Genomic DNA, 57,671 nt, shown 5'->3' on the forward strand with positions numbered 1-57,671 from the left:
GATGCGTACAGATTCTTCGCCTTCAGAAATTTCCAGTTCGGAGATGCCTGATTCTTCAACCAGCTCGATCAGTTTTTTAATCTTACGAATATCCATGAGTGGGTTCCGTACTCTTTGTTTAGTGAGATTGTGACAAGCGTTTTACCGCCGTCTGTATAGCATTTTTATAACAGTGAGTGACAAGATGCCACGCATCTCAGGCGCTGCACTGAGTGCTGCTGCCATTAAGTGAGATTGCCAGACTTGTTAGTCATTGTGCGGCTATCTTCTGCCATTTTCGGGTAAAAGACAAAATATACCTTCAATATGCGATTGTCACCCTTCCAGCGCCTTAAAAACACTACCGGGGATAGCAAAGTCGCACATTATAACTATTTCGTAGCAATTGGCAGCTAAATACTGGTCTTATCAGGGAAGATAATCAACCGTTAACATGTAAAGAAAATCGGATCGTCAGTGTTTTGCAACGCACTGCACATATCGTGAAACTACCGCCACCACTGGCGAAACTTCTTGTAACGGCACGCTAACAGCACCGCAGCGATCGCTGCATAAATAATCGGTTGAGGGGAGATAATTTTTACCGACCACAGATAATGTATGGGTGTCAGGATAGCCACAAGATAGACGAAGTTGTGCAAATACTGCCAGCTTTTACCCAGCTTTCGCTGTGCAGCCTGCGTAGACGTTAAGGTGAGGGCGAATAATATGACCCAGCTGGCAATGCCCAATGTTAAATAAGGTCGCGTAAGTAATTCCCGCCCTAATAACGCCAGATTATTAATGCCCAGCTCCAGTAACGCGTAGCTGGTTAAATGCAGCGTTGCCCAGGCAAAACACCATAGTCCTAACAGGCGACGTGTGCGTATCAATAATGGCTGTTTAGCGTAGCGCGCGAGTGGAGAGACCAGCAAGGTCGCCAGCAAGAATTTCAGAGCTGTCCTACCGGTAAAGTGCTGGATATCTTTGACCGGATCGGCGCTCAGGCCGCCGTGATTTACCGCCCAAAATAGCCAGATAAACGGCAAAAAACCGGCAAGATGCAGGCAAACTTTCAGCCCGGTAATGTGCTTTGCAGTCAGACGCACTTAAAAATTCTCCTGCAAATTGAGTCCGCGATACAGTGACGCAACCTCTTCGGCATAGCCGTTAAACATCAGCGTGGGCTGACGCTGTACGTCCAGAATACCGCCAGCGCCAATAAAACGCTCGGTGGCCTGGGACCAGCGGGGATGATCGACATGCGGATTCACGTTGGCATAAAACCCGTATTCATTGGGCGCGGCCAGATTCCAGGTTGTCGGAGGGCGTTCGCGCGTGAGTTTGATACTCACGATCGACTTAATGCCTTTAAATCCATATTTCCACGGCACAATTAAGCGAATGGGCGCGCCATTTTGTGGCGGAAGGGCTTTTCCATAAACCCCCACTGTAAGCAACGTGAGTGGGTGCATCGCTTCATCCAGACGCAGTCCTTCAACATAGGGATACTTCAACCCGCCGCCAATAAAGCGATCTTTTTGTCCCGGCATTTCCTCTGGTGCGTACAGCGTTTCGAACGCGACATACTTCGCATTGCTGGTGGGTTCCACCTGCGCCAACAGTTTATGTAACGGAAAGCCAATCCATGGCACGACCATTGACCAGGCTTCCACACAGCGCATCCGGTAAATCCGTTGCTCCAGCGGGAAACGGGTGGTCAAGGTGTCGTGATCGAGAGTGAGTGGTTTGGCGACCTCACCACTGATTTTTAATGTCCACGGATCGGTTTTCAGGCTACCCGCGTTGGCTGCCGGATCCGCTTTGTCGAGACCGAATTCATAGAAGTTATTGTAGCCAGAAACTTTATCCGCTGGGGTTAAAGGAAGCGAATTTTGCCAGGCGGCGGGCTTGCTGAAATTAAGCGGCTTTCCCGCGGGCGCGGGCGGGCGGTCATTACCCTTAAACCAACTCAGAAGGTCAGCCTGCGCAGAGTGGGGTAAAGACAACGCGGCTGCGCTGATCCCTAATGCTTTCAGCACCTGGCGACGCTGCATAAAAAAAGCCGACTCGTCAGTGACGTCGGCTTCTGTAAATGGACGTAATTTCTTCATAACAGACTCCCGGCTTACGCGTCATAACTGACAGGGGACGCGTAGTTAATATGGCAGGGAGTCTGTAGATGTGCCGCGAAATTTCGTTAATTAAGTGTAAATTTCTGCGCCAAGGTCTGTTACTTCACCTTCACCAGCGTACGACCTTGCACCTGGTTATTGATGATGGCATCGGCGAACTTCGGCGCATCCGCCAGCGTAATTTCCGTTGCCGCCTGAGCATAGAAAGATTCCGGCAGATCCTTAACCAGACGCGCCCAGGCTTCTGCACGGCGTGCCGGCGGGGTCATCACCGAGTCCACTCCTTGCAAACGAACGTTACGCAGAATGAATGGCATCACCGTGGTTGGCAGAGCGAAACCGCCCGCCAGACCGCAGGCGGCAACACAGCCGCCGTAGTTCATCTGCGCGAGGACTTTCGCCAGAACTTTGTCGCCAACGGTATCCACCGCGCCAACCCACAGCTGTTTTTCCAGCGGACGAGACTCGGCAAACTCATCGCGACCAAGAATACGGTTTGCGCCCAGGCTTTTCAGGTAGTCGTGGGTGCTTTCACGGCCCGAAACCGCCGCAACCTGATAACCCAGCTTATGCAGTAACGCAACGGCCGTGCTGCCCACGCCTCCGCTGGCGCCTGTGACGACAATCTCACCGTCTTGCGGACGAATTCCTGCATCTTCAAGCGCCATGACGCAAAGCATGGCGGTAAAGCCAGCGGTACCGATGACCATGGCTTTACGTCCATCCAGCCCTTTTGGCAGCGCAACCAGCCAGTCGCCTTTCACGCGTGCGCGTTCTGCCAGTCCACCCCAATGATTTTCACCCACGCCCCAACCGGTCAGTAAAACCTCCTGACCCGCATGAAAACGGGGATCTTCGCTTGCGCGCACGGTACCGGCGAAATCGATACCAGGAATCATCGGAAAATTACGAATGATTTTTCCCTTGCCGGTGATAGCCAGGGCGTCTTTATAGTTCAGGCTTGACCAGTGGACATCCACCGTCACATCGCCTTCCGGTAGCTGATTTTCGTCGAGGGGTTGAACGGATGCGAGGGTTTTTCCGTCCTGCTGTTCTAAGATCAAAGCCTGCATAACCTGTCCTCAATTCGTATAGTGGATTGGAAAATTAATAATGAAGACTATACTCGCTAATCAAAACATGATGCCGATTCTGCGCAATAAATTGCCAGATATACCTGATTTGGTAGTATGCCCTCACAGTTTGTATAAATTGACGGATTTTGCCTTCAGTTTTGCATTTTAGAGTCGATTTATTACTTTCAGGCCTGTTTCATAACTGTCGGAGTTAACACAAGGATGCGATTAACGACGAAATTTTCAGCTTTTGTCACGCTGCTTACTGGGTTAACGATCTTCGTGACTCTGATCGGCTGTTCGCTGAGTTTCTACAACGCTATTCAATATAAGTTCACCACGCGCGTTCATGCGGTCGCGACGGCGATTGATACGCATCTGGTCTCCAGAGATGTCGTTACGTTAACCCCGCAAATCGATGAGCTGATGGTTTCTGTTGATATCGTGCGCATCGAACTGTTGCAGGGCGGAAATGTGGTGTATGACCACTCACGCACCAGCAGCTACCGACCGGCAGGGACGAACAATCTCTACCGCGAGATTACCGTACCATTGGTCAAGCATCCGGGTATGTCATTGCGTCTGGTTTATCAGGATCCAATGGGTAACTATTTCCATTCGCTACTGACCACCGCACCGCTCACGATAGCCATTGCTTTCATTATTCTGATGCTCTTTTTGTCTGTGCGCTGGCTTCAGCGCCAGCTTTCAGGTCAGGAACTGCTGGAGATTCGTTCCACGCGTATTCTGAACGGCGAGCGTGGACCGAACGTGCGGGGAACGGTCTATGAATGGCCTGCGCGTACCAGCAGTGCGCTCGATATGCTGCTGACTGAAATTCAAAATGCCCGCGAGCAACGCAGCCGCCTGGATACGCTGATTCGTTCCTATGTCGCACAGGATACAAAAACCGGGCTAAGCAACCGCTTGTTCTTTGATAACCAACTGGCCACGCTGCTGGAAGATCAGGAAAAAGTAGGCTCGCATGGCGTCGTGATGATGGTGCGCCTGCCGGATTTTACGCTGCTGCGCGATAGCTGGGGAATCACCCTCGCAGAAGAACAAATCTCGACGCTGATCAATTTGTTGTCGACTTTTATGACGCGATATCCGGGCGCGTTGCTGGCGCGCTACCACCGTAGCGATTTTGCTATCCTGCTGCCACACCGCACGTTGAAAGAGGCGGAAAGCATCGCCGGGCAATTATTAAAAGCGGTAGATGCACTTCCGGCTAATAAAATGATCGATCGTGCCGATATGGTTCATATTGGCATTTGCGTTTGCCGCAGCGGTCAGTCGCCGGAGCAAGTGATGGATCATGCTGAAGCCGCCACCCGGAATTCGGTATTGCAGGGCGGAAATAGCTGGTCGGTCTATGATGACTCGCTGCCGGAAAAAGGTCGGGGCAACGTACGCTGGCGAACGCTTATCGAACAGATGCTTAGCCGGGGCGGGCCGAGAATTTATCAAAAGCCTGCCGTAACGCGTGAAGGCCGGGTGCACCATCGGGAGTTGATGTGCCGTATTTTTGATGGCAACGAAGAGGTCATTTCGGCGGAATATATGCCGATGGTCCTGCAATTTGGTCTGGCAGAAGAATATGACCGTTTGCAGATAAGCCGTCTGATCCTGCTTTTGGGCTACTGGCCGCAGGAAAATCTGGCGATGCAGACAACGGTTGAATCGCTTATTCGTCCACGTTTTCAGCGCTGGCTGCGTGATACGCTGATGCAGTGCGAAAAATCATTACGCAAACGCATAATTATTGAACTTGCTGAGGCAGATGTCTGTCAACATATCAGCCGGTTACAGCCCGTCATCAGATTGATGGATGCGCTGGGCGTGCGTATTGCCGTTACGCAGGCGGGGTTAACGCTGGTGAGCACCAGTTGGATCAAAGAGCTTAACGTTGAGTTATTGAAGCTGCATCCAAGTCTGGTGAGGAACATTGATAAGCGAACGGAAAATCAGCTTCTGGTTCAAAGTCTGGTGGAGGCCTGTTCGGGAACACCCACGCAGGTTTACGCCACGGGCGTACGTTCGCGTAGTGAGTGGCATACGCTGACAGAACGCGGAGTTGCAGGTGGGCAAGGGGATTTTTTTGCCGCATCACAACCACTTGACACTAACGTGAAAAAATATTCGCAAAGATACTCGGTTTAACCTGCCGTTTAATTTGTTTTCACGTAGAATAACGCGCGCTGTGCCTTCTGGGGGTGTGCTTGCCTGCTCGCCAGGTTGTAACAGCAAACATGCAGGTGAATGACCTTTGACAGGTTGCAAACAAAAGCGAGGAGTGCTGCTGATTTATTCAGCCCTGATGGACTCAGGCCGGTTTTGTAACAAAGGAAACGAACTGCACTAATTTTCACCGTAGCAGATGATTTTTGCGCCTTGTCGCTGCTGCGTGTGGTTGGTAAAGTAAGCGGATTTTGTTTTCCGCCCCAGCTTTCAGGATTATCCCTTAGTATGTTGAAAAAATTTCGTGGCATGTTTTCCAATGACCTGTCCATTGACCTGGGTACCGCGAATACCCTTATTTATGTAAAAGGACAAGGCATCGTATTGAATGAGCCTTCTGTTGTGGCCATTCGTCAGGATCGTGCCGGTTCGCCGAAAAGCGTGGCTGCAGTAGGTCATGATGCGAAGCAGATGCTGGGTCGTACGCCGGGCAATATCGCTGCAATTCGCCCAATGAAAGACGGCGTTATCGCTGACTTCTTCGTGACTGAAAAAATGCTCCAGCACTTTATCAAGCAAGTGCACAGCAATAGCTTCATGCGCCCAAGCCCGCGCGTACTGGTGTGTGTACCGGTTGGAGCAACTCAGGTTGAACGCCGTGCGATCCGTGAATCAGCTCAGGGCGCAGGTGCTCGTGAAGTCTTCCTGATCGAAGAGCCGATGGCGGCCGCGATCGGTGCGGGTCTGCCAGTTTCTGAAGCAACCGGTTCAATGGTTGTGGATATCGGTGGCGGTACCACTGAAGTTGCCGTTATCTCCCTGAATGGTGTGGTTTACTCCTCTTCTGTCCGTATTGGCGGCGATCGCTTCGATGAAGCCATCATTAATTATGTTCGTCGTAACTACGGTTCCCTGATCGGTGAAGCGACCGCAGAACGTATTAAACACGAGATCGGTTCCGCTTATCCGGGTGACGAAGTGCGCGAAATCGAAGTTCGCGGTCGTAACCTGGCTGAAGGCGTTCCGCGCGGCTTTACCCTGAACTCCAACGAGATTCTGGAAGCCCTGCAGGAACCGCTGACCGGTATCGTGAGCGCAGTAATGGTTGCACTGGAACAGTGCCCGCCGGAACTGGCTTCTGACATCTCCGAACGCGGTATGGTTCTGACTGGTGGCGGTGCGCTGCTGCGTAACCTTGACCGTCTGTTAATGGAAGAAACCGGTATTCCAGTTGTTGTTGCTGAAGATCCGCTGACCTGCGTGGCGCGCGGCGGCGGCAAGGCGCTGGAAATGATCGACATGCACGGCGGCGACCTGTTCAGCGAAGAGTAATCGGATGCAGGTTGGGTAGCCCCCGCGGGTTGCCCTTCCGCTCTGATACGAGAATACGCATAGACTATGAAGCCAATTTTTAGCCGTGGCCCGTCGCTACAGATTCGCCTTATTCTGGCGGTGTTGGTGGCGCTCGGCGTTATTATTGCCGACAGCCGCCTGGGTACGTTTAGTCAAATCCGAACGTACATGGATACCGCCGTCAGTCCTTTCTACTTTATCTCAAATGGTCCTCGTGAATTACTCGACGGCGTGTCGCAAACGCTGGCTTCGCGTGACCAACTCGAACTTGAAAACCGGGCGTTGCGTCAGGAACTGCTGCTGAAAAACAGCGAACTACTGATGTTGGGGCAATACAAACAGGAGAACGCGCGTTTGCGTGAGCTGCTGGGATCGCCATTGCGTCAGGACGAACAAAAGATGGTGACGCAGGTCATCTCAACGGTTAATGACCCTTACAGCGATCAGGTCGTGATCGACAAAGGGAGCGTTAACGGCGTCTACGAAGGCCAGCCGGTTATTAGCGACAAAGGCGTAGTAGGTCAGGTCGTGGCGGTGGCTAAATTGACCAGCCGCGTGCTACTGATTTGCGATGCGACGCATGCGCTGCCTATTCAGGTACTGCGTAATGATATCCGCGTAATCGCTGCGGGTAACGGCTGCACCGACGATCTTCAGCTCGAACACCTGCCGGCCAACACCGACATTCGCGTTGGCGATGTGCTGGTCACCTCGGGTCTGGGTGGACGTTTCCCTGAAGGTTATCCGGTTGCTGTTGTTTCTTCCGTTAAGCTGGACACTCAGCGCGCTTATACTGTGATTCAGGCTCGCCCGACTGCGGGTCTGCAGCGTCTGCGCTATCTGCTGCTGTTGTGGGGTGCCGATCGTAATGGCGCAAACCCGATGACGCCGGAAGAAGTACACCGCGTTGCTAATGAACGTCTTATGCAAATGATGCCGCAAGTTCTGCCGGCACCAGATGCCATGGGGCCGCCTGCGCCAGTGCCAGCACCTGCAACAGGCGTGGCTCCAGCGCCCGCAGATACCACGCCGCCACAACCTGCTCCGCGTAAGCCGGGAGGACAGTAAGTGGCAAGCTATCGTAGCCAGGGACGTTGGGTGATTTGGCTCTCGTTCCTTATTGCACTGTTGCTGCAAGTCATGCCCTGGCCGGATGACATTCTGGTTTTCCGGCCAAACTGGGTGCTGCTCATCTTGTTGTATTGGATCCTGGCGCTGCCGCATCGCGTAAATGTGGGCACGGGATTTGTGGTGGGTGCCATACTGGATCTCATCAGCGGCTCCACGCTTGGAGTGCGCGCATTGTCGATGAGTATCATTGCTTATCTGGTCGCGCTGAAATTCCAGCTATTCCGAAACCTCGCGCTCTGGCAACAGGCGCTGGTGGTCATGTTGTTATCACTGGTCGTGGATATTATTGTTTTCTGGGCCGAGTTTTTAGTGATCAACGTCTCTTTCAGACCTGAAGTGTTCTGGAGTAGTGTAGTGAATGGTGTGCTTTGGCCATGGCTATTCTTACTGATGCGTAAAGTCCGTCAGCAGTTTGCGGTGCAATAAGGTTGATATGAATACTCTGTATCTTGCTTCAGGTTCTCCACGTCGTCAGGAGTTGCTCGCTCAGCTTGGTGTTACGTTTGAACGACTGGTCCCTGGGATTGAAGAACAGCGGCACCCGCAGGAAAGCGCGCAGCAGTACGTTTCCCGTCTGGCGCGCGAAAAAGCGCAGGCTGGCGTAGTACTGGCACAGCGCGATTTGCCGGTATTGGGTGCGGATACCATCGTTATCCTTAATGGCGAAGTGTTGGAAAAACCGCACGACGCCGCCCATGCCGCAGCAATGCTGCGCAAACTGTCGGGCAAAACGCATCAAGTTATGACGGCCGTGGCACTGGCCGATCGCCAGCACAGTCTGGACTGCCTGGTAGTGACGGAAGTGACATTCAGAGCACTAACCGATGAGGACATCGCGGGCTATGTTGCCAGCGGTGAACCAATGGATAAAGCAGGTGCATACGGTATTCAAGGGTTGGGTGGCTGTTTTGTCAGGAAGATAAATGGCAGCTATCACGCCGTAGTCGGCTTACCGCTGGTAGAAACGTATGAGTTGCTGACCAATTTTAACGCACTGCGTGAGAAAAGGGATAAACATGACGGCTGAATTGTTGGTAAACGTAACGCCATCGGAAACTCGGGTGGCTTACATTGATGGCGGTATTCTGCAGGAAATTCATATTGAACGTGAGGCGCGACGCGGAATCGTAGGCAATATCTACAAAGGTCGTGTAAGTCGTGTACTTCCGGGTATGCAGGCGGCTTTTGTAGATATTGGACTGGATAAAGCCGCATTTCTTCACGCTTCTGACATCATGCCGCACACCGAATGCGTGGCGGGTGAAGAACAAAAACAGTTCACTGTACGCGACATTTCTGAACTGGTGCGCCAGGGTCAGGATCTGATGGTGCAGGTGGTAAAAGATCCGTTGGGAACTAAAGGCGCACGCCTGACGACGGACATCACGCTGCCTTCCCGTTATCTCGTCTTTATGCCGGGTGCTTCGCACGTTGGCGTATCCCAACGTATTGAAAGCGAAACCGAACGCGAACGCCTGAAAAAAGTGGTGGCGGATTACTGCGATGAGCAGGGTGGATTCATCATTCGCACGGCGGCGGAAGGCGTATGTGAAGAGGATCTTGCCTCGGATGCTGCCTACCTGAAGCGCGTCTGGACGAAAGTCATGGAGCGTAAAAAGCGCCCACAAACGCGCTACCAGATGTACGGTGAACTGGCACTGGCACAGCGCGTGTTGCGTGACTTTGCCGATGCGCAGCTTGACCGCATCCGCGTCGACTCCCGTCTGACCTATGAGGCATTACTGGAATTTACGGCGGAATATATCCCCGAGATGACCAGCAAGCTGGAACATTACAGCGGGCGCCAGCCTATTTTTGATCTCTTTGACGTAGAGAATGAAATCCAGCGCGCGCTGGAACGCAAAGTTGAGCTGAAGTCCGGCGGTTATCTGATCATCGATCAAACCGAAGCGATGACCACGGTCGATATCAATACCGGCGCGTTTGTTGGGCATCGTAATCTCGACGACACTATCTTTAATACTAATATTGAAGCAACGCAGGCCATTGCTCGTCAGCTGCGTCTGCGTAACCTCGGCGGTATTATCATTATCGATTTTATCGACATGAATAATGAAGATCACCGTCGCCGGGTGCTGCACTCCCTGGAGCAGGCTCTGAGCAAGGATCGCGTAAAAACCAGCATTAACGGTTTTTCACAGCTGGGCCTGGTGGAGATGACACGCAAGCGCACACGTGAAAGCGTGGAGCATGTACTGTGCAACGAGTGTCCGACCTGCCATGGGCGTGGTACGGTGAAAACGGTGGAAACCGTATGCTATGAAATCATGCGCGAAATCGTGCGGGTACACCATGCATATGACTCTGACCGTTTCCTGGTTTATGCCTCTCCGGCAGTGGCTGAAACCCTGAAAGGTGAAGAGTCACACGCGTTGGCGGAAGTTGAGATCTTTGTCGGCAAACAGGTCAAAGTACAAGTCGAACCGCTGTATAACCAGGAGCAGTTCGACGTCGTCATGATGTAAATCGTGTAGTGGCACCCGCGTATGTAAGCCGGATAAGGCGCAAGCGCCATTATCCGGCAATATTCACTCAAGGGGTGTGAGTCATATTTTTTGGTAGACAAGGAGAGGCGCGTGAGGCGATTGCCGGGGATTTTACTGCTCACTGGAGCCGCATTCGTTGTCATCGCAGCGCTGTTGGTCAGTGGACTGCGCCTTGCGTTACCTCATCTTGATAGCTGGCGTCCGGCCATTCTTGGCAAGATTGAATCCGCCACAGGTCTGCCTGTTTCCGCCAGCCAGCTTTCTGCCAGCTGGCAAAATTTCGGTCCTACGCTTGAAGCGCGTAATATCCATGCGCAGCTGAAAGATGGGGGAGAATTTTCGGTAAAACGCGTCACGCTGGCGCTGGATGTCTGGCAAAGTTTGCTGCACATGCGCTGGCAGTTTCGCGATCTCACCTTCTGGCAACTTCAGTTGCGCACCAATACTCCTATCCAGCGCAGCGAAGGCGGAGATGGGATTGAAACCGGCCATCTCAGCGATCTCTTCCTGCGTCAGTTTGATCATTTCGATCTACGCGACAGCCATATCAGCTTTATAACCCTCTCAGGTCAACGTGCTGAACTGGCGATCCCACAGCTTACCTGGCTGAACGGTAAAAATCGGCATCGCGCCGAGGGTCAGGTCAGCCTCTCCAGCCTGACCGGACAGCACGGCGTTATGCAGGTGCGTATGGATCTGCGTGATGACGAAGGGCTGTTGAATAACGGTCGGGTCTGGCTGCAGGCAGACGACATCGACGTCAAACCGTGGTTGGGCAAATGGATGCAGGATAATGTCGCGCTGCAAACCGCGCGTTTTAGCCTGGAAGCATGGATGACGATCAGCAAAGGCGTCGTTTCTGGTGGCGATGTCTGGCTAAAAAAAGGCGGGGCAAGTTGGCTGGGTGAAAATCGTACGCACACGCTCTCCGTCGATAATCTGACGGCGCACATCAGCCGTGAAGAAGCGGGCTGGCAATTCTCTATTCCCGATACCCGTATCACCATGGATGATAAACCCTGGCCGAGCGGGGCATTAACGCTGGCCTGGATCCCTGAGCAGGAAGTCGGTGGCGAGAATAACAAACGCAGTGATGAGCTACGCATTCGTGCCAGTAATCTGGAACTGGCCGGGTTAGAAGGACTGCGTCCGATGGTGTCCAGGCTATCGCCTGCGCTGGGTGATATCTGGCGGGCCACGCAACCCAGCGGCAAAATAGATGTGCTTGCGCTGGATATCCCGTTACAGGCGACAGAAAAAACCCGCTTCCTGTCCTCGTGGACCGATTTGGCCTGGAAACAGTGGAAGCTGCTGCCGGGGGCAGAACATTTCTCCGGTACGCTTGCGGGAAGCGTTGAAAATGGTGCGCTTACCGCCTCCATGAAACAAGCAAAAATGCCGTATGAAACCGTCTTCCGCGCGCCGCTGGAAATAGAGAACGGCGTGGCGACGCTAAGCTGGCTGAAGAATGATAAAGGCTTCCAGTTAGACGGGCGCAACATTGATGTTAAAGCGAAAGCGGTACATGCGCACGGTGGTTTTCGCTATCTGCAACCGGCTGATGATGAGCCATGGTTGGGCATTCTGGCAGGCATCAGCACCGACGATGGCTCTCAGGCCTGGCGCTACTTCCCGGAAAACCTGATGGGCAAAGAGCTGGTTGACTACCTCAGCGGCGCTATTCAGGGCGGCGAGGCGGATAACGCCACACTGGTGTATGGCGGTAACCCGAATCTGTTCCCGTATCTGCACAACGAAGGGCAGTTTCAGGTCCTGGTGCCGCTACGCAATGCGAAATTTGCTTTCCAGCCCGACTGGCCTGCGCTAACCGATCTTAATATCGAACTAAACTTCATTAACGATGGCCTGTGGATGAAGACGGATAGCGTCAATCTGGGCGGCGTGAAGGCCAGTAACCTGACGGCTAATATTCCCGACTATGCAAAAGAAAAGCTGCTGATTGATGCCGATATCAACGGGCCAGGCAAGGCGGTTGGACCTTATTTTGATGAGACTCCGTTGAAGGATTCTCTCGGCGCCACGCTGGAACAGTTGCAAATTGACGGTGATGTGAATGCTCGCTTACATCTTGATATTCCGCTAGACGGCTCGTTGGTTACCGCCAAAGGCGACGTCAACCTGCGTAATAACAGCCTGTTTATTAAACCGCTCGACAGCACGCTGAAGAATTTGAATGGTAAATTCAGCTTTATCAACGGCGATCTGAAGAGCGAGCCGATGACGGCGAACTGGTTTAATCAGCCGCTGAACGTCGACTTCTCCACCACCGAAGGGGCGAAAGCCTATCAGGTAGCCGTGAACCTGCAAGGCGACTGGCAGCCAACCCGCATGGGGATTTTACCGGTGCAGGTCAACGATGCCTTAAGCGGCAGCATGGCGTGGAATGGCAAGGTGGGTATCGATCTTCCGTATCATGCCGGGCCGACCTACGACATTGAGCTAAAGGGTGACCTGAAGAATGTAAGTAGTCACTTACCTGCTCCGCTGAATAAAGCGGCCGGTGAGGCGTTGCCGATAAACGTTAAGGCTAACGGCAATCTGCGCAGCTTTGAACTGACCGGTAATGCTGGCAGTAAGAACCACTTTAACAGCCGCTGGTTGCTGAATCAGAAACTGACGCTTGACCGCGCTATCTGGACGTCGGAAAGCCGCACTGTGCCCGCGTTACCCGATCAGCAAGGCATTGAGCTTAATCTTCCCCCTATGGATGGTGCGCAATGGCTGGCATTGTTCCAAAAAGGCGCTGCGGATAACGTTGGCACTAATGCCAACTTCCCACAACGCATCACCGTGCGTACGCCATCGTTATCCCTGGGCGGTCAGCAGTGGAATAATTTGAGTATTGTGTCTGAGCCTGCGAGCAATGGCTCTATCGTACAGGCGCAGGGTCGTGAAATTAACGCCACGCTGGCGATGCGCAATAATGCGCCATGGTTGGCCAATATTAAGTATCTTTATTACAACCCCAGCGCGGCGAAAGCGTCACCGGGCAACACACCAGCCTCGCCGTTTTCCGCCGTGGACAACTTCAGCTTCCGCGGCTGGCCGGACCTTCAGTTACGCTGTGCCGAGTGCTGGATGTGGGGACAGAAATATGGGCGTATTGACGCCGATGTAGCAATTAAAGGCGACACGCTAACGCTGAGCAACGGTCTGTTGGATACGGGATTTGCCAGACTGACCACCGATGGCGTGTGGGTGAATGCGCCGGGCAAAGAACGAACGTCACTGAAGGGTAAACTGAGCGGTAATAAAATTGACTCCGCTGCCAGTTTCTTTGGCGTATCGACCCCGATTCGTAACTCTTCGTTCAACGTGGAGTATGACCTGCACTGGCGTAACCCGCCATGGGATCCGGATGAAGCTTCGCTGAATGGGATTTTGCGTACCCGGTTGGGCAAAGGTGAGCTTACTGAACTCAGCACCGGACATGCGGGGCAACTATTGCGACTGCTGAGCTTTGATGCGTTGCTACGTAAACTGCGTTTTGATTTTAGCGATACCTTCAGTGAAGGTTTCTATTTCGACTCGATTCGCAGTACGGCGTGGATCAAAGATGGCGTGATGCATACCGACGACACGCTGGTGGACGGTCTGGAGGCAGACATTGCGATGAAAGGCTCAGTGAACCTGGTCCGTCGGGAGCTGGATATGGAAGCCATTGTCGCGCCTGAAATTTCTGCCACCGTAGGGGTTGCCGCTGCGTTTGCTGTCAATCCGATTGTCGGCGCGGCGGTGTTTGCTGCCAGTAAGGTTCTGGGACCATTGTGGAGCAAAGTTTCGATTCTGCGCTATCGCATCACCGGTCCGGTCGATAAGCCGCAGATTAACGAAGTTCTGCGCCAGCCGCGCAAAGAAAGCCAGCAATGATTTGACGGGGGCGAGTAATTGCCCCAATCTCAGTACAGTGATCTTCTACCGCAGTCCGTAGGCCGGAAAAGGCGTTCACGCCGCCATCCGGCATTGAAGTGCCTGATGGCGACGCTGGCGCGTCTTATCAGGCCTACAACAGAAACTAATGAGTACCAAAACGATGAGTCTGAACCTGGTAAGTGAACAATTGCTAGCGGCGAATGGCCTGAAACATCAGGATCTGTTTGCCATTCTGGGCCAACTGGCCGAACGCCGTCTTGACTACGGCGATCTCTATTTTCAGTCGAGCTATCACGAATCCTGGGTTTTAGAAGACCGCATCATTAAAGACGGTTCTTACAATATCGATCAGGGTGTTGGCGTGCGCGCCATCAGCGGCGAAAAAACAGGGTTTGCCTATGCAGACCAGATTAGCCTGCTGGCGCTGGAGCAAAGTGCTCATGCTGCCCGTACTATCGTGCGTGACAGCGGTGACGGCAAAGTAAAAACGCTGGGAGCGGTTGAGCATCAGGCGCTTTACACCTCGGTTGATCCGTTACAGAGCATGAGCCGCGAAGAGAAACTGGATATTCTGCGTCGCGTTGATAGCGTGGCCCGTGCCGCCGACAAACGCGTCCAGGAAGTAACCGCCAGCCTGACCGGTGTTTATGAACTGATCCTGGTAGCCGCGACCGACGGTACGTTGGCCGCTGACGTTCGTCCGCTGGTACGCCTGTCCGTAAGCGTACAGGTGGAAGAAGATGGTAAGCGCGAGCGCGGCGCCAGCGGTGGTGGCGGTCGTTTTGGCTATGACTATTTCCTGGGCGACCTCGATGGTGAAGTCCGTGCTGACGCGTGGGCGAAAGAGGCCGTACGCATGGCGTTGGTTAATCTGTCCGCAGTAGCAGCGCCTGCTGGTACGCTGCCGGTAGTACTCGGCGCTGGCTGGCCTGGCGTTCTGCTGCATGAAGCGGTCGGTCATGGTCTGGAAGGCGACTTTAACCGTCGTGGTACCTCGGTATTCAGCGGTCACATGGGTGAGCTGGTGGCGTCGGAACTGTGTACCGTTGTGGATGATGGCACAATGGCGGACCGTCGTGGCTCTGTGGCTATTGATGATGAAGGCACTCCGGGTCAGTACAACGTGCTGATCGAAAACGGTATTCTGAAAGGCTACATGCAGGACAAACTGAACGCGCGCCTGATGGGCGTTGCGCCAACGGGTAACGGTCGCCGTGAATCTTACGCGCACCTGCCGATGCCACGTATGACCAACACCTACATGCTGCCTGGGAAATCCACGCCGCAGGAAATCATCGAATCCGTTGAATACGGTATTTATGCGCCTAACTTCGGCGGCGGCCAGGTGGATATCACCTCCGGGAAATTCGTGTTCTCGACGTCTGAAGCGTATCTGATTGAAAACGGTAAAGTAACCAAACCGGTGAAAGGCGCGACGCTGATTGGGTCTGGTATCGAAGCGATGCAGCAGATTTCAATGGTAGGTAACGACCTGAAGCTGGATAACGGGGTTGGTGTGTGCGGTAAAGAAGGGCAGAGCCTGCCGGTGGGCGTGGGCCAGCCGACGCTGAAGGTGGATAACCTGACGGTAGGTGGTACTGCATAACATCATGATGTATGCCCGATAAGCACCAGTGCTATCGGGCATCTTTCCGGACGCGGTGTCAACGCCTTATCCGGCCAATACTCTTTTTATTTCTCTTTTCCCCGGCCGTACATCCCCTGAAAAAGCTGCGCCACATCGACAAAATAATCCGTCAGATAGTTAATCACTACCTGGACCTTGAGCGGCAATTTGTCTTTTTCGGTATACAGCGCATAGACCGGACGCGGATCCGACTGGTAGCGGGGAAGGAGGATCTCCACTTCGCCACGATTGATCTCATTGATCACCCACATCAGCGGCACATAGGCAATGCCCGCACCCGCAGCCAGCCAGCGCACCAATGTCATCGGATCGTTAGTCACAAAACGCCCCTCTGGTATCAGACGGGTGGAAATTCCTTCCGGAGCGATAAGCTCGAATTCATTATCCGGGCGCACGCTGTATTCCAGCCACGAGTGGTTGCTGAGATCGGCGGGTTTCTCCGGGGCACCAAACTGTGCGAGATAGCTTTTAGCCGCGCAGACTACCATCGGCATGGCGCCCAGGCGACGCGAGAACAGACTGGAGTCCTGCAACGCACCGACGCGGATAACCACGTCCAGACCATCGGCGATTAAATCCGGTGCCGGGATGCCTGTTACCAGATTTACCGTCAGACCGGGGTATTCCTTCAGCATTGTCGCGGTCAATCCGGCGAGGACATTTTGTGCCATGGTTGAAGAACAACCAATGCGCAGCGTGCCGATGGGCGTGTTGTTAAAGGCATAAAGCTGCTCGTGAACATCCTGCGCTTCGTGCAGCATTCTCCGGCAGCCCTGGTAGTAGATTTTACCGGCTTCGGTCAGCCCAATGCTGCGTGTACTGCGGTTTAGCAGCTTAACCTGTAGCTCATCTTCCAGTTTGGAGACCGTCTGGCTTATCGATGAAACGCTCATTTGTAGCTGTCTTGCGGCGGCGGTGAAGGAGCCCAGTTCGACGACTTTGGCGAACACCGACATACGTTTTAATCGTTCCATTGTTCACTCTGGCTTAAAAGTGATTTAGATCACATAATATAGATAACAGCATAACAGTTACGTTAATATATTATTATTCAAATAACAGCTATGTCGCTCTCGCCTGGCTCATCCTTGCCCTTCTCTGCGGTGACATACGCTAGAAAATCTATCACCTGCACTCTCTTAAGTTACCAAGGTCAACATGAGTCTGTTTCCCGTTATCGTGGTGTTTGGCTTGTCCTTCCCACCGATTTTTTTCGAATTACTTTTGTCACTGGCGATTTTCTGGCTGGTGCGCCGGATGCTGGTTCCAACCGGCATCTATGATTTTGTCTGGCATCCGGCTCTGTTTAACACCGCGCTGTATTGCTGCCTGTTCTATTTAATAACGCGCCTGTTCGTTTGAGGTTGAAGTGAAAACACTAACAAAAAAACTCTCCCGTACGGCCACGACTCTCGTACTGGTCATTCTGGCCTTCATCGCTATTTTTCGCGCATGGGTGTATTACACCGAGTCGCCATGGACACGTGATGCGCGTTTCAGCGCGGAAGTTGTCGCTATTGCGCCGGATGTTGCGGGTCTTATTTCCAACGTTAACGTCCATGATAACCAACTGGTGAAAAAGGATCAGATTCTGTTCACCATCGATCAGCCACGCTACAAGAAAGCCCTTGAGCAGGCCGAAGCTGATGTTTCTTATTATCAGGTTCTGGCCCAGGAAAAACGCCAGGAAGCTGGTCGTCGTAACCGCCTGGGCGTGCAGGCCATGTCTCGTGAAGAGATTGACCAGTCAAACAACGTCCTGCAAACCGTATTACACCAGCTTGCGAAAGCGCAAGCGACCCGCGACCTGGCAAAATTAGATCTGGAACGTACCGTCATTCGCGCACCAGCTGACGGTTGGGTCACTAACCTGAACGTCTATAGCGGCGAATTTATTACGCGTGGTTCCACAGCGGTGGCACTGGTCAAACAGCATTCTTTCTATGTGCTGGCCTATATGGAAGAAACCAAACTGGAAGGCGTTCGCCCTGGATATCGCGCTGAGATCACCCCGCTTGGCAGTAATAATGTCTTAAAAGGCACCGTTGATAGCGTGGCGGCGGGGGTAACAAATGCCAGCAGTACGCAGGATGCAAAAGGTATGGCGACCATTGATTCAAATCTGGAATGGGTGCGCCTGGCGCAGCGTGTACCGGTGCGAATCCGCCTTGATGAGCAGCAGGGAACTCTGTGGCCTGCCGGGACGACGGCTACCGTTGTCATTACCGGTAAGCAGGACCGTGATGCCAGCCAGGAGTCCTTCTTCCGTAAAATGGCGCACCGCCTGCGTGAGTTTGGTTAATCGCGATGGGTATTTTCTCCATTGCCAACCAGCATATCCGCTTTGCGGTAAAACTGGCATGCGCGATTGTACTGGCGCTGTTCGTTGGTTTTCACTTCCAACTTGAGACTCCGCGTTGGGCGGTGCTGACTGCAGCTATTGTGGCGGCAGGCCCGGCCTTTGCTGCGGGTGGGGAACCCTATTCAGGGGCTATTCGCTATCGCGGCATGCTGCGTATTGTCGGGACATTTATCGGTTGTATTGCCGGACTGATCATTATCATCAGTATGATCCGCGCTCCGTTATTGATGATACTGGTGTGCTGTATCTGGGCCGGTTTTTGTACCTGGATCTCGTCACTGGTGAAGATCGAGAACTCCTATGCCTGGGGGCTTTCGGGCTATACAGCGCTGATCATCGTCATTACCATTCAGGCTGAACCGCTGCTGACACCACAATTTGCGCTCGAACGTTGCAGTGAAATTGTGATGGGGATTGTCTGTGCCATTGTGGCCGATCTGCTTTTCTCTCCCCGTTCGATAAAACAAGAGATTGATGTTGAGCTGGACAGCCTGCTGGTGGCGCAATATCAACTGATGCAGTTGTGCATTAAGCACGGCGACAGCGAGGTTGTGGATAAAGCCTGGGGCGATTTAGTCCGTCGTACGGCAGCGCTGGAAGGTATGCGCAGTAACCTGAATATGGAGTCTTCACGCTGGGGGCGTGCTAACCGCAGGCTTAAAGCATTGAACACGCTGTCGCTCACGCTCATCACGCAGTCCTGTGAAACCTATCTTATTCAGAACACCCGACCGGAACTGATTACTGATACTTTCCGCGAGTTGTTCGATACGTCGGTTGAAACGGCGCAGGATGTCCATAAACAGCTGAAGCGGATGCGTCGGGTGATTGCCTGGACTGGCGAGCGCGAAACGCCGGTCACCATATACAGCTGGGCGGGGGCTGCGACGCGCTACCTGCTGCTCAAACGTGGTGTGGTGAGTAATACCAAGATTAGCGCTACGGAAGAAGAGATCCTGCAAGGTGAGCCGGTGGTGAAAGTGGAGTCTGCCGAGCGTCATCATGCGATGGTTAACTTCTGGCGTACCACGCTTTCTTGTGTGCTGGGAACCTTATTCTGGTTGTGGACCGGATGGACCTCCGGCAGCGGCGCAATGGTGATGATTGCGGTCGTCACCTCGCTGGCAATGCGTTTGCCAAATCCTCGCATGGTGGCGATAGACTTTATCTATGGGACGTTGGCAGCGTTACCGCTCGGAGCGCTCTATTTCCTGGTGATTATCCCCAATACGCAACAAAGTATGTTCCTACTGTGCCTGAGCCTGGCGGTGCTGGGATTCTTTCTGGGGATTGAGGTACAGAAACGACGGCTGGGATCGATGGGGGCGCTGGCCAGCACTATTAATATCATTGTGCTGGATAACCCGATGACCTTTCACTTTAGCCAGTTCCTTGACAGTGCGTTGGGGCAAATTGTTGGCTGCGTGTTGGCGTTTATCGTCATTCTGCTGGTGCGTGATAACTCTCGTGACAGAACGGGCCGCGTGTTGCTCAACCAGTTTGTCTCGGCGGCGGTTTCAGCGATGACCACCAACGTAGTCCGTCGTAAAGAAAATCATCTTCCGGCACTTTATCAGCAGCTTTTTTTGCTGATGAACAAGTTTCCTGGCGACCTGGCTAAGTTTCGCCTGGCGCTGACGATGATCATCGCGCACCAGCGCCTGCGTGATGCGCCGGTACCGGTAAACGAGGATCTATCCGCATTCCATCGCCAGCTTCGTCGAACTGCCGATCACGTAATTTCAGCAGGAAATGACGACAAGCGCCGACGCTACTTTAGCCAGTTACTGGAGGAGCTTGATATCTACCAGGAAAAATTAATTATCTGGCAAGCACCACCGCAGGTTACCGAGCCAGTAAAACGACTCAGCGGGATGCTGCACAAATACCAGCATGCGCTGGTCAGTAATTAAGAGTTGAAAACCGACGCTAAAAGCGTCGGTTTTTTTATGGCTATACTTACCTGAAAATGCGAGAGACCCCTGAATATTGGCGGTCTGTAGAGTAGCTGGCGTCGGGATGGTGGCTATAGATGAACATCTATACATTTGATTTTGACGAGATAGAAGATCAGGGCGATTTCTATCGCGAGTTCACGCGCACGTTCGGTCTGGCGCGGGAAAAGGTGGTTGATTTGGATTCTATGTGGGAGGTGGTGATCGGGGAAGTCTTGCCGCTGCCGCTGGAAATTGAATTTGTCCATTTGCCTGACAAACTACGCAGGCGATACGGCGCATTGATTTTACTGTTCGATGAAGCGGAAGAAGAGCTGGAAGGGCAGTTGCGTTTTAACGTTCGTCACTCAATGTAAGACATAAAAAAGCCCCCGGCAGGCGGGGGCAAGTCGTCGGACTTAGACGACGAGGGTTTATTTGTAGAGTTCTGCAGTAGCGTGCCAGTGAGCACCTTCACGGAGTTCGGTGACGCGATAGCTGCTGGCGCCTGCTTTTTCAGCTTTAGCGGCGATGGCCTGGCGCATGTCCATTGGTGAACTACCGATCTGAGAGACGGAGACGCTACCGATGGATTGCAGATTCTGTGCTTCTTGTGAGTTCACCTGAGTAACCGCGGCGCTTGCACCGAAGGAGAGAACAGAAAGAAGGCTTAAGGTTGCAATAGTAGTTTTGATTTTCATGATATTTACCTCGTCGAATTCTTTTATTGGGGTCTATGTTTCGTGACCCTCATCACAAAATCAAGTATACACTAATCACCCGATAAATTAATACCACGCTAATTGTTTCATTGGGTTTTGAGTATTAAGAAAATGATTTCTTATAACTCAATGGAATTAAAAAGAGCATTTTAAACAACTTGTATAAATTAAATTTAATTAAATCATGCAGATACTTGATTTTGCAAAATGTGCGTTTTTAAGGCTGCGTATTCACCATGTGAATGTATTTTGATGGTTAAACGCACCATTTGTTAAATCAATAGCAGTGGAAAAGAGAAGGAGGGGGATGAAAAGAGAGTGTTTTCCCCCGCCGCGAGGCGGCGGGGAGGCGGTATTACAGTTCTTGTTCGAACAGTTCCAGAATGGCTTCGTACAGATCTTTTACCGTAAAACCCTTAGCTGGGGTGGTGAAGATGGTATCGTCACCGGCAATCGTACCCAGGATACCTTCCGCTTTCCCCAATGAGTCCAGCAGACGTGCAATCAACTGAGCAGCGCCGGGGCTGGTATGAATAACCACAACCGCATCGTTATAGTCGATATCCAGCACCAGATTTTTCAGCGGACTGGAGGTCGTGGGTACGCCCAGCTCAGCCGGAAGGCAGTACACCATTTCCATTTTCGCATTGCGGGTACGCACGGCGCCAAATTTGGTCAGCATGCGTGAAACCTTGGACTGATTGATATTATCAAAGCCCTGATCCTGCAACGCGAGGACGATTTCGCCTTGAGAGCTGAACTTTTCTTCTTTAAGCAGCGCTTTAAACGCCTTTACTAATTCTTCTTGTTTTGCCGAGCTTCGCATAAGTCACCCGTAATATGGCGGTAGAAACAACATTATTGTGCATACAGATGAATTTTTATGCAAACAGTCTGCCTTTTTCAAGGCTGAAATAATGTTATGAAAGAGCGGAATTTTATCAAATTTCGTTATCAAGAAACATGCCTGTGTCACGGCTCGCAAATAAGGTTAAAAGTAAATTAAATGTTATCAAATTGATGTTGTTTTGAGAGGTGGGTAGGGTATATTGTCAGCACCTGTTGGAAAGTTGCTCTACTGTGTGGGTGGTTTTGAATTACGTAACTTAGGTTTTATTTTACGTAAGTTAAATGCATAAAAGCCAAATTTGCGTGACTACGCATTCTTGACGCGTGGTTGTTGTATTCATTGGATTTGTGAATTAAGGTCGCCGCCGCGGAGCAATAGACATTTTGCTTATCAATATAATAAGGAGTTTAGGATGAAAGTTGCAGTCCTCGGCGCTGCTGGTGGTATCGGTCAGGCGCTAGCATTACTGTTAAAAACCCAACTGCCTTCAGGTTCAGAACTCTCCCTGTACGACATCGCTCCAGTAACACCTGGTGTGGCCGTTGATTTGAGCCATATCCCTACTGCTGTGAAAATCAAAGGCTTCAGCGGCGAAGACGCTACCCCTGCACTGGAAGGTGCTGATGTGGTACTGATCTCTGCGGGCGTCGCACGTAAACCGGGTATGGATCGTTCCGACCTGTTCAACGTCAACGCCGGTATCGTGAAGAACCTGGTCCAGCAAGTTGCTAAAACCTGCCCGAAAGCGTGTATCGGTATCATCACCAACCCGGTGAATACTACCGTTGCTATCGCTGCAGAAGTGCTGAAAAAAGCAGGCGTATACGATAAGAACAAACTGTTTGGCGTGACCACGCTGGACATCATCCGCTCCAACACCTTTGTTGCGGAACTGAAAGGCAAACAACCTGGCGACGTTGAAGTTCCGGTTATTGGCGGCCACTCTGGCGTAACCATCCTGCCACTGCTGTCACAAATTCCTGGCGTAAGCTTCACCGAACAAGAAGCCGCTGACCTGACTAAACGTATCCAGAATGCGGGTACTGAAGTTGTGGAAGCCAAAGCTGGTGGCGGTTCTGCAACCCTGTCTATGGGTCAGGCTGCTGCACGTTTCGGCCTGTCCCTGGTTCGCGCATTGAGCGGCGAAAAAGGTGTGGTTGAATGTGCTTACGTTGAAGGCGACGGCCAGTATGCTCGTTTCTTCTCTCAGCCGCTGCTGCTGGGTAAAAACGGCGTAGAAGAGCGTCAGTCTATCGGCAAGCTGAGCGCGTTTGAACAAAGCTCGCTGGAAGGCATGTTGGATACGCTGAAAAAAGATATTACTCTGGGCGAAGAGTTCGTTAAGTAACGCGAAGAAAGGCCTGCATGTATTTGTAGGCCTCATAAGCGTAATGCCATCAGGCATTACGTACTAACTCTCTACGATATCGCCTAAAAAAAACCGGAGCCAACATGAACTGCACCCAAAAAGTTGGACACCCAACGAAGTAAGGTGCAGTTTTTTATGGTCAGTAGGCCGCCAGACGTGACGTTAATTGGTGGCTGGGTATTCCTGGATCGTTACCTGCAGCGTCAACTGTTTGTCATCACGCATCACGACAACGGAGATAACTGAACCTGGTCGAATCTCTGCCACCTGGTCCATCGTTTCCAGTGCAGACACTGCCGGTTTGTTATTGACCGAGATAATCAGATCGTTAACCTGAATGCCTGCCTGCGCAGCCGGACCGTCCGGGGCTACTTCGTTAACCACAATCCCCTGAATTTGATCCATCCCGCCGCCCTGAGCGTGCAGTGGTGCAATTTCGCGACCGCTGATGCCGATGTAGCCACGAATCACGCGCCCGTCACGAATCAGCTTATCCATGATTTTAGTCGCCAACTGAAACGGAATGGCAAAGCCGATCCCTTCCGGGGTTTCGCCATCGTTGCTCTTATCAAATGACAGCGTGTTAATCCCCATCAATTCACCCAGTGAGTTGACCAGCGCACCGCCGGAGTTTCCGTGGTTGATGGAAGCATCTGTTTGCAGGAAGTTTTGCCGTCCTGTTGGGTTCAGGCCAATTCGACCGGTGGCGCTGATGATCCCCTGAGTGATGGTTTGCCCAAGGTTGTACGGGTTACCGATGGCGAGTACCACGTCACCAATGTGCGGCACGCGTTTGTTATTAATTGGGATTGTTGGCAGCCCGCCAGTGGTGTTGATTTTCAGCACCGCAAGGTCGGTTAACGTATCAGACCCCACAAGCAGCGCTTCAAATACGCGGCCGTCCTGCAATGCGACGATGATTTGGTCGGCATCGTTAATGACGTGCTTATTGGTAATGATATAGCCGCGCTGATCCATGATAACGCCTGAGCCGAGCGTGCGGATCTCAAGCTGGTTGTGCGCGGTACTGTTCATACTGCGGTTATAAACGTTCACGACGGCAGGCGCTGCGCGGCGAACCGCCGGGTTATAGCTAGCGGGCGTTTCATCTGCACTGTCGAACTGCGGTGCGGTAAGCGTATTAATTTTTCGCAGAGAGGGCATCGCGGCCAGCAGGATGGCGCCGACGATTAAACCAATCGCGACCGAACGTAAAAGCTTCACAAACATGATGGCGGCGTCATTAATAAAGGGAACGGCTGCAGCATATCACGAGTTTACCGGACATCACACGAGGGGCTGATGTCCGGTTGCATGCGTTAACGCAGGAGCAGGTAAATACTCTCGTTACCGCGCACCACCTGCAGAGCAATGATCGACGGTTTCGCTTCCAGCACTTTGCGCATTTCGGCGATTGAGTTTACGCGATCGCGGTTAACACCAATGATAACGTCATCTTTATGCAGACCGGCCTGTGCGGCAGGGCTGCTTTTTTCTACGTTATCAATTCTGATGCCTTTGGTGCCGTCTTTTAACTGACCGTCGCTGAGCGTGGCCCCTTGCAACGCAGGCGCAATCATCTCTGCGCTGGCGGACGAAGATGTGCTGGTATCGAGGGTGACTTCAACCTCCAGCGGTTTACCGTTACGCAGCAGGCCCAGTTTGACCTTGGTCCCAGGTTCGGTTGTCGCAATGCGTGAACGCAGTTCGGCGAAGCTGTTAAGCGGTTTACCGTTGAGGCTGGTAATGACGTCACCGGATTTCACCCCCGCTTTTGCGGAGCCGGAGTTAGGCAGAACCTCACTGACAAACGCCCCACGCTGTACGTCCAGTTTGAACGCTTTGGCGATATCGGAGGTCATCTCGGTGCCTTTGATGCCCAACAGACCGCGTTTGATTTCACCAAACTGCATCAGCTGCTGTGCCAGCGTGCGCGCCATGTTGCTCGGGATTGCAAAACCAATCCCTATGCTGCCGCCGCCGGGGGCCAAAATCGCGGTGTTAATACCGATCAGCTCACCGTTCAGGTTGAGCAATGCGCCGCCGGAGTTACCGCGGTTGATAGAAGCGTCAGTCTGAATAAAGTTTTCCAGACCTTCCAGATTCAATCCACTGCGACCCAAAGCCGATACAATGCCGGAGGTGGCCGTTTGACCCAAACCGAACGGGTTACCCACAGCCACCGCGAAATCACCTACGCGGAGTTTGTCTGAGTCGGCAATAGCAATTTGTGTCAGGTTGCTGGGGTGCTGAATTTGTAGCAGTGCGATATCGCTCTGATCGTCGCTGCCGATAAGCTTAGCGTCGAACTCACGGCCATCATTAAGCTGAACGCTGATTTTTTGCGCCTGGTTAATGACGTGGTTATTGGTCAGGACGTAGCCTTTGGCGGCATCAATAATGACCCCTGAACCCAGCCCTTCAAAAGGTTGTGAAGGTTGATCGGGAAGTTCATCACCAAAAAACTTTTTGAACTCTTCCGGGACTTTCTGCCCCTGAGTGGCGGTGCCTTCGACCCTTACGCTCACCACTGCTGGTAACACTTTCTCCAGCATCGGAGCGAGGCTGGGAAGCGCTGCCTGACCGGGAACCTGGCCGGGAATCGACGCAATGGCCGGGAATGGCGCCGAGAGAGTTAACCCGACACTTAACGCTAATGCACTCAACAGCTGGGTTTGTTTTTTCATGGATCCTGCTCTCGTACCTTGAGTAAACGGAAGATGATTCAAAACAGGTTGATGTTATTGAATTTTCGGTTAGGTCACAATGCGGCTAACGACTAAATAATAGCTGGGACAGGAAGAGAAGCGGAGGGCGCAATTGCTGCGCCCAATAAATTTCTTAACGATGTGCGGTTAGTCGCGCTTTGCGCCGCTACGCAGCAGGCCGGATGCCCCTTCAGAATAGTCACGTGGCATCTGAACCGGCGCCTGATCGTTGCCTGCTTCAGACTCTGCCAGACGGTTACGGAACGGGTTGTTTTCCGGCGACATACCCGGCAGCAGGTTGCTGGAGCTTTTCGCCATGTGTTGGTAAATCTGACGATAATCGTCCGCCATGTTATCCAGCAATTCAGCGCTGCGGGCAAAGTGGCTCACCAGCTCTTCGCGGTACTCTTCCAGCTCAGCTTTATTTTTTTCCAGTTCGTACTGCAATGCCTGCTGTTGGCGTAATTTACGATTACCAAAACGCATGGCTACAGCACCAATAATGATACCGACGACTAACCCAATTAGCGCATATTCCCAGGTCATGAACATCTCCCGTTGTCTTGTGTTTCCGTAGGGTGTTGGCTTTAGGCTCCATGCCTGCGCCTGATTATGCCACTATAACCGCTAATCCCGTAGAAGTGGAATCCCGTGTTTATATCACGTAATGTAGAACGGCCTTTTTTTCGTCAACCGTGAGCGACGGCACATCGATTCTCAAGGAATAACAATAACATCATGCAAAGCCTTTCCCCGACATCGCGTTACCAGCAAGCCCTCAGCGACGGCAGTCATCAGCCCGACAACGTACAACTCGAAGCCGTGAATCGACTGGAAACAATTTTCCAGGCGCTTACGACACCAGCACGTCCTGCACCGCAGGAGAGCGGACTGATGGCGCGTTTTGGTAAATTGCTGGGCAAGCGTGAGTCGCCGATCAACGCATCGGTGCGTGGCTTGTATATGTGGGGCGGAGTTGGGCGTGGAAAAACCTGGCTGATGGATCTGTTTTACCATAGCCTGCCGGGCGAACGTAAACAGCGTTTGCACTTTCACCGTTTTATGCTGCGCGTGCATGAAGAGCTTACTGCCTTACAAGGGCAGAGCGATCCGCTGGAAATCATCGCCGACCGCTTTAAGGCCGAAACGGACGTGCTGTGCTTCGACGAATTTTTTGTTTCTGATATCACCGACGCCATGCTGCTTGGCGGCCTGATGAAGGCGCTGTTTGCCCGTGGCATTACGCTGGTGGCGACCTCCAATATTCCGCCAGATGAGCTATATCGCAACGGTTTGCAACGCACGCGTTTTCTTCCTGCCATTGATGCCATCAAACAGCATTGTGACATCATGAATGTCGATGCCGGCGTCGATTATCGTCTGCGTACCTTAACGCAGGCGCATTTGTGGTTGTCGCCATTGAATGAGGAAACCCGCCAGCAGATGGATAAGCTCTGGCTGGCATTAGCGGGAACCAAAGGTGAACATGCGCCAACGCTGGAGATTAACCATCGTCCTATGCAAACCCTGGCTGTAGAAAATCAGACGCTGGCGGTGTCGTTTACCACGCTCTGTGTCGATGCCCGGAGTCAGCATGACTACATTGCGTTGTCGCGTCTGTTTCACACGGTGCTGTTGTCTGATGTGCCGGTCATGACCCCGCTGATGGAGAGTGAAGCGCGACGCTTTATCGCATTGGTGGATGAGTTCTATGAACGCCACGTCAAGCTGGTGGTCAGTGCGGCATCACCCCTCTATGAAATTTATCAGGGCGAGCGTCTGAAGTTTGAATTTCAGCGTTGTTTGTCGCGTTTGCAGGAGATGCAAAGCGAAGAGTATCTGAAACGGGAACATTTAGCCGGTTAAACCTGCCGCAAATCACATAAAGGGGTCGATCTTTGACCCTGACTTCTCTATAATCTTGCGACCCCACGTTACGAGAGAGTTTTTTTCCCAAAACTTTCTATGCGCCGGCATAGGCTATTCGAAGGGGTAGGTTTGCTGGACAATGTCGTGTGAACCTCAACTGACAAAACGTTTGGGTGTTCACCAACGTGTAACTTATTTATTTGGGTAAGCTTTTAATGAAAACTTTTACAGCTAAACCAGAAACCGTAAAACGCGACTGGTATGTTGTTGACGCGACCGGTAAAACTCTGGGCCGTCTGGCTTCCGAACTGGCTCTGCGCCTGCGCGGTAAGCACAAAGCGGAATATACTCCGCACGTAGATACCGGTGATTACATCATCGTTCTGAACGCTGACAAAGTTGCTGTAACCGGCAACAAGCGTACTGACAAAGTGTACTATCACCACACCGGCCACATCGGTGGTATCAAACAAGCGACCTTTGAAGAGATGATTGCTCGCCGTCCTGAGCGTGTGCTTGAAATCGCGGTTAAAGGCATGCTGCCAAAAGGCCCGCTGGGTCGTGCTATGTTCCGTAAACTGAAAGTTTACGCTGGCAACGAGCACAACCACGCGGCACAGCAACCGCAAGTTCTTGACATCTAATCGGGATTATAGGCAATGGCTGAAAATCAATACTACGGCACTGGTCGCCGCAAAAGTTCCGCAGCTCGCGTTTTCATCAAACCGGGCAGTGGTAAAATCGTAATCAACCAACGTTCTCTGGAACAGTACTTCGGTCGTGAAACTGCCCGCATGGTAGTTCGTCAGCCGCTGGAACTGGTCGACATGGTTGAGAAACTGGATCTGTACATCACTGTTAAAGGTGGTGGTATCTCTGGTCAGGCTGGTGCGATCCGTCACGGTATCACCCGCGCTCTGATGGAGTACGACGAATCCCTGCGTGGCGAACTGCGTAAAGCTGGCTTCGTTACTCGTGATGCTCGTCAGGTTGAACGTAAGAAAGTCGGTCTGCGTAAAGCACGTCGTCGTCCTCAGTTCTCCAAACGTTAATTGTACTCTGCTTCGGCAGACGACAATTTGCGAAAAAACCCGCTTCGGCGGGTTTTTTTATCGTTATTTCTCGCCTCAGATCCACGCTAATCCGCTGATTGCCACCTCTTTTTCCCCATTTCAAGAATCGACTCACCACAAAGGTCACAAAATCTGGTAAACTATCATCCAATTTTCTGCCCAAATGTCCGGTATCGTTCATTTTTTGTTTGTATTTTGAACAGCAATGACTTTCCCGAGCCTGGGTGACATCACTTCTGGCTGGCCACTGAGTGGCTGGTAGCAGTAAAAATTCTGAATATACCTGGAGGTTTTCATGGCTGTCGCTGCCAACAAACGTTCGGTAATGACGCTGTTTTCTGGTCCTACTGACATCTATAGCCATCAGGTCCGCATTGTGCTGGCTGAGAAAGGTGTTAGTTTCGAGATTGAGCATGTGGAGAAGGACAATCCACCTCAGGATCTGATCGACCTCAACCCGAATCAGAGCGTACCGACACTGGTGGATCGTGAGCTGACCCTGTGGGAATCTCGCATCATTATGGAATACCTGGATGAGCGCTTCCCGCATCCGCCGCTGATGCCGGTTTACCCGGTTGCGCGTGGTGAAAGCCGCCTGTACATGCAGCGTATTGAAAAAGACTGGTACACGCTGATGAATGTCATCGTGAACGGTTCTGCATCTGAAGCCGAAGTCGCGCGTAAGCGTCTGCGCGAAGAACTGCTGGCAATTGCGCCAGTATTTGGCCAGAAACCTTACTTCCTGAGCGATGAGTTCAGCCTGGTAGACTGCTACCTGGCGCCGCTGCTGTGGCGTTTACCGCAGCTGGGCATTGAATTCAACGGCGCAGGTTCGAAAGAACTGAAAGGGTACATGACTCGCGTCTTCGAACGTGACTCTTTCCTGGCTTCTCTGACTGAGCCTGAACGTGAAATGCGTCTGGGCCGGGGTTAACCTGTATGGATTTGCCACAGCTAACACCACGCCGTCCGTATCTGCTGCGCGCGTTCTATGAGTGGTTGCTGGACAACCAGCTCACGCCGCATCTGGTGGTGGATGTGACGCTCCAGGACGTGCAGGTTCCAATGGAATATGCGCGTGACGGGCAAATTGTTCTGAATATTGCACCGCGTGCGGTGGGCAACCTGGAACTGGCTAACGATGAAGTGCGCTTTAACGCGCGCTTCGGTGGTGTGCCGCGTCAGGTGTCTGTGCCGTTGGCTGCCGTTCTGGCAATTTATGCACGTGAAAATGGCGCCGGTACGATGTTCGAACCGGAAGCCGCCTACGACGAAGATGTTGCCAGCTTAAATGATGACGACAACGACGCGTCTGGTTTTGAGAGTGAAACGGTCATGTCGGTCATTGATGGCGATAAGCCTGATAATGGCGACGACAACGATCCGGATGATACTCCGCCACCGCCTCGCGGTGGGCGTCCAGCGCTGCGCGTAGTGAAATAAATAGTGAAATAAAAAACAGGCCCTTTGGGGCCTGTTCTGTTTTCTGGCTTTGGCATCAATAAAACAGCGCGATGGTGGCTACCATATTCACCACAAATCCTACTGCCATCGGGATTGCTGTACGTTTTACCACTTCAAAGGGCGATACGCCGGCAATACCCGATGTCACGACAATGACCGCGGTAATGGGTGACACCGCCCGGGCCAGCGTAGTGGCAAAATGCATCGGCATAATCATTACTACGGCAGGAATATGCAGCCCGGCGGCAATATCCGGAATGAGGCTGGCAAAAGACATAAACGGCGCGTTGCCTGACCCCATGACGATCGCACAGGCGGCAATGACTACAGCCATGATGATCATCACGCCGATGCCGCCAAGACCGGAATGCTCTGCGCCTTTTATGACGGCGTCGACAGTCCCGATAGTCGTCAACCCTTTCGCAAAGATTTCACCGGCGACCACCAGCGTGACAACGTTGGCAAACTGCGTCCCCATGCCGTCAAAAAAAGCCTGCACATCATCCATCGTTTCGCGCAGATTATGTTTATGCAGGAATTCAACAAACATAGTCAGCGTCATGCTCATCAACATCACCACCACCAGATTCAACTCTGCTTTCATTAGTCCCATTTGTGCAAGGGCAAGCGAGCCCAGCATCAGGATCAGCGGCATGACAGGTAGAATGGCGTAATAGAGCGGAGGTACGTTTTCCAGCGTCTTTTGTTCCGCAAATCCGTTACTTTCCGGTGCGGCTTTTTTATCAAATTGACGCTGAACGAAAAAATGCGCAATGGCGACGGCGACAATGACACACGACGCGACGGGCAACTGGTATTGAAAGAAATAGGTGGCGATTTTCATGCCCGCGACCTGCGCGGCAAAAATAGAGTTGGTTTCCAGAATGCCCCATTCAATCGACATCGAAGTGGCAATGACCGCAACAGCGGATAAACGGCTCACGCCAAGACTAACCAGTGTTGGGAACAGCGTCACCATCAGCAACATACCTAACCCGGATGCGCTGGTAATGAACTGCGCCATGATCTGACCAATCACATAGGTGGCGGCAAGAACTACATAGGGGGAACGGATTAGCTTGAGCGGGCGACTTAACAGGCTAACCATCGCTCTGCTGGCCCCCATTCTGTCCATATAACGGGCATAACCGCCCACCGCCATGATTGATAACCCCAGTCCGGCCGCACGGTTGGAGAGCATACGCAAAATTTCGTTGTAAATATCGACCAGTAGATAGCCACTGCTTTTGTCGTCAGCGACCAACGCGCCGTAGCCCAGCCAGACGCCGCAGATCATCAGGAAGATCCCGGCGGCGGCCAGCACGACCTGCGGTTTGTAGTTTTTGAGGATCAGGTAACCCATCGTTAATAAAACGATGACAGAGATAATGATGCCGAACATTGTTTCACTCCATGCCAGAGAAGAAGATAAATCCGGTAATAACGCTGTTGTCAAAACGGATGTTATATTTTTCTGGGCATTTTTTATGGAGTGAATATCTTATTTTTAATTCAATGATGTAATTATTTATCGTTATAAAATAGAAGGTTATGATAAATTATCACGTTCATGTTCATAATTTTCATGAAGCTATTTAACTCCATTCAATTAAAATGAGGCAGAAGATACTCGCTTAAAATAATATTGCTGTTACGTATATTATCAATAAGCCAGCCGGATCAGATCGTCCATCATTTCACCCTGCTTTCGATCCTGTGTTAGGATAAACCCGCTGTTGTTTGTCACCACGACTTAGCTGAATGGACCCTATGAACGCATTTGATTCGCAAGCTGAAGACTCTCCATCCACCATTGGCCGTAGCTTACGCAATCGCCCGTTGGCGCGTAAAAAACTGTCTGAAATGGTTGAAGAAGAACTGGAGCAGATGATTCGTCGTCGGGAATTTGGCGAGGGCGAACAGTTGCCGTCTGAGCGGGAGCTGATGGCCTTCTTTAACGTGGGCCGTCCTTCTGTACGAGAAGCGCTGGCCGCGTTAAAACGCAAAGGTCTGGTACAAATCAACAACGGCGAGCGCGCCCGCGTTTCGCGTCCTTCAGCTGATACCATCATTAGCGAGCTGTCTGGTATGGCGAAAGATTTCCTCGCACATCCCGGCGGCATTGCCCACTTCGAGCAGTTGCGACTGTTCTTTGAATCCAGCCTGGTACGATACGCCGCCGAACATGCGACAGATGAGCAAATCGCCAGACTGGCTAAAGCACTGGAGATCAACAGCCAGTCGCTCGATGACAATACGTTGTTCATCCGCTCGGACGTTGATTTTCACCGTGTACTGGCTGAGATCCCGGGTAATCCTATCTTTATGGCTATCCATGTTGCGCTGTTAGACTGGCTGATTGCCGCCCGTCCGACCGTTGCCGATCAAGAGTTGTATGAGCACAACAACGTGAGTTATCTGCAGCATATCGCGATTGTAGAAGCTATTCGTCAGCGCGATCCTGAGGAAGCTGACCGCGCACTGCAAGAACACCTCAACAGCGTTTCCGCGACCTGGCACGCCTTCAGCAAAAGTAAAAAATTGCGTAAGTGATCGCGATCCTGACGATCGTTTAAACACAAAATCATTCAAGTTGCATCAAGGCGGCAGGAGAGCGAGTTCCCTGGAGCATAGATAACTATGTGACAGGGGTGAGCGAACGCAGCTAACGCAGAGGCGACTCGAAGGGTGACGTGTTTAGTGAAGTAGATCGCACTATAAGCGTTCTCTATTGTATTGCTGCTTATTTGATCTGGTATAACAGGTATAAAGGTATGCAGTCAGATAACACTAATCATCGTCAGAGGTCGTTATGGCAAGAGATTTAAAAGGCGTAATGCCAGCGTTGTTAACCCCATTCGATAACCAACAGAGACTGGACATCGAGAGTTTGCGCCGCCTGGTGCGTTTCAACATTGGTCAGGGTGTAGACGGGCTCTATGTCGGTGGCTCAACGGGTGAGGCCTTTGTCCAAAACCGCGTTGAAAGAGAGCAGGTACTGGAAATTGTTGCCGAAGAGGCAAAGGGCAAGGTGACGTTGATTGCCCACGTTGGCACGGTGAGCACCGAAGAGAGCGAACAGCTGGCGAGCGCCGCACATCGTTACGGCTTTGATGCGGTTTCGGCCGTCACGCCGTTTTACTATCCGTTCAGCTTTGAAGAACATTGCGATCACTACCGCGCAATTATTGATTCCGCTGATGGTTTACCGATGGTGGTCTATAACATTCCGGCGCTGAGCGGCGTAAAACTGACGCTGGATCAGATCAACACGCTGGTGACGCTGCCAGGTGTTGGCGCACTAAAGCAAACTTCGGGCGATCTCTATCAGATGGAGCAGATCCGCCGCGCCCATCCGGATCTGGTGCTGTACAACGGTTATGACGAGATCTTCGCTTCTGGTCTGCTCGCGGGCGCAGATGGCGGCATCGGTAGCACTTACAACATCATGGGATGGCGTTATCAGGGAATTGTGAAAGCGCTCAAAGAAGGTGACATCCGCACGGCGCAAAAGCTGCAAACCGAGTGCAATAAAGTTATCGATCTGCTTATTAAGGTTGGCGTGTTCCGCGGCCTGAAAACAGTGCTGCACTATATGGATGTGGTTTCTGTTCCACTGTGCCGTAAACCCTTTGCTCCGGTAGATGAACGCTATCTGCCGGAACTGAAAGCGCTGGCAAACCAACTGCTGGCGGAAAAGGCGTAATCGCGGGTCGCCGGGGGCGCTTCGCTTGCCCGGCCTGGATTTTTCGACCGTAGGCCGGGTAAGGCAAAGCCACCACCCAGCACAACAACAAAAATCGTCGGGAGAGTAAAATGAGTACTTCTACCCAGAGCATCCCGTGGTATCGCCATCTCAATCGGGCACAATGGCGGGCATTTTCCGCCGCCTGGCTGGGATATTTGCTTGATGGTTTCGATTTTGTGTTAATCGCCCTGGTGCTGACAGAAGTGCAGGGCGAATTCGGACTGACGACGGTGCAGGCCGCCAGCCTGATCTCGGCCGCCTTTATCTCCCGTTGGTTTGGCGGGTTAATGCTGGGGGCAATGGGCGACCGCTACGGACGCCGCCTGGCAATGGTCACCAGCATCATTCTGTTCTCTGTGGGAACGCTGGCCTGCGGTTTCGCGCCGGGCTACACCACCATGTTTATCGCCCGCCTGGTTATCGGTATGGGAATGGCCGGTGAGTATGGCTCCAGCGCAACCTATGTTATTGAAAGTTGGCCTAAACACCTGCGAAACAAAGCCAGTGGTTTCCTGATTTCCGGCTTTTCCGTTGGTGCCGTGATCGCCGCCCAGGTTTACAGCCTGGTGGTCCCGGTCTGGGGATGGCGTGCGCTGTTTTTCATCGGCATCCTGCCAATTATCTTCGCCCTCTGGCTGCGTAAAAATATTCCGGAAGCGGAAGACTGGAAAGAGAAACACGAAGGCAAAGCGCCGGTACGCACGATGGTGGACATTCTCTACCGGGGCGAGCATCGGGTAATTAATATTCTGATGACGCTCGCCGCTGCAACCGCGCTGTGGTTCTGCTTTGCTGGCAACCTGCAAAATGCGGCTATCGTGGCGGTCCTGGGACTGATATGCGCCTTTATCTTCATTAGCTTTATGGTGCAAAGCAGCGGGAAACGCTGGCCGACGGGCGTGATGCTGATGGTGGTCGTGCTATTTGCCTTCCTGTACTCGTGGCCGATTCAGGCGCTGTTGCCAACCTATCTGAAAACGGAACTGCTGTACGATCCTTCCACGGTGGCCAGAGTGCTCTTCTTTAGCGGCTTTGGTGCGGCGGTTGGTTGTTGCGTCGGCGGTTTTCTTGGTGACTGGCTGGGCACGCGTAAAGCCTATGTCTGCAGTCTGCTGGCCTCGCAGTTGCTGATTATTCCGGTATTTGCGATAGGCGGTTCAAACGTTTGGGTACTGGGTTTGCTGCTGTTTTTCCAACAAATGCTCGGCCAGGGGATCTCCGGGATCTTACCAAAACTGATTGGCGGCTATTTCGATACCGATCAGCGTGCGGCGGGATTGGGCTTCACCTATAACGTGGGCGCACTGGGCGGGGCTTTGGCACCGATCATCGGCGCGCTGATTGCCCAACGTCTTGATCTGGGTACCGCGCTGGGATCGCTCTCTTTCGGCCTGACATTTGTAGTGATCCTGCTGATTGGTCTTGATATGCCGTCCCGTGTACAGCGCTGGCTGCGTCCTGAAGCGTTGCGTACGCATGATGCCATTGATGGTCGACCGTTTAGCGGTGCCGTGCCGTTCGGCGGTGACAAAAGCACCATGGTGAAATCCAAAAGTTAATCCAATTGCCCGGTGCTGAACCGGGCAATAGCCGTAAGGGAAGAAATATGTCGTTCTTCGAGCTACAGAGCGCCACCACGATGCATGAGGCTGCGCCATGACCACACTGGCGATTGATATTGGCGGCACCAAATTGGCTGCCGCGCTGGTAGAGAACAATCTGCAAATCCGCGAGCGGCATGAACTGCCGACGCCTGCCAGTAAAACGCCGCAAGCGCTGCGCGCTGCGTTACAAACACTGGTTGCACCGCTACAGGGGCGTGCTAATCGGGTGGCGATCGCCTCGACGGGGATTATCCGTGAGGGGGCTTTGCTGGCGCTGAATCCGCATAACCTCGGCGGGTTGATGCATTTTCCGCTGACACAAACGCTGGAACAAATCACCGACCTGCCGACGCTGGCCGTCAATGACGCACAGGCAGCGGCGTGGGCTGAGTACCATGCGCTTGGTGGTGAGTACCGCGATCTGGTGTTTATTACCGTCTCCACAGGCGTGGGCGGGGGAGTCGTCAGCGGTGGGAAACTGCTGACCGGAATCGGCGGTCTTGCTGGGCATTTGGGACATACGCTGGCTGACCCGCATGGGCCCATGTGCGGCTGCGGGCGTGTGGGCTGCGTTGAGGCGATCGCATCCGGTCGTGGAATAGCGGCGGCAGCCGAAGGCGCGCTTGCCGGATGCGACGCCAAAACTATTTTTAGCTGTGCCGGGCAGGGGGATGAGCAGGCAAGTCGGTTGATCCATCGCTCAGCGCGAACATTGGCAAGGCTTGTTGCCGATGTGAAGGCCACGACCGATTGCCAGATTGTGGTGATTGGCGGCAGCGTTGGGCTGGCTGAAGGGTATCTGGCGCTGGTGGAACATTATCTGGCACAAGAGCCTTTGGCCTATCACGTGGAATTGCTGGCGGCGCATTACCGTCATGACGCTGGATTACTGGGGGCCGCGCTGTTGGCCCAGGGAGAATGATGATGATATCAGATGCGTTGAATTCACTGCCTTCTGCCGGATTACATCCGGTCTTGCAGCAGGCGTTAACGCTTGCCATTGCGGCGAATCCGCAGGAGAAGACGCCTGGGCGCTACACGTTGCAGGGCGAGAATATTTTTATGAATGTCATGCAATTTACAACGCAGAGCCCAGAGCAAAAGAAAGCGGAGCTGCATCAGCAGTACATTGATATTCAGATGCTGTTGTCCGGCGAAGAACGTATTCTGTTTGGGATGACCGATTCTGCTCGTCACTGCGAAGAGATGCACGTTGAGGATGATTATCAGCTGTGCAGTCAGATTGCCGATGAGCAGGCTATGGTACTGAAGCCGGGAAAATTTGTGATTTTTATGCCGGGCGAGCCGCATAAACCGGGTTGTGTGGTGCAGGCCCCGATGGACATCAAAAAGGTGGTGATCAAAGTCCGCGCCAGTTTATTACAAGCTTGAGAATGAGAGACTGTGTCGGATGGCAAGGCTTACGCCATCCGACATGGAATGTAACGACCTAGCGCTTAAACGTCACCGTTTCTGGCTGCGTCAGATGCAGTGTGGTTTGGCTTGGGACCGTCTCGGCAATGACTCGACCATGACGAATGGAATAACGGGCAGGCGTCTGGCGACGAACCGCGTCAAACCCATTTTCTGCAGGCAAAATCACCAGATTCGCAGAATTCCCCACGTTCAGACCGTAGTCCTGCAGGTGCAGGGTTTTCGCGCTGTGGGTGGTGACCAGGTTCAACCCATCGTTAATTTGTCCGTATCCCATCAACTGGCACACGTGTAATCCCATATGCAGCACCTGCAGCATATTCGCAGTGCCCAGCGGGTACCACGGATCGAAGACGTCATCATGACCGAAGCAGACGTTGATCTCCGCCTCCAGCATCTCTTTGACGCGCGTAACACCACGACGCTTAGGGTACGTGTCGAAGCGCCCTTGCAGGTGAATATTCACCAGTGGATTTGCGACAAAGTTAATACCGGACATTTTCAACAGACGGAAAAGACGGGAAGCATACGCGCCGTTATAGGAATGCATTGCCGTGGTATGGCTGGCGGTCACGCGTTCGCCCATATTGTAGCGATGCGCCAGGGCCGCAACGGTTTCAACAAAGCGGGATTGCTCATCATCGATTTCGTCACAGTGCACGTCGATAAGTCTGTCGTATTTTTGCGCCAGAGCGAAAATCTTATGCAGCGACTCCACGCCATATTCACGCGTGAATTCAAAGTGCGGGATCGCGCCAATGACGTCGGCGCCCAGACGCACGGCTTCCTCCAGGAGCGCTTCACCGTTGGGATAAGAAAGAATGCCTTCTTGCGGGAACGCGACAATCTGTAGCTCTACCCACGGAGCGACTTCTTGCTTCACCTCCAGCATGGCTTTTAGCGCCGTCAACGTAGGGTCGGAAACGTCAACGTGAGTACGGACATACTGGATGCCGTTGGCCATCTGCCACTTCAGGGTCTGCATGGCGCGCGCTTTGACGTCTTCGTGAGTGAGCATTGCCTTACGTTCAGCCCAGCGCTCAATGCCCTCAAACAGCGTACCAGACTGATTCCAGCTCGGCTCGCCCGCGGTTTGCGTAGTGTCCAGATGGATATGTGGCTCAACGAACGGTGGGATAGCCAGACCGCCTTCAGCATCAAGCACTTCACCCTGTGGTATCGTCGCTGCGTCTTGAGGCTCAATACGGCTAAAGCGCCCGTTTTCAATCGTGATTTGCCATAACCCTTCACGTCCCTGTAAACGCGCCTGATGAATGGTGATGTTATTATTCTGCATGGCTGACCTCCGGGGATTTAGCAAGGCTGCGATTGAAAAGTGGATTCAGCAGGATATAGCTGAATACGCCGCCGAGTACGGCGTTGACGGGCACAATACCGGGAATATAGTGACCTGCGGCAATGCCCAGTGCAACGGACAGGATAGCTATCCAGTTTACGGAAATAAATTGCGCTTTGCTGAAGTCGGCGTATCGGCGATGGTTCAGCAGATAGTCGGCGATGATCACCCCGCCAATCGGGGGAATCGCTGCCGACAGAAATGTCAGCCAGCCGACAAAGTTATTGTAAAGCCACAGCGCGCACAGTGTGCCGATAATACCGTTAGCCACCGACAGCGTACGGCTGGAAAGGCCGGTAATATTGGCAAATCCCAGGCCCGATGCGTACAACGCATTATCGTTGGTGGTCCAGATATTCAGGCCGAGAACGATGATCGCGGGCAGCAGCAGTCCCTGGGCAATCATCACGTCAGAGATATCCGCCTGTCCAACCGCAGCCGCGCCCGCAGCGCCGAAGATGAACATCAAGGAGTTACCAAGGAAAAACGCCACCATGGCGATCAGCACCGCGCCTTTGGCGTTGCGGCCAAAACGGACGAAGTCAGCGGTTAACGTTCCTGCGCTGACAAACGAGCCGACTACCAGCGCCAGTGCGGTGGAGAAATCCAGCGGCGTTTGCGGCACTATCGCTTTTAAATGCTCCAAACCGCCGACATCGCTTACCGCCAGCCAGACAGAGTAGCTGCCAAGAATGACGATGGCAGGTACGGCGATGATAGACAAAACGGTCAGTGCCGAGATGCCAAAAAAGATGGTCAGGGTCATCAACAGCCCGGAAACCGCAATCAGGATATTAACGTCAATCCCTGTCGCTTTACCCACCGGGATAGCAAACATGGCCACACCGACGCCAAACCAGCCTACCTGTGTACCGCCTAATAGCAGGGAGGGAAGCCATGAACCTTTCACACCAAATGAGTAACGCGCCAGAAGGTGGGTTGAGAGCCCTGTTTTTGCGCCGATAAAACCGAGAAATGCAGTGTAAATACCGAGGAGAAGATTACCGAAGAGAACAGCCAGGAAGAAATCATTATAAGAAAGACCGGTACCCAGTGTGCCACCGGTCCACATACTGGCGGAAAAGAATGTGAGTCCCAACATGACAAACGTTAGTGGAACTACGCCTTTTCGCGCCGCCAGAGGGACGGGGCCCTGGCTATAATTGTTGTCTTGCGACACAACGCCTCCATGAATTTTGCCCAAAAAATCCGCCGCATAATATACAGTTCTCAACGTAAAGCAAACGTTTTCGTTTGATTTTTACATGGTTATTATTCATGATGTTGATGTGTTTGGGGTGTTAAGGTTATTTGCCCTGTTTACTAAAGGTGTTGTCAGACTGGCTTAATCGGCAGGTTTGGCGGTATTGCGGCAGGAATTTGGCATCTCACCCACCAGGGCAGATGAGATGCCTTAAGAGGCTGTATTACACTTCCAGGTAGTTCAGGATGCCGTCCGCCGCTTTACGACCTTCGGCAATCGCGGTGACTACCAGATCCGAACCGCGCACGATGTCACCACCGGCGAAGATTTTCGGGTTGCTGGTCTGGAAGGCGTTGTCGCTGCGCTCTGGAGCAATAATGCGGCCCTGAGAATCCAGTTCGACGCTGTGTTTTGCCAGCCACTCCATACTGTGCGGACGGAAGCCAAACGCCAGTACCACCGCATCTGCCGGAACAACGTGTTCGGAACCGGCGACGATCTCCGCGCGGCGACGCCCTTTAGCATCCGGTTCGCCCATTTCGGTACGCGCCATTTTCACACCGCATACCTTACCGTTGGCGTTCACTTCCACGCCTAAAGGCTGGACGTTGAACTGGAATTCGACGCCTTCTTCACGCGCATTTTTCACTTCGCGTTTGGAACCCGGCATGTTTTCTTCGTCACGACGATAAGCGCAGATAACGTGCGCTGCGTTCTGGCGAACCGAGGTCCGCACGCAGTCCATCGCGGTATCGCCGCCGCCGAGAACGACGACGCGTTTGCCTTCCATACTGATGTACGGCTCGTCGCTGCTTTCGCCAAACCCCATCAACTGTTTGGTATTGGCGATCAGGAACGGCAGGGCATCAAATACGCCGGAAGCGTCTTCGTTCTCCAGCCCACCGCGCATAGACTGATAGGTACCTACGCCAAGGAACACGGCGTCATAATCTTTCAGCAGGGAGTCAAGCTGTACATCGCGGCCCACTTCCACGTTCAATTTGAACTCAATGCCCATACCGGTGAAGATTTCACGACGGCGGGTCATCACCTCTTTTTCCAGTTTGAAGGCTGGAATACCGAAGGTCAGCAGACCGCCGATTTCCGGGTGGCGGTCAAATACCACCGCCTTCACGCCGTTGCGGGTCAGCACATCAGCACAGGCCAGGCCTGCCGGACCGGCACCGATGATCGCCACGCGCTTGTCGGTTTGACGCACGCCGGTCATATCCGGGCGCCAGCCCATTTCGAATGCTTTATCGTTGATATAGCGCTCGATGTTGCCGATAGTTACCGCGCCGAACTCATCGTTCAGCGTACAGGATCCTTCACACAGACGATCCTGCGGGCACACGCGGCCACAGACTTCCGGCAGAGTGTTGGTCTGGTGCGACAGTTCTGCTGCTTCAAAAATACGCCCCTCGTTCGCCAGTTTCAGCCAGTTCGGGATGTAGTTATGCACCGGGCACTTCCACTCGCAGTACGGGTTACCGCAGGACAGGCAACGGTCTGCCTGTGCTTTGGCCTGGCCTTCGGAAAACGGCTCGTAGATCTCGATAAACTCGATCTTACGGATCTTCAGCGGCTTCTTAGGCGGATCAACGCGCTGCAGGTCGATAAATTGGTATACGTTCTGACTCATTGCTGCTACCCCTTACTGCGCCTGCACACGCAGCTCTGCTGCGCTACGACTACGGTGACCCAACAGTGCTTTCACATCACTGGATTTTGGTTTTACCAGCGCGAATTTCGCCGAGAATGCTGGCCAGTTAGCCAGGATTTCTTCGCCGTGTGAAGAGCCGGTATGCTGTACGTGCTCGGTAATCAAACCGCGCAGGTGTTCCTCGTGGATAGCCAGCGAGTCCACGCTCAGCACTTCTACCAGTTCCGGGTTCACGCGTTTGCGGAACTCACCGTCTTCGTCGAGCACGTAGGCAAATCCGCCCGTCATACCCGCTCCGAAGTTGACGCCCGTTTTTCCGAGAATACAGACGATGCCGCCGGTCATATATTCGCAGCCGTTGTCGCCAATACCTTCAACCACGGTGATTGCGCCGGAGTTACGTACTGCAAAGCGCTCACCCGCACGACCCGCGGCAAACAGGCGGCCACCGGTGGCGCCATACAGACAGGTGTTACCAATGATGCTCGCCTCATGGCTACGGAAAGCAGAGCCAACCGGAGGACGCACTGCCAGCAGACCGCCCGCCATACCTTTACCGACATAGTCGTTGGCATCACCGGTCAGATACAACTCCACGCCGCCCGCGTTCCACACGCCGAAGCTCTGGCCTGCGGTACCGCTGAAGTGCGCTTTGATCGGATCAGATGCCAGTCCCTGATCGCCATGCGTTTGCGCGATATAGCCCGACAGCGACGCGCCAACAGAACGGTCGGTGTTGCGGATATCGAACCAGAAGGTTTTGCTCTGGCGCTCGTCGACATACGGTTTCGCCTGCTGTAACAACTGGGCGTTCAGCACGCCGTTATCAAACGGCGGGTTGTTCTCGGTGCAATGCAGCGCTTTACCCGGATGCGGTTCGGCGGTTTCCAGCAGACGAGACAGCTCCAGTTTCTGCTGCTTAGCGGTAAACCCTTCCAGCTCTTTGAGCAGGTCGGTACGACCAATCAGATCCACCAGACGCTTCACGCCCAGTTGTGCCATCAGCTCGCGGGTTTCGCGGGCGATAAATTCAAAGTAGTTAGTTACTTTGAACGGCAGGCCGTGATAGTGGTTCTTACGCAGTTTGTCGTCCTGAGTCGCCACGCCGGTTGCGCAGTTGTTCAGGTGGCAAATACGCAGGTATTTACAGCCCAGCGCCACCATCGGGCCGGTACCGAAGCCGAAGCTTTCCGCACCCAGAATCGCCGCTTTAATGATATCGACACCGGTTTTCAGACCGCCATCAACCTGCAGACGAATCTTGTGACGCAGACCGTTAGCGACCAGCGCCTGCTGGGTTTCCACCAGACCGAGTTCCCACGGGCAGCCCGCATATTTCACCGAGGAGAGCGGGCTTGCGCCGGTACCGCCATCGTAGCCAGCAATGGTGATCAGATCCGCATAGGCTTTTGCCACGCCTGTGGCGATAGTGCCGACACCCGGTTCGGAAACCAGCTTCACGGAGATCATCGCTTTCGGGTTGACCTGTTTGAGGTCGAAAATCAGCTGTGCTAAGTCTTCGATAGAGTAAATATCGTGGTGCGGCGGCGGGGAGATCAACGTCACGCCCGGTACCGAATAGCGCAGTTTAGCGATGTACGGGGTGACTTTATCACCCGGTAACTGACCGCCTTCGCCAGGCTTCGCGCCCTGAGCGACTTTAATCTGAATGACATCTGCATTGACCAGATACGCCGGGGTTACGCCAAAGCGACCGGAGGCAACCTGCTTAATGCGCGACACCTTGTTAGTGCCGTAGCGCGCCGGGTCTTCGCCGCCTTCACCGGAGTTAGAGTTGCCACCGATGCTGTTCATGGCTTCGGCCAGCGCTTCGTGTGCTTCGGGGCTTAATGCACCGATGGACATCGCCGCGGTATCAAAGCGTTTAAACAGTTCGGTTGCGGGTTCTACTTCGCTAATGCTTACGGCTTCATCGCCAGGCGTGATCGCCAGCAGATCGCGCAGCGTGGCCGCCGGACGCTCATTGACCAGCTTGGCATATTCCTGATAGTCGCTGTACTCACCGCTTTGTACCGCCTGTTGCAGCGTGCGCACCACGTCCGGGTTGTAGGCATGGTATTCGCCGCCGTGGACGTATTTGAGCAAACCGCCCTGACTGATAGGCTTACGTGCCAGCCATGCATGTTTGGAGAGGTTCAGCAGATCCTGCTGGAAGTCGGTAAACCCTGCGCCGCTGATGCGGCTGACTACGCCCTGGAAGCACAGCGCCACGACATCATCATGCAGACCAACCGCTTCAAACAGCTTCGAGCAGCGGTAAGAGGCGATGGTCGAGATGCCCATTTTGGACATGATTTTGTACAGACCTTTGTTGATGCCGTTACGGTAGTTCAGCATCACGGTCCGGTAATCTTTGGCAATCGCCTGAGTGTCGATCAATCGTCCCAGCGTTTCATACGCAAGATACGGATAAATGGCCGTCGCGCCAAAGCCGAGCAGGACGGCGAAATGGTGCGGGTCGCGGGCACTGGCGGTTTCAACGATGATGTTGGCGTCGCAACGCAGACTTTGTTCTACCAGACGCGTTTGCACTGCGCCTACGGCCATCGGTGCCGGAACCGGCAGGCGGTTTTTCGCGATGTTACGGTCAGAGAGCACCAGCAGCACCGTACCGTTACGCACCATCTGTTCCGCCTTATCGCACAATGCTTTGACGGTCTCTTCGAGCGTGGTTTCGGTCACGTCGAAGGTGATATCCAGGCGGTCAGCGCGATAATGCTCCTCTTTCATGGTGGTGAGCTGGGTGAAATCGGAGTACAGCAGGATCGGCGATTTAAAGCTCAGGCGGTGTGCCTGACCTTCGGCTTCGCAGAAGACGTTCATCTCACGACCGATGCTGGTGGCCAGCGACATAACGTGCGCTTCACGCAGCGGGTCGATCGGCGGGTTAGTCACCTGCGCGAACTGCTGGCGGAAGTAATCATAAATGATGCGAGGCTGGCTGGAGAGCACGGCAAACGGGGTATCATCACCCATTGAACCGACCGCTTCCTGACCGTTTTCACCGAGCACGCGGATCACGGAGTCCAGCTCTTCGGCGCTGTAGTTAAACTGTTTCTGATAGCTGGCGAGGGTGTCATCGTCCAGTTCGCGGCTGCCGACCTGATCGTCAGCCAGATCTTCGAACGGCACCAGACGGCGAACGTTTTTCTCCATCCACTCTTTGTACGGATGGCGGCTTTTCAGATCGTCATCGGTTTCGGCGGAGTGCAGAATGCGCCCGCTGCGGGTATCGATAACCATCAGCTCGCCAGGGCCGACGCGACCTTTCTCGACGACTTCATCCGGCTGATAATCCCAGATACCAACTTCAGAGGCGCAGGTAATCAGCTTGTCTTTGGTGATGACGTAGCGCGCCGGACGCAGGCCGTTACGGTCGAGGTTACAGGCGGCAAAGCGGCCGTCGGACATGACGATACCCGCCGGGCCATCCCACGGCTCCATGTGCATCGAGTTAAAGTCAAAGAACGCGCGCAGCTCCGGGTCCATATCCGGGTTGTTCTGCCAGGCCGGCGGCACCAGTAAACGCATGGCGCGGATAATGTCCATCCCGCCAGCCAGCAGCAGTTCCAGCATGTTATCCATTGAGCTGGAGTCGGAGCCGGTTTCGTTAACGAACGGTGCGGCGTCGTGCAGGTCAGGGATCAGCGGTGTCTGGAATTTATAGGTACGTGCGCGTGCCCACTGGCGGTTGCCGGTGATGGTGTTAATTTCACCGTTATGCGCCAGGTAGCGGAACGGTTGCGCCAGCGGCCAGCGCGGTACGGTATTAGTGGAGAAGCGCTGGTGGAACAGGCAGATGGCCGATTCCAGACGCAGATCCGCCAGGTCCAGGTAAAAGCGCGGCAGATCCGCCGGCATACACAGACCTTTATAGATATTGACCAGGTTCGACAAGCTACAGACGTAGAAGTCTTTATCGTCCTGGAGGCGTTTTTCGATACGACGGCGCGCGATGAACAGGCGACGCTCCATATCACGCGGACGCCAGCCCGCAGGGGCGTTGACAAAAATTTGCTCGATTCGAGGCAGGGAGGAGAGGGCGATTTCACCGAGAACACCTTCGTTGGTCGGCACGTCGCGCCAGCCGACAATCGACAGGGTCTCCTGCTGTAATTCTTCTTCGACAATGCGACGAGAAGCCGCAGCCAGTTCAGCGTCTTTATTTAAAAAGATCATGCCGACGGCGTAGTTTTTAGCTAAACGCCAGCCGCGCTCTTGCGCCACGATGCGGAAAAAGCGGTCAGGTTTTTGTAACAGCAAACCGCAACCATCGCCGGTTTTACCATCGGCAAGAATTGCGCCACGGTGCTGCATGCGGGCCAGTGCGTGTATGGCGGTACGCACTACCTTGTGGCTAGGTTCGCCTTCTATGTGGGCGATCAGGCCGAAACCACAGTTATCCCTCTCAAGGGATTTATCGTACAACATATCAGTGAACCTCCCCAGGCTCTGCGGGATTCCCATCTGGACCGTTGCGCACGGGCACACCAAGAGCATGGCGACGGGGTTTGCGTGTCATACGCTTACCTCGCATTCGCCCTCTTTATCCTTTTCGCATAGGTCAAACAAGTTTGAGGACTTGCTTCAGAGGGAATCTCAATTACTGCATAAATATGATGAGCAGACTGCTCATCCAGAAAGCTTCCAGCGGATTTCCACGTTATCGGGAATCCACACACAGGTCAAATGGCAATCTTATTTATGCAAAAATGTGCTATAGGGCGATTAACTTTATGAATATGTTGAAATTTAAGGCTTTTTTACATTGATTTAACGCAAGGTGAATGGAGTGCGAAGTGTGATCTGTCTCACTGTCAAAAAGGCTGTATATCCCCCGTCCTCCCTTTATTTATCGCTATGCTTGGCATTTTATGCTGGTTTTTAGAGTTTTGGCGTCTTAAAGATACTGTTTTTATGCTGAGAGTATAAGAAGATAAAAAAAACAGTCGGATATAAGGAAAAGTAATTTCATTTTTAATGAATGTAATTTCGATTATTTTGATTCGTTATGCAATAAATAAAGGCACGCCAGGGCGATTGATCCAGGTCATCGCCGACTGGGGCAAAAAATGGCAGGCTTTGGCCTCTTTTCAAGGCGCGGTCTACCAGATTATGCAGTTACAGAAATTAGTCAATATGTTTGGTGGGGATCTTTCTCGCCGTTACGGGCAAAAGGTTCATAAACTCACGCTTCACGGCGGCTTTAGCTGCCCAAATCGAGATGGCACTATCGGACGTGGCGGATGTACTTTCTGCAATGTCGCCTCGTTTGCCGATGAAGCGCAGCAGCACCATTCTATTGCCGAGCAGCTTGAGCATCAGGCGCATCTGGTCAATCGTGCGAAACGCTATCTGGCCTATTTCCAGGCCTATACCAGCACCTTTGCTGAAGTGCAGGTGCTGCGTTCGATGTATCAGCAGGCGGTTAGCCAGGCCAGTATCGTCGGGTTATGCGTTGGGACGCGCCCCGACTGTGTGCCGGATGCGGTACTCGATCTGCTTTGCGAGTATAAAGACCTCGGCTATGAGGTATGGCTGGAACTCGGTTTGCAAACCGCGCATGACAAAACTTTGCACCGTATTAACCGCGGCCACGATTTTGCCTGTTACCAACGCACTACGCGACTGGCACGCGAACGCGGGTTGAAAGTGTGCTCACACCTGATTGTCGGTCTGCCGGGAGAAGGGCAGGCAGAATGCCTGCAAACCATGGAACGTGTGGTGGAGACGGGCGTTGACGGTATTAAGCTGCACCCGCTGCATATTGTGAAAGGCAGTACGATGGCGAAAGCCTGGGAGGCCGGGCGGCTGAGCGGAATTGAACTGGACGACTATACGGTCATCGCCGGGGAGATGATCCGTCATACGCCGCCAGAGGTGATTTATCATCGAATTTCCGCCAGCGCGCGCCGCCCAACGCTGTTGGCGCCGCTATGGTGTGAAAACCGCTGGACCGGGATGGTCGAACTGGATAAGTACCTTAATGAGCACGGCGTGCAAGGATCGGCGCTGGGTACGCCATGGGTGCAGCCTGAGAACTAACCCTCCGTCGGCCGGATAATGCAAAGCCGACATCCGGCAATCTGCCCCTGCTTGCCTGATGGCGCTTCGTTTATCAGGCCTACGATTAACCTCTCCGCGGTCATTTCACCGATAACCTCCGCATTTCTTGCACAATCTTCAACGTCACGCTGAGAATTGAGTATTATTGTGCCAAGTTGTCGTGAAGGAACCCTCTATGAAGCAAATCCGTATGCTGGCGCAATATTACGTCGACCTGATGATGAAGTTAGGTCTGGTGCGCTTTTCGCTGCTGTTGGCGCTGGCTCTGGTCGTGTTGGCAATTGTGGTGCAGATGGCTGTCACCATGGTGCTGCATGGCCAGGTAGAAAGCATTGATGTCATCCGCTCTATCTTTTTTGGTCTGTTAATTACCCCCTGGGCCGTCTACTTTTTGTCAGTGGTGGTGGAGCAACTTGAGGAGTCCCGGCAACGCCTGTCACGACTGGTACAAAAGCTGGAAGAGATGCGCGAGCGCGATCTCAAGCTCAATGTGCAGTTGAAAGATAATATTGCCCAGCTCAATCAGGAAATTGTTGAGCGTGAAAAAGCCGAAGCAGAGCGCCAGGAAACATTCGAGCAACTGAAGGTTGAAATCAAAGAGCGCGAAGAGGCGCAGATCCAGCTTGAGCAACAGTCTTCCTTTTTACGCTCTTTCCTCGATGCCTCGCCGGATCTGGTTTTTTATCGCAATGAAGATAAAGAGTTTTCCGGCTGTAACCGTGCCATGGAGCTGCTGACTGGCAAAAGCGAAAAGCAGCTGGTGAACTTAAAACCGGCTGACGTTTACTCTCCTGAAGCGGCTGAAAAGGTGATTGAGACCGACGAGAAGGTGTTCCGTCATAATGTCTCGCTCACCTACGAACAGTGGCTGGACTACCCGGATGGGCGCAAAGCCTGCTTTGAAATTCGCAAAGTGCCTTACTATGACCGCGTAGGTAAGCGACATGGCCTGATGGGCTTTGGGCGCGATATCACCGAACGTAAGCGTTATCAGGATGCGCTTGAGCGCGCTAGCCGCGATAAGACCACCTTTATTTCTACCATCAGCCACGAGCTGCGCACCCCGCTTAACGGCATTGTCGGCTTAAGCCGGATCCTGCTGGATACGGATCTAACAGCGGAGCAGGAAAAATACCTGAAAACAATCCACGTCTCTGCTGTGACGCTGGGGAATATATTCAACGATATTATCGACATGGATAAGATGGAGCGACGTAAAGTCCAGCTCGATAACCAGCCGATCGATTTCACCAGCTTTATGGCGGATCTGGAAAACCTCTCTGGCCTACAGGCGCAGCAAAAGGGTCTGCGTTTTGTGCTTGAGCCGACGTTACCCCTGCCGCATAAGGTCATTACCGACGGAACGCGTCTGCGTCAGATCCTGTGGAATCTGATCAGCAACGCCGTGAAGTTTACCCAGCAGGGGCAGGTGACCGTGCGGGCGCGCTATGACCAGGGGAATATGCTGCATTTCGAAGTTGAAGATTCCGGCATCGGCATTCCGCAGGATGAGCAGGATAAAATCTTCGCTATGTATTATCAGGTGAAGGACAGTAACGGCGGTAAACCGGCAACGGGGACAGGGATTGGTTTGGCCGTGTCGAAGCGTCTGGCGAAAAACATGGGCGGTGATATTACGGTTTCCAGCCAGGCAGGAAAAGGGTCTATCTTTACGCTGACCGTGCATGCCCCTGCGGTAGCGGAAGAGATTGAAGATGCTTTTGAAGACGATGAACTGCCGCTGCCAGCTCTGAATGTGCTGCTGGTGGAAGACATTGAGCTGAACGTTATTGTTGCGCGCTCCGTGCTGGAAAAATTAGGCAACAGCGTGGATGTCGCGATGACCGGGAAAGCCGCGCTGGAAATGTTTACGCCGGGTGAATATGACCTGGTGTTGTTGGATATTCAGCTACCGGATATGACCGGTCTGGATATCTCGCGGGAGCTCACGCAAAAATACGCCCGTGAAGATCTGCCACCGCTGGTCGCACTCACCGCCAACGTACTGAAAGATAAAAAAGAGTATCTGGACGCAGGCATGGACGACGTGCTGAGTAAGCCGCTGTCGGTTCCGGCGCTAACCGCCATGATCAAAAAATACTGGGATACCCGAAACGAAGAGGAGAGCACTGTGACATCTGAAGAAAGCAGTAAATCGCAAGCGCTGTTAGATATTCCTATGTTGGAACAATACCTCGAGCTGGTGGGACCGAAGTTAATTACCGACGGGCTGGCGGTGTTTGAGAAGATGATGCCGGGATATTTGAGCGTGCTGGAGTCCAACCTGACGGCACGGGATAAAAAAGGTGTTGTTGAGGAAGGCCATAAAATTAAAGGCGCGGCAGGTTCCGTGGGGCTGCGTCACCTGCAACAGTTAGGTCAGCAAATCCAGTCACCGGATCTTCCTGCCTGGGAAGATAACGTTGCTGAATGGATTGAAGAGATGAAGCAGGAGTGGCAGCACGACGTGGCGGTATTAAAAGCCTGGGTGGCGAGCGTGGAAAAAAAATGACCCCGGCTTGACCGGGGTGCGCGAATACTGCGCCAACACCAGGGAAATCGTGGCTGCGCCGTAAATTATTATCATTGTTTACAAGGGCGCAGCCCTAATTTTCAGGCCGCACGCAGTTAAGATAGCAAATCTTAAATAATTTGTTACATGAATCAGTTAAATGTGTGAAGCGTAGCATTTAAATCATAATAACTAATATGTTTCAGCCAGTTGAGAAAGGAGTATCACGATGAAAAAAGTGGGTGTAGTGCTCAGCGGATGCGGCGTGTATGACGGTGCAGAGATCCATGAAACTGTTCTCACGCTTCTGGCCATTGCCCGCAACGGCGCTCAAGCCGTCTGTTTTGCACCGGATAAACAACAAGCGGATGTGATTAATCATCTGACCGGCGAGCCGATGCTGGAAACTCGCAATGTGCTGATTGAAGCCGCGCGCATCACACGTGGCGATATTCGCCCACTTGCGCAGGCAGTCTCATCGGAACTGGATGCGTTGATCGTGCCGGGTGGGTTTGGTGCGGCCAAAAATCTGAGCAATTTTGCCAGTCAGGGCAGCGAATGCCGGGTTGACAGCGATTTAGCCGCGCTGGCGGTGGCCATGCATCAGGCGGGTAAGCCGTTGGGATTTATGTGCATTGCGCCTGCCATGTTACCTAAAATTTTTGACTTCCCGCTGCGTCTGACCATCGGCACTGATATCGACACGGCAGAGGTGCTGGAAGAGATGGGCGCTGAGCATGTGCCTTGTCCGGTTGATGACATTGTCGTCGATGAAGACAACAAAATCGTCACCACGCCTGCCTATATGCTGGCGCAGGACATCGCTCAGGCCGCGAGTGGCATCGATAAACTGGTATCGCGTGTGCTGGTGCTGGCTGAATGAGAAAAGGAGTTACCGCCTTTCTGCGACGTATCTTTCTGCGGGCGGTGGTTGTCCTCGCCGTATTCTGGGGCGGGGGTATCGCACTTTTCAGCGTGATGCCTGTGCCTTTCTCGGCGGTGATGGTCGAGCGACAGCTGGGCGCATGGCTGTCCGGTGATTTCGGCTATGTGGCGCACTCGGACTGGGTGAGTATGGATGAGATCTCACCGTGGATGGGACTGGCGGTTATTGCTGCGGAGGATCAGAAGTTTCCAGACCACTGGGGGTTTGACGTCACCGCCATAGAGAAAGCGCTGGCGCACAATGAACGCAATGAAAACCGCATTCGCGGGGCGTCGACGTTATCGCAACAGACGGCGAAAAACCTGTTTTTATGGGATGGACGTAGCTGGGTGCGTAAGGGCCTTGAAGCCGGGCTAACGCTGGGTATGGAAACCGTCTGGAGTAAGAAACGTATTCTGACCGTCTATTTGAATATCGCCGAGTTTGGCGATGGAGTATTTGGCGTGGAGGCGGCGGCGCAACGGTATTTTCATAAACCGGCCAGTCGGTTGAGCCTGTCTGAAGCGGCCTTGCTGGCAGCAGTATTGCCCAATCCTTTGCGTTTTAAGGCGAATGCGCCTTCTGGTTATGTGCGTAACCGCCAGGCTTGGATTATGCGCCAAATGCGTCAGTTAGGTGGTGAGTCGTTTATGCGGGAAAATAAGCTGTATTAGCGTAGTTATTGCCGGATGCGGCGTAAACGCCTTATCCGGCCTACTGGCTACGTTCTGTGTACTCGATTAATCTTCATCAAACCCTGAATTAAACAGGGCAATCACTGCGGCCAGGGCTTCTATTTCCTGTGGTCCCGTGGCTTCGACTTCTATCTGACGCCCTTTGGCTGAATCCAGCATCAGCAGAGCGATAACGCTGTTGGCCTCGGCTTCCGTTCCTTCATCATTACGCAGTAAAACTTCTGCTTCGAAACCCTGCATCAATTCAAACAGTTTCATCGCTGGGCGGGCATGCATGCCCAGCTTATTGGTGATTTCAACGGTTTGCTTCACGGTCATGATTTACGTTTTTCCAGCGTACGATGGCGTGACTGCACGTTTTTACCGCGTGAGCGGAAGTAGTCTGCCAGCTGCTCTGCAATATACACCGAACGGTGTTTCCCGCCGGTACAGCCGATGGCTACGGTAAGGTAGCTACGGTTGTTGGTCTCCAGCATGGGTAACCATAGCTCAAGATAGCTGCGAGTCTGGTAGATAAAATTGTGTACTTCTGTGTGCCTGTCGAGGAATGCGGCGACGGGGCGGTCAAGACCGGTCATTGGGCGCAGCTTCGGATCCCAGTGTGGGTTAGGCAGGAAGCGCACGTCAAAGACGTAATCCGCATCAATCGGGATACCGTGTTTGAAACCAAAGGATTCGAATACCATCGTCAATTCACGTTCACGTTTACCCAGCAGTCGGGTACGTAACATTTCCGCCAGTTCGTGTACGGACATTTCGGAGGTATCAACGATCAGGTCAGCGCGAGAGCGCAGAGGCTCCAGCAAATCGCTTTCCTTATCGATAGCGCTTTCCAGAGACAAGTTCTTGCTGGAGAGCGGGTGTAAACGGCGCGTGTCGCTGTAGCGACGAATCAGCGTGTTACGGTCTGCATCAAGGAACAGCAGCTGTGGTGAGAAACCCTCGGGCAGATTATTCATTGCCTGCTCGAAAATTTCCGGGGACTCAGGCATGTTGCGCACATCAATGCTGACGGCCGCAGAAATCTGGCGATCGGCCAGTGTACGAGCCAGATCGGGCAACAGCACTACGGGAAGGTTATCCACGCAGTAAAAACCCATATCTTCCAGCGCACGCAGGGCGACAGATTTACCTGACCCTGAACGACCGCTGACGATCATCAGTACCATGTACTGTTTCTCCTCACAACGACAAAAAAGGATGCCATTGGGTTGTTATGCCTCATCCTGTCCACCTTCGGTGTCCGTGATGATTTGATACAACTCCTGGTCACTTTGCGCGGCGCGCAGACGACGACAGATGGTTTTATCTGCCAGACGTTTTGCGACCAGTGACAACGTATGCAAATGCGTCTTGGTTTGGTCTGCCGGGACCAGCAGGGCGAAAAGCAGATCGACAGGTTGATTATCAATGGCGTCGAAGGCGATGGGTGTTTCGAGTTGAACAAACACACCAACCGCGCGCATCGTGTCTTCTTCCAGCTTTCCGTGCGGGATAGCAATACCATTACCGATGCCGGTACTGCCCATTTTTTCACGCGTCAGAATGGCTTCAAATACCACCTGAGAAGGCAAGCTAAGCTGTTTTGCCGCAAGTTCGCTGATGATTTCCAGTGCGCGTTTCTTGCTTTGGCAGTGAACGCCTGCGCGTGTACATTCCTGGTTAAGAACAGTGCTCAGTTGTAGAGTCGTATCGTTATTTGTCATAATTTCACCTAAGCGCTAACTGTACAAATGGCCCGTTGTGCTACACAACAGGCCGTCCTGCACCCGCTAACTGCCCGGACAAGTTAGTGCTGTTTCAGTTTATCTTTATGTTTTGTTAACTGCCGAGCCAGTTTATCAATTAAACCGTCAATGGCGGCGTACATATCCTGACCTTCCGCGCTGGCATGAATTTCGCCACCGTTCACATGCAGTGTTGCATCCGAGATATGTGTAACCTTCTCCACTTTCAACACAATATAGACCTGATTAATCCGGTCGAAATATTGTTCGAGCTTGGCAAATTTTGTATTCACAAAATCGCGCAGGGCTTCGGTGATTTCGACGTTGTTTCCAGTGATGTTGAGCTGCATAGTGTCTTCCTTATCGGTTGGGTCAGACCAGCTGTTTGCGCTGGTTAGACGGCGGAATGGATAAAGACTCTCGGTACTTCGCAACAGTGCGGCGCGCCACCATGATACCCTGTTCTGACAGCATAGAGGTTAACTTGCTGTCACTCAGCGGTTTCGCGGGGTTTTCCGCAGCAATTAATTTCTTCACCAGCGCACGGATAGCTGTGGATGAGGCTTCACCTCCGCCTTCAGTGTTAACGTGACTGGAAAAGAAATACTTCAATTCAAAAATGCCGCGCGGACTGTGCAGATACTTTTGCGTGGTCACACGGGAAATGGTCGATTCGTGCATCTCGACGGCCTGGGCGATATCCGCCAGTACCATCGGTTTCATATACTCTTCGCCTTGTTCAAAGAAAGCTTGCTGCTGCTCAACGATGCAGCGACTGACCCGCAGCAACGTATCATTGCGGCTTTCCAGGCTTTTAATCAGCCACTTCGCATCCTGCAGATTGCTACGAATAAACTGGCTGTCGGCATCGTTGCGCGCGCTATTGCACATCGCGGCGTAGTGCTGGTTAATCTGTAAGCGCGGAATGCTGTCGCCGTTGAGTTCGACCACCCAGCGATCGTTATGCTTACGCACCAGCACATCCGGAATGACGTATTCTGGTTCGCCAGTCTGGATCGACTGTCCTGGGCGGGGATCAAGCGACTGGATGAGGTTGACGGCTTCTTTCAGCACGTCTTCTTTCAGTCGGGTCACGCGCATCAGCGTGCGGAAGTCATGGTTGGCTAACAGATCGAGATGATCGCTGATGATCAGGCGCGCTTCATCCAGCCACGGTGTGGCTTTATCAAACTGCGAAAGTTGGATCAGTAAGCAGTCACGGAGATCTTTGGCGGCCACGCCAACGGGATCAAAGCGCTGAACGCGTTTAAGCACGGCTTCGATTTCGTCCATACCGACGTCGTCATCGCCCATGCTTTCGAGAATATCGTCCAGTGTCACGGTGAGATAACCGGTTTCGTCTACCGCATCCACAATGGATGTCGCAATGGCGCGATCGGTATCCGAGAACGGGGTCAGTTCCACTTGCCACATCAGGTAATCCTGTAGTGATTGCGTGGTCTCACCCTGATAGACAGGCAGTTCGTCGTCGATGTAATCTCCGCTGGTGCCCGAAGGCGTCCCGGCGGTGTAAATTTCATCCCAACTGGCGTCAAGCGGCAACTCCTCAGGCATCTCTTTTTGTTCGAGTGCATCTGCGGTGTCGAGGGTTTCGCTGTCCTGTTTTTCCTGGGTATCAATTTCGTCGTGAAGATCGGTTTGCTCGAGCAGTGGGTTACTTTCCAGCGCTTGCTGAAGTTCTTGCTGAAGTTCCAGCGTGGACAACTGCAACAGACGGATAGCCTGTTGTAGCTGAGGCGTCATCGCCAGTTGTTGGCTAAGCCTGAGTTGCAAACCTTGCTTCATGTTCAGAGTTGTTTTCTCCTGCAGTGACGTGAAGTCTTCTACCCTATCAGAGTCTGAAGTCTTCCCCAAGGTATACGCGCTTAACGTGCTCATCCTGCAGTATTTCTGTTGGCGTGCCGTGCGCGATCAGGTGCCCCTGACTTACGATATAGGCGCGCTCACACACTGCCAGCGTTTCGCGGACGTTGTGGTCGGTAATCAGCACGCCAAGGCCGCTGTCGCGCAGGTGTTCGATGATCCGTTTAATATCAATAACAGAAATCGGGTCAACACCGGCAAACGGTTCATCCAGCAGGATAAATTTCGGATTGGCGGCCAGTGCGCGAGCGATCTCCACGCGGCGTCGTTCACCACCGGAGAGCGACTGACCTAAGCTGTCGCGCAGGTGCTCGATGTGGAATTCTTCCATCAGCTCGTTAGCGCGATCTTCCCGCTGCTCGCTGGTCAGATCGTCACGAATTTGCAGCACCGCCATCAGGTTATCAAACACGCTCAGGCGACGGAAAATCGATGCTTCCTGCGGTAAGTAGCCGATGCCGCGACGCGCGCGCGCATGCAGAGGCAGCAGACTGATGTCTTCGTCATCAATGATAATGTTACCCGCATCGCGCGGGACAATGCCGACTACCATGTAAAAGGTTGTTGTCTTGCCTGCACCGTTAGGACCGAGCAGACCGACGATCTCCCCGGAGTTGACGGTCAGACTGACATCTTCAACCACACGACGGCCTTTATAGGCTTTTGCAAGGTTCTTTGCAGTTAATGTTGCCATAACGAATCAGTTACCTTTTTTCTCTGCCGGAGCCTTGTTTTTGTCCTGCAACTGCGACGGAACCAGAACGGTGGTGACGCGTTTGCCTTTATCGCTGAAGGCCTGCATTTTCTGCTCTTTTACCAGATAAGTGATCTTATCGCCCGTAATGTTGCTATCGAGCTGTTCCAGATACGCCTTGCCGGTGAGAACGACAAAGTCTTTCGCCAGTTCATAGTGCATCTGAGAGGCGTGGCCTTTAACCGGTTTACCGTTGTCCTGCATCTGGTAAAACGTTGCTGGATTGCCATAGCCGTCAATCACTTCTTTTCCGTCTTCGCCACCAGGACGAGTCACGACGACTTTATCGGCGTTAATTTTGATGGTGCCCTGAGTCACAATCACGTTGCCAGTAAACGTCACCACGTTGCCCTGCATATCCAGGGACTGCTGGTCCGATTCAATGTGAATCGGCTGCTCGGTATCGCCGGTGACGGCAAATGCCGGAATGCTGGCGGCCAGAAGTGAGCTGGCAAGTACAAGATTAAGGCTGAGTTTGTTTGTTTTGGATTTCATATGAGGTTCTAACCTTTTCAATCAGCTCGGCGTTCTTGCTACGTAAGTTGCCGCGCATCTTCAGTCCGCTGGAGTTAAATGTTGTGCCATACAACGTCACCAGATCATCGGAAGTGACGTCTTGTGTCACCAGGTTAATCTGCGCGTTATCGGTCGTAATTCTGCGTAGTTGAGAGTCTGGCACCAGGGCGTTAACCTCAACATGGCCGTACAGATACAGCATCCGATCGTTGGTCAATTTGGCTTTATCGGCCTTGATCGTCCAGGTCGGTACTTTATCCTTATCAAACGTGGTTAATACCGGTTGAGTAAACCACGAAACCGCTTGTTCCGAATAATATTCAACGTGTTGTGCGATCAAGTGATAGCTCAGCGCGCCTTCCGGACTATACACGACGGTATCAGTATGTTCGCTCTTATAGGTTGGCTCGTTGTTATTGACGACGACCTGAGCGGTGTCATCTTTGTCTGCCAGATTAATACCAATCATCACAAGGACAGCCAGCGACAGTAGAATGATAACCCAACGTCTGGTTTTGCTCATATCGATTGCCCTTTGGCCTCGTCCAGTTTGCCCTGCGCCAGGAGTAATAAATCGCAGACTTCACGCACAGCGCCACGTCCCCCATTAATACGGGTGACATAATCGGCCCGCGGGATCAGCAAAGGGTGGGCATCTGCCACCGCTACACTCAATCCCACTTGCGCCATCACCGGCCAGTCGATCAGATCATCGCCAACGTAGGCGACATTCTCCGGCGCGATCGCCAGTTTGCTAAGGAGATCGCCAAAGGCAACCAGTTTGTCTGACTGCCCCTGATACAGGTGGGTGATCCCCAAAGTGGTACAGCGATCTTCTACAAGTTTAGCCTTTCGTCCGGTAATAATGGCAACCTCAATACCGGAAGTGAGCGCACAGCGAATTCCGTAACCATCACGGACGTTAAAAGCCTTCAGCTCTTCACCGTTGTTGCCCATATAAATCAGACCATCAGACAGTACGCCATCCACATCCAGGATCAGCAAACGGATGTTTTCTGCCCGGGTGATAACGTCTGCGCTGACGGGTCCATAACAGGTCGCAAGCGACGCACCTGCTTTACTCATTTTCGTTATCCTTGAGTTTCTTACACTACACCTGCACGCAGCAGATCATGCATATGTAACACACCGAGTAACTGGTCGCCATCAGCAACCATTACCGAGGTGATATGGCGGGACTGCATTAAGTTCAGGGCATCGACGGCAAGAATACCCGGACGCACGCGAATACCTCCAGGGGTCATCACATCAGCAATGCCTAACTGGCGCACATCAACGCCCATAT

The 57,671-nt window shown here is 52.9% G+C and carries 52 protein-coding genes (2 of these 52 cut by a window edge); 27 read left to right on the top strand and 25 right to left on the bottom strand.

The features are described from left to right. The 4 genes from accB to IB222_RS02275 form a co-directional block, all read right to left on the bottom strand. On the bottom strand, positions 1 to 96 hold the beginning of the coding sequence (gene accB, locus IB222_RS02260) for an acetyl-CoA carboxylase biotin carboxyl carrier protein (RefSeq protein WP_003025210.1). The gene continues 375 nt to the left of window position 1, outside the view; the window shows 96 of its 471 coding nt (coding positions 1-96); the start codon lies at positions 94 to 96; its stop codon lies beyond the left edge, outside the window. A 392-nt stretch (positions 97 to 488) separates the two neighbouring features. Next, the gene (gene msrQ, locus IB222_RS02265) at positions 489 to 1,088 is read right to left on the bottom strand and encodes a protein-methionine-sulfoxide reductase heme-binding subunit MsrQ (protein ID WP_126317327.1); all 600 of its coding nucleotides are present in this window, start codon (positions 1,086 to 1,088) and stop codon (positions 489 to 491) included. Further along, positions 1,089 to 2,093, bottom strand: coding sequence for a protein-methionine-sulfoxide reductase catalytic subunit MsrP (gene msrP, locus IB222_RS02270; protein WP_003828834.1), 1,005 nt, complete (start codon positions 2,091 to 2,093; stop codon positions 1,089 to 1,091). 119 nt (positions 2,094 to 2,212) lie between these two features. Further along, positions 2,213 to 3,187, bottom strand: coding sequence for an MDR family oxidoreductase (locus tag IB222_RS02275; protein ID WP_149385012.1), 975 nt, complete (start codon positions 3,185 to 3,187; stop codon positions 2,213 to 2,215). Between the two features lie 225 nt (positions 3,188 to 3,412). Between IB222_RS02275 and csrD the strand changes: the two genes are divergently transcribed. The 8 genes from csrD (at position 3,413) to tldD (ending at position 15,862) form a co-directional block, all read left to right on the top strand. Continuing rightward, a complete protein-coding gene (csrD, locus tag IB222_RS02280) occupies positions 3,413 to 5,353 on the top strand; it encodes an RNase E specificity factor CsrD (RefSeq protein WP_149385011.1) in 1,941 nt (646 codons plus the stop codon). Between the two features lie 306 nt (positions 5,354 to 5,659). Beyond that, positions 5,660 to 6,703, top strand: coding sequence for a rod shape-determining protein MreB (gene mreB / locus IB222_RS02285; RefSeq protein WP_000913396.1), 1,044 nt, complete (start codon positions 5,660 to 5,662; stop codon positions 6,701 to 6,703). Between the two features lie 66 nt (positions 6,704 to 6,769). Further along, positions 6,770 to 7,792, top strand: coding sequence for a rod shape-determining protein MreC (mreC, locus tag IB222_RS02290; RefSeq protein WP_126317329.1), 1,023 nt, complete (start codon positions 6,770 to 6,772; stop codon positions 7,790 to 7,792). Then, positions 7,793 to 8,281, top strand: a complete 489-nt coding sequence (gene mreD / locus IB222_RS02295) for a rod shape-determining protein MreD (RefSeq protein ID WP_003025196.1) — start codon at positions 7,793 to 7,795, stop codon at positions 8,279 to 8,281. A 7-nt stretch (positions 8,282 to 8,288) separates the two neighbouring features. Beyond that, positions 8,289 to 8,882, top strand: a complete 594-nt coding sequence (locus tag IB222_RS02300) for a Maf family protein (RefSeq protein WP_048225746.1) — start codon at positions 8,289 to 8,291, stop codon at positions 8,880 to 8,882. Beyond that, complete coding sequence (rng, locus tag IB222_RS02305) at positions 8,872 to 10,341, top strand: ribonuclease G (protein WP_003828822.1); 1,470 nt, start codon at positions 8,872 to 8,874, stop codon at positions 10,339 to 10,341. The genes IB222_RS02300 and rng overlap by 11 nt, the downstream gene beginning before the upstream one ends. Positions 10,342 to 10,452: 111 nt before the next feature. Further along, the gene (gene yhdP / locus IB222_RS02310) at positions 10,453 to 14,253 is read left to right on the top strand and encodes an AsmA2 domain-containing protein YhdP (RefSeq protein WP_149385010.1); all 3,801 of its coding nucleotides are present in this window, start codon (positions 10,453 to 10,455) and stop codon (positions 14,251 to 14,253) included. Between the two features lie 163 nt (positions 14,254 to 14,416). Continuing rightward, a complete protein-coding gene (gene tldD / locus IB222_RS02315) occupies positions 14,417 to 15,862 on the top strand; it encodes a metalloprotease TldD (RefSeq protein ID WP_003025183.1) in 1,446 nt (481 codons plus the stop codon). 86 nt (positions 15,863 to 15,948) lie between these two features. Here the strand turns inward: tldD and aaeR are convergent, their stop codons facing one another. Then, positions 15,949 to 16,878 carry an HTH-type transcriptional activator AaeR gene (gene aaeR / locus IB222_RS02320; protein WP_003828817.1) on the bottom strand — a complete coding sequence of 310 codons (930 nt, stop codon included), beginning with the start codon at positions 16,876 to 16,878 and terminating at the stop codon, positions 15,949 to 15,951. A gap of 184 nt (positions 16,879 to 17,062) precedes the next feature. On the opposite strand from aaeR, the gene aaeX reads away from it, so the two are divergent. The 4 genes from aaeX to IB222_RS02340 all read left to right on the top strand — a co-directional run bounded on the left by aaeX (position 17,063) and on the right by IB222_RS02340 (position 20,577). Beyond that, complete coding sequence (gene aaeX, locus IB222_RS02325; RefSeq protein ID WP_003828816.1) at positions 17,063 to 17,266, top strand: p-hydroxybenzoic acid efflux pump operon protein AaeX; 204 nt, start codon at positions 17,063 to 17,065, stop codon at positions 17,264 to 17,266. 7 nt (positions 17,267 to 17,273) lie between these two features. Beyond that, positions 17,274 to 18,206 (top strand): p-hydroxybenzoic acid efflux pump subunit AaeA, encoded by a 933-nt coding sequence (gene aaeA / locus IB222_RS02330; RefSeq protein ID WP_003828814.1) that lies wholly within the window; start codon positions 17,274 to 17,276, stop codon positions 18,204 to 18,206. Between the two features lie 5 nt (positions 18,207 to 18,211). Next, entirely contained in the window at positions 18,212 to 20,179 is a 1,968-nt protein-coding gene (gene aaeB / locus IB222_RS02335; RefSeq protein WP_003828813.1) for a p-hydroxybenzoic acid efflux pump subunit AaeB, read from the top strand. A gap of 119 nt (positions 20,180 to 20,298) precedes the next feature. After that, positions 20,299 to 20,577 carry a hypothetical protein gene (locus IB222_RS02340; protein ID WP_149385009.1) on the top strand — a complete coding sequence of 93 codons (279 nt, stop codon included), beginning with the start codon at positions 20,299 to 20,301 and terminating at the stop codon, positions 20,575 to 20,577. A gap of 57 nt (positions 20,578 to 20,634) precedes the next feature. Here the strand turns inward: IB222_RS02340 and yhcN are convergent, their stop codons facing one another. Both yhcN and argR read right to left on the bottom strand, forming a co-directional pair. Continuing rightward, positions 20,635 to 20,901 (bottom strand): peroxide/acid stress response protein YhcN, encoded by a 267-nt coding sequence (gene yhcN / locus IB222_RS02345; RefSeq protein ID WP_003828812.1) that lies wholly within the window; start codon positions 20,899 to 20,901, stop codon positions 20,635 to 20,637. Positions 20,902 to 21,277: 376 nt separating this feature from the next. Beyond that, complete coding sequence (gene argR / locus IB222_RS02350; protein ID WP_003025162.1) at positions 21,278 to 21,748, bottom strand: transcriptional regulator ArgR; 471 nt, start codon at positions 21,746 to 21,748, stop codon at positions 21,278 to 21,280. A 436-nt stretch (positions 21,749 to 22,184) separates the two neighbouring features. Between argR and mdh the strand changes: the two genes are divergently transcribed. Continuing rightward, on the top strand, positions 22,185 to 23,120 hold the full coding sequence (gene mdh / locus IB222_RS02355; protein WP_008785953.1) for a malate dehydrogenase: 936 nt from the start codon (positions 22,185 to 22,187) through the stop codon (positions 23,118 to 23,120). A gap of 183 nt (positions 23,121 to 23,303) precedes the next feature. On the opposite strand, the gene degS is transcribed toward mdh, so the two are convergent. The 3 genes from degS to zapG all read right to left on the bottom strand — a co-directional run bounded on the left by degS (position 23,304) and on the right by zapG (position 26,395). After that, a complete protein-coding gene (gene degS / locus IB222_RS02360) occupies positions 23,304 to 24,371 on the bottom strand; it encodes an outer membrane-stress sensor serine endopeptidase DegS (protein WP_149385008.1) in 1,068 nt (355 codons plus the stop codon). An 89-nt stretch (positions 24,372 to 24,460) separates the two neighbouring features. Next, positions 24,461 to 25,828: a serine endoprotease DegQ gene (gene degQ / locus IB222_RS02365; RefSeq protein WP_003828805.1), complete on the bottom strand. Its 1,368-nt coding sequence runs from the start codon at positions 25,826 to 25,828 to the stop codon at positions 24,461 to 24,463. Between the two features lie 168 nt (positions 25,829 to 25,996). Continuing rightward, positions 25,997 to 26,395: a Z-ring associated protein ZapG gene (zapG, locus tag IB222_RS02370; RefSeq protein ID WP_003025147.1), complete on the bottom strand. Its 399-nt coding sequence runs from the start codon at positions 26,393 to 26,395 to the stop codon at positions 25,997 to 25,999. A gap of 192 nt (positions 26,396 to 26,587) precedes the next feature. On the opposite strand from zapG, the gene zapE reads away from it, so the two are divergent. The 5 genes from zapE to sspB all read left to right on the top strand — a co-directional run bounded on the left by zapE (position 26,588) and on the right by sspB (position 30,234). Beyond that, positions 26,588 to 27,715, top strand: a complete 1,128-nt coding sequence (gene zapE / locus IB222_RS02375; protein ID WP_126317333.1) for a cell division protein ZapE — start codon at positions 26,588 to 26,590, stop codon at positions 27,713 to 27,715. A gap of 218 nt (positions 27,716 to 27,933) precedes the next feature. Continuing rightward, positions 27,934 to 28,362 (top strand): 50S ribosomal protein L13, encoded by a 429-nt coding sequence (gene rplM / locus IB222_RS02380; RefSeq protein WP_003025141.1) that lies wholly within the window; start codon positions 27,934 to 27,936, stop codon positions 28,360 to 28,362. A gap of 15 nt (positions 28,363 to 28,377) precedes the next feature. Continuing rightward, positions 28,378 to 28,770, top strand: coding sequence for a 30S ribosomal protein S9 (gene rpsI / locus IB222_RS02385; protein WP_003025138.1), 393 nt, complete (start codon positions 28,378 to 28,380; stop codon positions 28,768 to 28,770). 316 nt (positions 28,771 to 29,086) lie between these two features. Beyond that, a complete protein-coding gene (sspA, locus tag IB222_RS02390; protein ID WP_003025132.1) occupies positions 29,087 to 29,725 on the top strand; it encodes a stringent starvation protein SspA in 639 nt (212 codons plus the stop codon). Positions 29,726 to 29,730: 5 nt separating this feature from the next. Beyond that, positions 29,731 to 30,234, top strand: a complete 504-nt coding sequence (sspB, locus tag IB222_RS02395; protein WP_003025130.1) for a ClpXP protease specificity-enhancing factor — start codon at positions 29,731 to 29,733, stop codon at positions 30,232 to 30,234. Positions 30,235 to 30,289: 55 nt separating this feature from the next. On the opposite strand, the gene dcuC is transcribed toward sspB, so the two are convergent. Continuing rightward, positions 30,290 to 31,657: an anaerobic C4-dicarboxylate transporter DcuC gene (dcuC, locus tag IB222_RS02400; protein WP_003828798.1), complete on the bottom strand. Its 1,368-nt coding sequence runs from the start codon at positions 31,655 to 31,657 to the stop codon at positions 30,290 to 30,292. A gap of 359 nt (positions 31,658 to 32,016) precedes the next feature. Between dcuC and nanR the strand changes: the two genes are divergently transcribed. The 5 genes from nanR to nanQ all read left to right on the top strand — a co-directional run bounded on the left by nanR (position 32,017) and on the right by nanQ (position 36,999). Continuing rightward, positions 32,017 to 32,808, top strand: coding sequence for a transcriptional regulator NanR (gene nanR, locus IB222_RS02405; RefSeq protein ID WP_149385007.1), 792 nt, complete (start codon positions 32,017 to 32,019; stop codon positions 32,806 to 32,808). Positions 32,809 to 33,067: 259 nt separating this feature from the next. Continuing rightward, a complete protein-coding gene (gene nanA, locus IB222_RS02410) occupies positions 33,068 to 33,961 on the top strand; it encodes an N-acetylneuraminate lyase (protein ID WP_149385006.1) in 894 nt (297 codons plus the stop codon). Positions 33,962 to 34,071: 110 nt separating this feature from the next. Beyond that, complete coding sequence (gene nanT, locus IB222_RS02415; RefSeq protein ID WP_048215451.1) at positions 34,072 to 35,562, top strand: sialic acid transporter NanT; 1,491 nt, start codon at positions 34,072 to 34,074, stop codon at positions 35,560 to 35,562. Positions 35,563 to 35,659: 97 nt separating this feature from the next. After that, positions 35,660 to 36,529 (top strand): N-acetylmannosamine kinase, encoded by an 870-nt coding sequence (gene nanK, locus IB222_RS02420; protein WP_149385005.1) that lies wholly within the window; start codon positions 35,660 to 35,662, stop codon positions 36,527 to 36,529. Between the two features lie 2 nt (positions 36,530 to 36,531). Beyond that, a complete protein-coding gene (gene nanQ, locus IB222_RS02425; protein ID WP_003828788.1) occupies positions 36,532 to 36,999 on the top strand; it encodes an N-acetylneuraminate anomerase in 468 nt (155 codons plus the stop codon). 58 nt (positions 37,000 to 37,057) lie between these two features. On the opposite strand, the gene IB222_RS02430 is transcribed toward nanQ, so the two are convergent. From IB222_RS02430 to gltB, 4 genes are all read right to left on the bottom strand, one after another. Beyond that, positions 37,058 to 38,338, bottom strand: coding sequence for a cytosine deaminase (locus tag IB222_RS02430; RefSeq protein ID WP_063941618.1), 1,281 nt, complete (start codon positions 38,336 to 38,338; stop codon positions 37,058 to 37,060). Further along, positions 38,328 to 39,578 carry a cytosine permease gene (codB, locus tag IB222_RS02435; protein ID WP_149385004.1) on the bottom strand — a complete coding sequence of 417 codons (1,251 nt, stop codon included), beginning with the start codon at positions 39,576 to 39,578 and terminating at the stop codon, positions 38,328 to 38,330. Before codB ends, IB222_RS02430 begins: the two co-directional genes overlap by 11 nt. Before the next feature lie 247 nt (positions 39,579 to 39,825). Beyond that, positions 39,826 to 41,244, bottom strand: coding sequence for a glutamate synthase small subunit (locus IB222_RS02440; RefSeq protein ID WP_149385003.1), 1,419 nt, complete (start codon positions 41,242 to 41,244; stop codon positions 39,826 to 39,828). A 12-nt stretch (positions 41,245 to 41,256) separates the two neighbouring features. Further along, positions 41,257 to 45,717 carry a glutamate synthase large subunit gene (gltB, locus tag IB222_RS02445; protein ID WP_149385002.1) on the bottom strand — a complete coding sequence of 1,487 codons (4,461 nt, stop codon included), beginning with the start codon at positions 45,715 to 45,717 and terminating at the stop codon, positions 41,257 to 41,259. Between the two features lie 684 nt (positions 45,718 to 46,401). Between gltB and IB222_RS02450 the strand changes: the two genes are divergently transcribed. The 4 genes from IB222_RS02450 to mtgA all read left to right on the top strand — a co-directional run bounded on the left by IB222_RS02450 (position 46,402) and on the right by mtgA (position 51,463). Continuing rightward, complete coding sequence (locus IB222_RS02450) at positions 46,402 to 47,331, top strand: TIGR01212 family radical SAM protein (protein ID WP_149385017.1); 930 nt, start codon at positions 46,402 to 46,404, stop codon at positions 47,329 to 47,331. A gap of 196 nt (positions 47,332 to 47,527) precedes the next feature. Continuing rightward, entirely contained in the window at positions 47,528 to 49,864 is a 2,337-nt protein-coding gene (gene arcB / locus IB222_RS02455) for an aerobic respiration two-component sensor histidine kinase ArcB (protein ID WP_003828775.1), read from the top strand. A gap of 229 nt (positions 49,865 to 50,093) precedes the next feature. After that, a complete protein-coding gene (gene elbB, locus IB222_RS02460) occupies positions 50,094 to 50,747 on the top strand; it encodes an isoprenoid biosynthesis glyoxalase ElbB (protein WP_149281986.1) in 654 nt (217 codons plus the stop codon). Further along, positions 50,744 to 51,463, top strand: a complete 720-nt coding sequence (gene mtgA, locus IB222_RS02465; protein ID WP_103284668.1) for a monofunctional biosynthetic peptidoglycan transglycosylase — start codon at positions 50,744 to 50,746, stop codon at positions 51,461 to 51,463. The genes elbB and mtgA overlap by 4 nt, the downstream gene beginning before the upstream one ends. A 66-nt stretch (positions 51,464 to 51,529) precedes the next feature. Here mtgA and npr read toward each other — a convergent pair whose 3' ends face one another. The 10 genes from npr to kdsD all read right to left on the bottom strand — a co-directional run. Continuing rightward, positions 51,530 to 51,802 carry a PTS phosphocarrier protein NPr gene (gene npr / locus IB222_RS02470; RefSeq protein WP_149384981.1) on the bottom strand — a complete coding sequence of 91 codons (273 nt, stop codon included), beginning with the start codon at positions 51,800 to 51,802 and terminating at the stop codon, positions 51,530 to 51,532. Continuing rightward, positions 51,799 to 52,653, bottom strand: a complete 855-nt coding sequence (rapZ, locus tag IB222_RS02475) for an RNase adapter RapZ (RefSeq protein ID WP_003025085.1) — start codon at positions 52,651 to 52,653, stop codon at positions 51,799 to 51,801. Before rapZ ends, npr begins: the two co-directional genes overlap by 4 nt. Positions 52,654 to 52,698: 45 nt before the next feature. Then, positions 52,699 to 53,190: a PTS IIA-like nitrogen regulatory protein PtsN gene (gene ptsN / locus IB222_RS02480; RefSeq protein ID WP_003025083.1), complete on the bottom strand. Its 492-nt coding sequence runs from the start codon at positions 53,188 to 53,190 to the stop codon at positions 52,699 to 52,701. Between the two features lie 83 nt (positions 53,191 to 53,273). Further along, complete coding sequence (gene hpf / locus IB222_RS02485; RefSeq protein ID WP_003025078.1) at positions 53,274 to 53,561, bottom strand: ribosome hibernation promoting factor; 288 nt, start codon at positions 53,559 to 53,561, stop codon at positions 53,274 to 53,276. A 22-nt stretch (positions 53,562 to 53,583) separates the two neighbouring features. Next, the gene (gene rpoN, locus IB222_RS02490) at positions 53,584 to 55,017 is read right to left on the bottom strand and encodes an RNA polymerase factor sigma-54 (RefSeq protein ID WP_032934192.1); all 1,434 of its coding nucleotides are present in this window, start codon (positions 55,015 to 55,017) and stop codon (positions 53,584 to 53,586) included. A gap of 46 nt (positions 55,018 to 55,063) precedes the next feature. After that, entirely contained in the window at positions 55,064 to 55,789 is a 726-nt protein-coding gene (gene lptB, locus IB222_RS02495) for an LPS export ABC transporter ATP-binding protein (protein ID WP_003828761.1), read from the bottom strand. Between the two features lie 6 nt (positions 55,790 to 55,795). After that, positions 55,796 to 56,344 carry a lipopolysaccharide ABC transporter substrate-binding protein LptA gene (gene lptA / locus IB222_RS02500; RefSeq protein WP_003828759.1) on the bottom strand — a complete coding sequence of 183 codons (549 nt, stop codon included), beginning with the start codon at positions 56,342 to 56,344 and terminating at the stop codon, positions 55,796 to 55,798. Beyond that, the gene (lptC, locus tag IB222_RS02505) at positions 56,313 to 56,888 is read right to left on the bottom strand and encodes an LPS export ABC transporter periplasmic protein LptC (protein WP_003828757.1); all 576 of its coding nucleotides are present in this window, start codon (positions 56,886 to 56,888) and stop codon (positions 56,313 to 56,315) included. The genes lptA and lptC overlap by 32 nt, the downstream gene beginning before the upstream one ends. Continuing rightward, positions 56,885 to 57,451: a 3-deoxy-manno-octulosonate-8-phosphatase KdsC gene (gene kdsC, locus IB222_RS02510; RefSeq protein WP_149384980.1), complete on the bottom strand. Its 567-nt coding sequence runs from the start codon at positions 57,449 to 57,451 to the stop codon at positions 56,885 to 56,887. Before kdsC ends, lptC begins: the two co-directional genes overlap by 4 nt. Positions 57,452 to 57,471: 20 nt before the next feature. After that, a protein-coding gene (gene kdsD / locus IB222_RS02515; protein WP_126317342.1) for an arabinose-5-phosphate isomerase KdsD crosses the window boundary here: on the bottom strand, positions 57,472 to 57,671 show its final stretch. It continues 787 nt past the right edge of the window; the window shows 200 of its 987 coding nt (coding positions 788-987); its start codon lies beyond the right edge, outside the window — the gene reads right to left on this strand; its stop codon occupies positions 57,472 to 57,474.

Source organism: Citrobacter sp. C13, from assembly GCF_014596815.2.
GTDB classification, from domain to species: Bacteria; Pseudomonadota; Gammaproteobacteria; order Enterobacterales; family Enterobacteriaceae; genus Citrobacter; species Citrobacter portucalensis.

Bases quoted from the DNA above. Each gene is read 5' to 3' on its own strand.
- IB222_RS02340 (WP_149385009.1), top strand. From the start codon at position 20,299: ATGAACATCTATACATTTGATTTTGACGAGATAGAAGATCAGGGCGAT.
- zapG (WP_003025147.1), bottom strand. From the start codon at position 26,395: ATGACCTGGGAATATGCGCTAATTGGGTTAGTCGTCGGTATCATTATT.
- csrD (WP_149385011.1), top strand. From the start codon at position 3,413: ATGCGATTAACGACGAAATTTTCAGCTTTTGTCACGCTGCTTACTGGG.
- degQ (WP_003828805.1), bottom strand. From the start codon at position 25,828: ATGAAAAAACAAACCCAGCTGTTGAGTGCATTAGCGTTAAGTGTCGGG.
- nanR (WP_149385007.1), top strand. From the start codon at position 32,017: ATGGACCCTATGAACGCATTTGATTCGCAAGCTGAAGACTCTCCATCC.
- tldD (WP_003025183.1), top strand. From the start codon at position 14,417: ATGAGTCTGAACCTGGTAAGTGAACAATTGCTAGCGGCGAATGGCCTG.
- degS (WP_149385008.1), bottom strand. From the start codon at position 24,371: ATGTTTGTGAAGCTTTTACGTTCGGTCGCGATTGGTTTAATCGTCGGC.
- lptA (WP_003828759.1), bottom strand. From the start codon at position 56,344: ATGAAATCCAAAACAAACAAACTCAGCCTTAATCTTGTACTTGCCAGC.
- nanK (WP_149385005.1), top strand. From the start codon at position 35,660: ATGACCACACTGGCGATTGATATTGGCGGCACCAAATTGGCTGCCGCG.
- hpf (WP_003025078.1), bottom strand. From the start codon at position 53,561: ATGCAGCTCAACATCACTGGAAACAACGTCGAAATCACCGAAGCCCTG.
- sspA (WP_003025132.1), top strand. From the start codon at position 29,087: ATGGCTGTCGCTGCCAACAAACGTTCGGTAATGACGCTGTTTTCTGGT.
- nanQ (WP_003828788.1), top strand. From the start codon at position 36,532: ATGATATCAGATGCGTTGAATTCACTGCCTTCTGCCGGATTACATCCG.
- aaeB (WP_003828813.1), top strand. From the start codon at position 18,212: ATGGGTATTTTCTCCATTGCCAACCAGCATATCCGCTTTGCGGTAAAA.
- lptB (WP_003828761.1), bottom strand. From the start codon at position 55,789: ATGGCAACATTAACTGCAAAGAACCTTGCAAAAGCCTATAAAGGCCGT.
- rapZ (WP_003025085.1), bottom strand. From the start codon at position 52,653: ATGGTACTGATGATCGTCAGCGGTCGTTCAGGGTCAGGTAAATCTGTC.
- nanA (WP_149385006.1), top strand. From the start codon at position 33,068: ATGGCAAGAGATTTAAAAGGCGTAATGCCAGCGTTGTTAACCCCATTC.
- arcB (WP_003828775.1), top strand. From the start codon at position 47,528: ATGAAGCAAATCCGTATGCTGGCGCAATATTACGTCGACCTGATGATG.
- msrP (WP_003828834.1), bottom strand. From the start codon at position 2,093: ATGAAGAAATTACGTCCATTTACAGAAGCCGACGTCACTGACGAGTCG.
- aaeR (WP_003828817.1), bottom strand. From the start codon at position 16,878: ATGGAACGATTAAAACGTATGTCGGTGTTCGCCAAAGTCGTCGAACTG.
- aaeX (WP_003828816.1), top strand. From the start codon at position 17,063: ATGAGTCTGTTTCCCGTTATCGTGGTGTTTGGCTTGTCCTTCCCACCG.
- lptC (WP_003828757.1), bottom strand. From the start codon at position 56,888: ATGAGCAAAACCAGACGTTGGGTTATCATTCTACTGTCGCTGGCTGTC.
- mreB (WP_000913396.1), top strand. From the start codon at position 5,660: ATGTTGAAAAAATTTCGTGGCATGTTTTCCAATGACCTGTCCATTGAC.
- sspB (WP_003025130.1), top strand. From the start codon at position 29,731: ATGGATTTGCCACAGCTAACACCACGCCGTCCGTATCTGCTGCGCGCG.
- kdsC (WP_149384980.1), bottom strand. From the start codon at position 57,451: ATGAGTAAAGCAGGTGCGTCGCTTGCGACCTGTTATGGACCCGTCAGC.
- mtgA (WP_103284668.1), top strand. From the start codon at position 50,744: ATGAGAAAAGGAGTTACCGCCTTTCTGCGACGTATCTTTCTGCGGGCG.
- IB222_RS02450 (WP_149385017.1), top strand. From the start codon at position 46,402: ATGCAGTTACAGAAATTAGTCAATATGTTTGGTGGGGATCTTTCTCGC.
- rpsI (WP_003025138.1), top strand. From the start codon at position 28,378: ATGGCTGAAAATCAATACTACGGCACTGGTCGCCGCAAAAGTTCCGCA.
- IB222_RS02300 (WP_048225746.1), top strand. From the start codon at position 8,289: ATGAATACTCTGTATCTTGCTTCAGGTTCTCCACGTCGTCAGGAGTTG.
- IB222_RS02430 (WP_063941618.1), bottom strand. From the start codon at position 38,338: ATGCAGAATAATAACATCACCATTCATCAGGCGCGTTTACAGGGACGT.
- IB222_RS02440 (WP_149385003.1), bottom strand. From the start codon at position 41,244: ATGAGTCAGAACGTATACCAATTTATCGACCTGCAGCGCGTTGATCCG.
- argR (WP_003025162.1), bottom strand. From the start codon at position 21,748: ATGCGAAGCTCGGCAAAACAAGAAGAATTAGTAAAGGCGTTTAAAGCG.
- elbB (WP_149281986.1), top strand. From the start codon at position 50,094: ATGAAAAAAGTGGGTGTAGTGCTCAGCGGATGCGGCGTGTATGACGGT.
- rplM (WP_003025141.1), top strand. From the start codon at position 27,934: ATGAAAACTTTTACAGCTAAACCAGAAACCGTAAAACGCGACTGGTAT.
- IB222_RS02275 (WP_149385012.1), bottom strand. From the start codon at position 3,187: ATGCAGGCTTTGATCTTAGAACAGCAGGACGGAAAAACCCTCGCATCC.
- dcuC (WP_003828798.1), bottom strand. From the start codon at position 31,657: ATGTTCGGCATCATTATCTCTGTCATCGTTTTATTAACGATGGGTTAC.
- zapE (WP_126317333.1), top strand. From the start codon at position 26,588: ATGCAAAGCCTTTCCCCGACATCGCGTTACCAGCAAGCCCTCAGCGAC.
- npr (WP_149384981.1), bottom strand. From the start codon at position 51,802: ATGACCGTGAAGCAAACCGTTGAAATCACCAATAAGCTGGGCATGCAT.
- rng (WP_003828822.1), top strand. From the start codon at position 8,872: ATGACGGCTGAATTGTTGGTAAACGTAACGCCATCGGAAACTCGGGTG.
- nanT (WP_048215451.1), top strand. From the start codon at position 34,072: ATGAGTACTTCTACCCAGAGCATCCCGTGGTATCGCCATCTCAATCGG.
- rpoN (WP_032934192.1), bottom strand. From the start codon at position 55,017: ATGAAGCAAGGTTTGCAACTCAGGCTTAGCCAACAACTGGCGATGACG.
- yhcN (WP_003828812.1), bottom strand. From the start codon at position 20,901: ATGAAAATCAAAACTACTATTGCAACCTTAAGCCTTCTTTCTGTTCTC.
- ptsN (WP_003025083.1), bottom strand. From the start codon at position 53,190: ATGACAAATAACGATACGACTCTACAACTGAGCACTGTTCTTAACCAG.
- gltB (WP_149385002.1), bottom strand. From the start codon at position 45,717: ATGTTGTACGATAAATCCCTTGAGAGGGATAACTGTGGTTTCGGCCTG.
- mdh (WP_008785953.1), top strand. From the start codon at position 22,185: ATGAAAGTTGCAGTCCTCGGCGCTGCTGGTGGTATCGGTCAGGCGCTA.
- mreC (WP_126317329.1), top strand. From the start codon at position 6,770: ATGAAGCCAATTTTTAGCCGTGGCCCGTCGCTACAGATTCGCCTTATT.